Source organism: Anaerohalosphaeraceae bacterium, from assembly GCA_035378985.1.
In the GTDB taxonomy this organism is placed as follows: Bacteria; Planctomycetota; Phycisphaerae; order Sedimentisphaerales; family Anaerohalosphaeraceae; genus JAHDQI01.
In genome coordinates, this window is sequence record DAOSUR010000009.1 from 57,672 (window position 1) to 115,342 (window position 57,671).

Genomic DNA, 57,671 nt, shown 5'->3' on the forward strand with positions numbered 1-57,671 from the left:
CTATTATGTCCAGATTGCTCCTTATGATTACGGCAATCCGGATGACCCAACCAGTGCTCTCTTGCGGGAAGCCCAGTTCCACATTCTATCTCTCCTGAACAACAGCGGCATGGCCGTGACAATGGATATCGGCAATCCGAAGGACATCCACCCCACCAACAAACTGGATGTCGCCAAACGGCTGGCTTTGTGGGCATTAGCCAAGACATACGGCCGGGAAAATCTGGTTTATTCCGGGCCGCTTTATCGGGAAATGAAGATTGAGGGCAATAAAATCCGGCTCTTTTTCGACCATGTCGGTTCAGGACTTACGGCCAAGGGCGGGCCGCTGACACACTTTGCCATCGCCGGAGAAGACCGCAAATTTGTTCCGGCTGCGGCAGTCATTGAAGGGGACACGGTGGTGGTTTCCAGCCCGGACGTACCCAAACCCGCTGCCGTCCGATACGGATTTACCAACTCGGCCCAGCCGAATCTGTTCAACAAAGAAGGGCTGCCCGCCTCTTCCTTCCGAACAGACAGCTGGTAATCCCCATCACGAACAAAAACAGGAACCCGTCAGGCAAAATCAAGCCGGACGGGTTCTTTTTTTATTTCACGAACGGTTCTCAATATCACCCAATCACCCGGTCCTGCCGCCTTTTCGGCCTGTTTAATCCAGCCGTTCAGCTCCTCCTCACTGCGGCAGTGTACCATCGCAAACAGATTATACGGCCAGCCCGGAAAAGTTCGCCGCTGATAGCAGTGGCTCACCTGACGGAACGAAGCCAGCGAGGCACCGGCGGCTTCAATTCGGTCCTCCGGGACCTGCGCACAAACCATCGCATTGACAGCAAAACCGAGCCGATAATGATTCAGCACAGCGGCAATTCTCTTCAAAATCCCTTTGTGCATCAATTCCTGAACCGCGTCCAGACAATCCATTTCCGCCATCTCGGGGCACTGGGCGAACGGATGCGGAACAACCGGAAAGTCGCTCTGCAGAAACATCAAAACCCGCTTTTGCCGCTCGTTCAGTTTCACCGGTTCTGATGGTTGAAAACCGGCGTCCGCTCTTTCATCAGCCGGCGGGGCCGCCAGAAACCGCACCTGAAGTTTAAACATCCGGATTGCCGGCAGAGCATAAAAAACAAGGCCGCAGCGGCTGGACAAGTCGGCCAGAGTTTGCTGAATCTGTTCCTCCGACTCCGCCTGCAGCGTAAACCAGAGATTAAACAAGTGGTCTCTTATGTATTGATGAGAAACCCCCGGCAGCTCCCGGACGAGCGTGTTAACCTGCTCCATTCGGTCGGGCGGTACTGAGGCCGTCACAAGACAGGCCGTTCTGCCCAACAAGCGATAATCGAGCTGCCCTCGAAACCGGCGGATGAGGCCCTGCTTTTTGAGCCTTTCAATTTCCTCCAGAACCTGCTGCACGGAACAGCCCAATCGCCGGGCAATGGAATGATACGGTTCTGCGATGACCTCAATGCCCCCTTCGAGAACGGCCAGCACCTCTTTTTGAAAAGCGGTCAGTGAGTCGCTGCTCATAGCTTCCGTTCCTCGATATTCTGGGCCAGCCGGCAGACCGGGTCCTGCTGGAGATAATCGCCGTAAACCGCCAGTGCCCGGGCTCGACAGCCGCGGCACACCGTCAAATACGCACAGTTCCCGCAGGCCCCCTTGTAGCCGTGCAGATTTCGCAGACGGCCGAACAATTCCGACTCCCTCCATATTGACGCAAAATCTCTTTGGAGCAGATTGCCTGCGGAAACCTCCAGAAACCCGCAGGGCTGCACATCCCCCCGCCAGTTAATAAAGACAAAATCTTCTCCCGCCAGACAGCCGGGCACTCTCTCGGCCTTCGGCAGGTTCTGCTGTCGGCACACACGGGCAAACTGCGGCCCGCAGGTGAGCCGAAGTTCAATCGACAGCCGACCTTTCATCCGGCTCAGATGCTCCAGAAGAGATTCATATTCCTGCGGTTCCAGAAGCAGGTCTCGAATGGACTCGCCCCGCCCGACAGGCACGAGAATAAAGGGATTCCAGCAGAAGGCCCCTAATTCCTCCGCAAGCCGGGCAATCCGGTCCATCTGCTCCAGATTCCGTTTGGTAATTGTGGTGTTAATCTGAAAATCCAGCCCCGCTCTGCGGGCGGTCTGAACGGCCTTCATTGTCGTCTGAAAAGCCCCCGGGCTGTCCCGAAAGGCATCATGCGTCTGCGCATCCGCACCGTCCAGCGAAAAAGAAATCGACAACAGCTCCGCCTTTTTGAGCCGTTCGGCGGCCGCCTCATCCAGATACCAGCCGCAGGTTGCCGCCGCCATCCGCAAGCCCGTCTGCCGGCCCGCCTGAAGAATCTCAAAGAAATCCGCACGGGCCATCGGCTCTCCTCCGGTCAGAATGACCACACAGTGCCCAAAGGAGGCCAGCGACCGCAGGATGGAGATGCATTCCTTCGTGGTCAAAGCATCCTCCTTATGCCCGTCGGCAGCCGCGCGGCAGTGCCGACAATGAAGCGGACACCGCCGCGTAATCTCAAAGGCCGCAATCCGAGGTTTTCTCAAGGGCTTATCCATTCAGCACTGCCGCAGCTTCTTTGGCAAAATATGTTATTACAAAATCCGCACCGGCACGTTTAATCGCCAACAGGGTTTCGAGCATGGCTTCCCGTCGGTCCATCAGTCCCGCCTTTGCGGCCTGGTTGACCATCATATACTCCCCGGAGACATTGTAAGCCGCCAGCGGCACATCAAATCGCTGCCGAGCGGCGGCAATCACATCCAGATACGCCAGCGCCGGCTTAACCATCACCATATCCGCCCCTTCTTCTATGTCGAGGGCTATCTCCCGCATCGCCTGTCGCACGGAAGCCGCCGGGTCCATCTGATACGTTTTGCGATTGCCGAAGGCCGGGGCACTGTCGGCGGCCTCCCGAAACGGCCCGTAGAAAGCCGATGCATACTTGGCGGCATAACTTAAAACAGCCGTCTCCGAAAATCCCGCCTCATCGAGCGTCTGGCGAATCATCCCGATTCGTCCGTCCATCATATCCGACGGAGCCACCACATCCGCTCCGGCACGGGCATGAGCCAGGGCCGTTCGAGCCAAACACTGAAGAGTCTGGTCGTTGTCAATTTTTCCATCGCGGATGAGGCCGCAGTGGCCGTGCTCCGTATAGGCACACAGACAAACATCCGTAATGACCAGCAAATCCGGTACGGCCTTCTTCACAGCACGAACGGCCCGGCAGACCGCCGAGTCCTCCGACCAAGCCTCCGACCCCTGCGCATCCTTTCGCAAAGGCAGACCGAACAAAAGAACGGCCGGAATCCCCAACTCGCAGATTTCCTGTGCTTCCCGCACAAGGGTATCCGGTGAAAAGTGAAAACAGCCGTCCATGGAAGGAATGGGCTTTTTGATATTTTCGCCCGGACAGACAAAAAGCGGAGAAACCAAATCATTCACGCTCAGCCTGGTTCCGGCAGTCAGACGACGCATAGCCGAACCGGCCCGCAGACGACGCATTCGCATTTGAGGAAATCCCATAGTCTTACTCCTGCTCCAGTGCAATCTCTTCTTCCGTCAAATAGCATGGCGGCTCATTCCGCCATAACTCGATATTGGCGCTTCCGTCCAATGAACGAAAATTGCCGCCGCACAAATCAAACCACCGGCAGCGCCGGCACCGAGGGTCCCGATACTTCTTTTTGTTCCGCAAAATCGTCAGAACCGGTTCGGCCGGGTTCTCCCAGATTTGGGCAAACGGCTTTTCGAGGATATTCCCAAGCGAATAACTCCGCCAAAACTGGTCAGGATACACCCGTCCGGCCCAGTCCACGGCGGCAATGTTCTGTCCGATGCGGTTGCCGGCCGCCCGCCGGAGCAGCACCTCCGCATCAGCCGCCCGCTCCAAAGACAGCCGCCGCAGCCGCATCAGAATATACGGCCCATCCGCATGGTTGCCGACCGTGAGCACTTCATCCGCCTGTCCGGCGGCGGTCATTCGCTCCGTACAGGAAAGAATCGAATCCATCGCCTCCCGCACCAAAGCCGCGGAAGGTACCGCTTCCACCAGGTCTTCGGCGCGGCCGGTCCGAATCAAATGATAAAAGCAGATGCGCCGCACATCCAGGTCCGCCGCAATCTGAAACAGCAAAGGAATCTGCCTGATATTGTCCGCCGTCATTGTAAACCGAATGCCCGCAGGAATTCCCGCCCGGCGGCAGGAGCGAATTCCCTCCACGGCCGCGGCAAAAGCCCCCTTGACCTGCCGAAAATCATCGTGAAACTCCGCCGGCCCATCCAGCGAAATCCCGACATAACTGACCCCCAGAGCCGCCAGACGCTCAGCGGTTGAATCCTGAATCAGCGTGCCGTTCGTGGATAAAACGGTGCGAATCCCTCTGCAGCAGGCACATTCAATCAGAGCAAATAGGTCTTCGCGAAGCAGCGGTTCTCCGCCGCTGAACAGCAGAACCGGACAGCCGTAATCGGCAATCTGGCCTATCAGCCGCCGGGCCTGTTCCGTCGTCAGCTCGGGCTCCTTTCCGCCGCTCCGCACATGGCTGTAGCAGTGACGGCACAGCAGATTGCACCGCCGGGTACAGTTGAACACCACAATCGGCTTGTGATTCCGATGCGGCGGATAACGCAGCTCATCCGACCGGCCGGACTTGCCGCAATACAATTTGCTGATATTAATCATAATAGCGAATCAGGGCCTCTGTGAGCCCCTCCAGGGTATGCACGGGTGCTTCAAGGGCTGCCGGAAGCTCTTCCTCCAGCAGCCGACGGGTCGTGCTCGGGCCGATGGAGGCGATTTTTGCCCCGCTTTTGAGCACAGTTTCCTTCGGCACAACCTTCAAAAAAGCGGATACGGCCGAACTGCTCGCAAAAAGAATCCAGTCAATCTTCCGCCGGCTCAACCGCCCCAGGACTGGTTCAATCTGCCGAGCGGGCAGCTCCGCCGGTTCCGCTGTATAAATCGAAACTTCCTCCACAACCGCCCCCTGCCGCTGCAGGGACTTCGGAAGGTCATCCGGAGCAACGGCGGAACGCAGCAGCAGAAATTTCTTTCCGGCCGGCGGCTCCTTCGCAGACAATTCCTCCGCCAGCGCCTGACCGGTAAACGTCGTCGGAACAAAATCAGCCCGCAAACCGTACTCGCACAAAGCCCGTGCAGTCTCCGGGCCGATGCAGGCAATCCGGGCCCGACCAAAAGCCCGTGCATCTTTCCCCAGCTCACCCAATCGTTGCAGCGAAAACTCCACTCCGCGCCGGCTGGTAAAAACAACCCAGTCAAACTCTTCCAGCTGATTCAGGGCCGTATCCGCCGCACCGGTCTGGGCAAAGTTTCGCACGGCAAGCACAGGCAAACCCAGCACGTCGGCTCCCAATTCATTCAGCCGTCGGCTCAATGAACGATTCCCCTCCTCATCACGGGCAATCAGGATAGTCCTGCTCGCCAGCGGGCGACGGCGAAACCAGTCCGTTTCCTCCCGATAGACGGCTGTCGGTCCAATCAATACGATAGCCGGTGCGTCCATCCCCTCCTGCCGGCAGACCGAAGCAATCCGCTCCAAAGACGCCTGAACCAGACGCTGATGCGGCAGACTGGCGTTCTGAATCACCGCCGCCGGGGTATCCGCCGGTTTGCCGTTTGCCAAAAGGGACGCAACAATCTGCTCCAGATTGCTCATCGCCATATAAAAGGCGATTGTGCCGCGAAAGCCGGCCAGGAAATCCCAGTCAATTGAAGATTCATTTTTGTCGGGGGCCTCCTGACCGGTTACAAAAAGAACCTGTGAGCTGAACTGCCGGTCGGTCAGGAACATTCCGGAATAAGCCGCCGCCGCAGAAGCCGCCGTCACGCCGGGAACCACCTCAAAATCAATTCCCCCCTGAATACAAGTCTGGATTTCCTCCGCCGTCCGGCCGAAAAAACCGGGGTCTCCTCCTTTGAGCCGTACAACAACCGGATATTGAGCGGCTTTCTCCAGCAGCAGCCGATTGATTTGCTCCTGCGTAAAAGGGGTTTCCCCTGTTCGTTTGCGGACACAGAGACATTCGCAGTCCGGCCGGCAGTCCTCCAGCAGGACCTCATTGACCAGTCCGTCGAAAATCACACAGTCGGCCTGACGAAGGAGCTGTGCCCCGCGCAGGGTAATCAGCGCCGGATCACCCGGACCCGCCCCAACAAAATAGATTTTGGATTTATGCATTCGTTTTTAAAATCTCCAGAGCCCCCTGCTCAATCAGCCGCTCGGCCAGACAATCCGCCCATTCTACCGCATTCCGGACCGGCCCGCAAATCCGCTCTTTCAGGAAAGGATGTCCCTGCGGGCCCGACGCGAAAGCCGTCAGCGTAATCTGCTCGTTTTCTATTGCCGCATAGGCCCCGACCGGCGCATGGCATCCGGGATGAAGTCGAGCCAGAATCCGGCGTTCCGCCTGGGCCGCCGCCGCCGTCGGAACATGATGAATCGTTTGGAACAATTCGAACAAACGCTCATTTTCCCGGAGAATCTCGACCGCAATGACTCCCTGCGCCGGTGCCGGCAGGAAATCCAGCGGGTCCAATATCAGCCCGTTCCAGCCGTGTATCCCCAGCCGCTCCAGTCCGGCACGAGCCAGAATGACGGCATCATAGCGCCCCTCCTGCAGCTTTCGCAGACGTGTTTCGACATTGCCCCGAAGCGGCTCAACCCGTACATCGGGCCGCCGCCGAAGAAGCTGGGCCTGCCGGCGAATGCTCGAAGTGCCCACACAGGCCGACGGCGGCAGCTCTTGAAGGTTCCGGATGGGCCTGCGGGCCAGCAGAACATCCTCCGGAAAATCCCGCTCCAGCACCGCCGCAATACACAGGCCATCCGGCGTCTGGGTCGGCAAATCCTTGAAACTGTGAACGGCAAAATCCGCCGCCCCTTCCAGCAGCGCCTGCTGGAGACGGGCGGTAAAAAAACCGCTGCCTTCCAGTTTCCACAGCGGAGCATCCGCCTGCTGGTCGCCCTGTGTCCGGAGGATTTGCATCTCCACAGACAATCCCGGACAAACCTTTTGCAGGGCATCAATTACCCGCTGGGTCTGAATCAGGGCCAGTTTCGAACCGCGTGTGGCTGCACGGAGCAGGGTCATTCCTTTTGTCTCTTTTTCGGTGGGTCTTCCAGCAGCATCTTCCGCACCACATCCAGCACGCCCAAAAAATCCCCGGAGGGCTCTTGGCTGCCGCACTGCTTGAGATACGAAATCGGGCCGTGCAGAATCTTGCGGGCCAGCGACTCGGCAAACCGCTGAAGCTGGGCATGTTCCGACTTGCTGAAATACCGCTGATAACGCCGGGCCTCCTTTTGAGCCAGCTGCCTGTAGCGGGAGGATAAATCGCTGACAAGATCCGCTGTCTGAAGCGAATCCAGCCAGGCCGCAAACCGCTGTGCATGTTCGGCAACAATCTGCTCGGCCTGCTGAATCTGTTCAACCTGAATAGAACGGCTTGCCTCCGTTTGTCGGTTCAAATCATCCAGATTAAACAAACGAACCTGCGCAATCTCCCCCAGCGCCGGCTCCACATCTCTGGGCATCGCCAAATCGAGAATCAGAATCGGCCGGCTTCGCTGAGTGAGCAGATAGGAGTGCTCAGCGGCCGTAATCAGCGGAGTCGGCGAAGCCGTCGTGCAGACAGCCAAATCAGCCTGCCCCAGCAAATCCCCCAGCGAACCAAACTCCGCCGGCTGTCCGAACCGAAGCGCAGCGGCCAGCTGACGGGCGGATTCCAGACGCCGGCTGACAATCCACAACTGACCAATTCCGACCTTCACCAAAAGACGGCCCACCAGCTCCGCATTCTCGCCGGCCCCCAGCAGAAGCACTTTAGCGCCCGGCAGGGACATTTCTTTCCAGGCCAGTTCCACCGCCGCCGCCCCCAGCGAAATGGTTCCGGACTGAAGGATTGTCCGGCTGCGCACCTCTTTGGATGCGCGAAACGCTCGATGCATCAGCCGATGAAAAAGGTAGCGGGTGGTCTGTTCTTCATTGGCCAGCGCATACGCCGCCTTCAGCTGGCTGATAATCTGATGCTCGCCGAGCATTTGAGAATCCAGTCCGGCGGCCACGGCGAAAAGATGTTCCACCGCTTTTGTTCCGACATATTCTTTTGCATAACGGTGCCAGGAGTCGGCGGCGGAAGGGTCCATCCCCCGTATCACTTCTTCCAGCAATCCTGCACTGTCGGCGGTCTTCTCCACGGTCAGATAAAGCTCCGTTCGATTGCAAGTACACAGGATCACGGATTCCTGAACAGATGAATGCCCTTTCAGAGCCCGGAGCAGACTCCTTTGGCGTTCTTCAGAAAAAGCCAGTTTTTCCCTCGCTTCGTAGGGAGCATCACGAAAACTGACACCGCAGCAAACAAGCTTCATAGCGGCAGTTTAGCAGAGACTGCCGAAGAAATCAACGGCGCAGAAAAGAAGGTCTGCCGACATCGGTCAGCAGACCTTCCTGCTTTGCAGAAATCAATTCGGAAGGGCACCGGCCGGACGCCCCATAGCACGGACAATCTTTCGCCCTTCGAATGATTGGGTGCCGCGCATCGTCGTAATCTGGCCGGTCAGTTTTGAATCCGCCAGTTTGCCTTCCAGGCTGATTTCAAATGTCCGTTCTCCGAATTCCCGTTTGGCCTTGAAGGAAACCTTCGTTCCGTCAAACTCAATCTTTTCAATCGGGAGGGTCCCGTACAGACCGCTCAGGTCCGGATTCACACGCAGCCGCTGCTTGTAAGGTCCCTGCTCCGTAACAATCTCCAGGTCCCAGCTGCCGATCAGGGCTTCCCCAAAGCGGCTTCCTTCCACAGCAATATCCCCCATTTCCGATTTCAGCGTTCCTTTGAGCAGACCGCTCTGGCGGTCGATGGTTCCTTCAAAAGTCGTATCCATCTGACGGTCGCCCATCTTGATTTTTCGCTTCAGCGTAAGGGTCCCGCGTTCATACTTCACATCCGATACTTCGCTCTCGACCGGAGCCGATTGCCACTGGCCGGTCAGATTGCCCTCTTTATCCATCTGAATAATCAGTTTGGCTTCAACATCCTGCTCACCGACCCTGTATTTGAGATTCCACGTTCCGACTGCTCTCGGAATGCGAGGGAGCCGACGACCCGTGATTTCCGAATCTCCCCGCTCACCCGAAAGGGTTCCGGACAGTTTATCCTCTTCTACCGTGCCGGAAAACTTCGACCGGTATTCCTCCCCGCGAAACCGGGCAATCTGCTCAAAACGAAGCTTGCCGTCCTCAAACTGGATATCCTTCAACTCGGCCACTCCCCAGAAACTGACCCAATCGCCTTTCAGATTGCCGTTTTCATCCCGACTAAAGGAAACAAGGGCATCCATCTCGCGGTCCTCAAATTTGACTTTCAGTTCCCAATCGCCCCAAAGCCCTCTGCCGGGCCCACCGGTTCCGGCTGTCTGTGCCGATGCCGACAAAGAAATGACCGTGGAAATCCCCAACACCAACAACAGGAAATGCAGGCAAGAAAAGGATGATTTCATAACAGGCCCTCCGAAATCACGGTTCCTTTTGGCTGCTGAACCCAACAAAGTTCAGCATTTGAACCAAAGCATAAACCGCATCTTTCCGGAGAGCAAGTATTTTTTAAGAAGACCGTTCAAAAGGTTTCCGCCGCCTTTCGGGCCTGCTCGAGGGCACGCTGAACCGCTTTTTCCGACTCCGCCGGTTCCGCCAGCGTCGGCTCCGCAAGAAGCGAACCAATCTGTTCAAAACCAATAAAGCTGAGAATCAATTCGAAATATTTTTTCTGCAAATCAAAAGGACTGTCCGCCGGATAACTGCCGCCGCGGGAGTAAATCACCATGGCCGGCTTTCCCCGAACCAGTCCTTCATAGCCGTTCTGCCCAAACCGGAAGGTATACCCCGGCTGCACAAGAATATCGATATATTGCTTCAACCGCCAGGGAATCCCGAAATTCCACATCGGAACGGCAAAAACATACTTGTCTGCATTCTTAAAATGCTCGATAACCTTCTCCACCTTATCCCAAACCTCACGCTCCTGTGCCGTGTGCTTTTGGCCGTGCAGAATTGTATATTTGGCCTGGACCGCCAATCCGTCAAAGGACGGCAAATCCGCCTCGAAAAGATTCAGCTTTTCTACGGTATCTGCCGGATGGGATTTTAGGTACGATTTGACAAAGGCATCCGCAACCTGGATGGATTTTGACCGCTCCTTCCTTGGCGATGCCTGAATGTAAAGAATTCTGCTCATTTCCGGTCTCCTTTCTTTTTTTATTTTTACGCCTTGATTACCCCGCTGTTCACCCTCATAAGAAAATTCTTGTAGTTCATCCGCTTCTCTTTAGAATAAACCAAAACAAAAAGAATTCGAGGAGCAAACCATGCGAAACAATCTTATTCTGATCATCCTCTCGTTGTCCGCCGTCTCCGACGCAGAACAAAACAGCAGCGAAGCTGAATCTGTCGGCAAACTGTGGGCAGGCGGCGGGCTTCTGACCCTGCAAAAACCTTACAAAGGCGTCGAATCAGAATGCTATGCCCTCCCGCTTCTCATTTATCAGGGCCCCAAATTAACATTGTTCGGCCCGGTTGCCACATATTCTCTTTTTGGTGAGGAAAACCGTTGGGCTTTCCAAGGGCTGGCACGTATCCGGACGGAGGGGTATAACAACAACGACAGCCGATATTTAGACGGCATGTCAGACCGAGACTCTACCCTCGAACTCGGCGTGCGGTACCTTCACGACTTGAATTTTGCGGTACTGTCGCTGGACTTCAGCCACGACATTTTAGACAAACACAGCGGCTGGGAAAGTCGACTGACTTTGAGAAAAACCTTTCGAGACATACTGGACATTCAATCACTTAATCTCACTCCGTCTTTCGGCGTAAACTGGAGAAACAAACAATTAAACGACTACTACTACGGCGTGCGGACCTCTGAATCAGCACCCGGCCGCAATGCTTACAGTGTCGGCGGTTCCCTCGGCTGGCTGACAGGAGTCCAGCTGAACTATAAACTCTCCGAGAAATGGTCTCTTTTCGGTTTGATGAACCTTGAATGGCTGGACAACGAAATCACCGACAGCCCTATTGTGGAAAAAGATTATACCCTCTCCGCGCTCGCCGGTCTGCTTTTTGAATTTTAATCAGACATTAAACCGAAAACAGATGATGTCGCCGTCCTGAACAACGTAGGTTTTGCCTTCCAGCCGCATCCGTCCGGCGGCTTTGACGGCTTTTTCGTCTCCGAGCCGGCGCAAATCCTCATACGACATCGTTTCCGCGCGAATAAAGCCCCGCTGAATATCGCTGTGAACCTTGCCGGCCGCCTCGTGAGCAATGGTGCCGGCCCGAATCGGCCAGGCACGCACTTCATCTTTGCCGACAGTCAGAAAGCTAATCAGCCCCAGCGTTCGATAACAACTCTGCACAAACTGAGCTGAGGCGGGCTTGGTAATCCCCAAATCCTTCATAAACTCCGCCCGACTCTCCGCATCCAGCTGCGCCAGTTCGCTTTCAATCTCCGCCGACAGGCAAATCACCTCCGCCCCGTCCGCCGCCGCCCCCAAATCCATCGTTTGCCCAACCTGCTTTTCGCCGACGTTGACCACAATCATCATCGGACGCAGCGTCAAAAACCCCAGCGGCTTAATCAGCTCCAGCTCCTGCGCATTCAGGGCCGCCTGACGAAGCGGTTTTTCCGATTCGAGCACCTGCTGGAGTTTGTGATGAAGGGCCAGTTCCTCCTTGTCCCGGGCCTGCGTTTTTGTGGGTTTGTGCATTTGCTTTTCGAGCCGGTCAATCCGATTGGTCACCAGCTCCAAATCGGCCAGCAGCATCTCGGTCTTCAGCTCCTCCAAATCCTTGCGCGGGTCGATTCGGTTCCGATACGCCGGTACGGAATCGTTCTCAAACGCCCGAAGAACGGCAACAAACAAATCAACCGTCCGAAGCTGCCCAAACAGTTTGCGGGCGGCGGCCCGCCCGTGCTCATCCGTAAAATTCAGTCCCGGCAGGTCCAGGCAGTCAATCGTCGCATGGACTGTCTTGGCGGGTTTGTATAATTCCGTCAGCCAGTCCAGCCGCTCATCCGGAACCGGCACCATCACCTCATGAATCTCCGGTGCCCCCGGCGGAACCGGCGGTTTGCCGCTGACAGCGGACACCAGCGTGCTCTTGCCGGACTGAAGCATCCCGATTACTGCTGCTTTCATTCTTGACGTCCTCGCGGATAAACACTGTTTCCAAAACAATCATACGCCACAACCGCCGGAAAATCCTCCAGCACCAGTTCCCGAATCGCCTCCGGCCCTAACTCCTCATAGGCAACAATTCGGCTGGCGGCAATATGTTTCGACAAAAGCGCCCCAAAGCCGCCCATCGCCGAAAAATGGACCGCCCGATACTGCCGAAGGGCCTGCTGAACCTCTTTGGAACGGTATCCCTTCCCAATCGTGCCCTTCAGCCCGGCCTGAAAGAGGGCCGGCGCAAAGGCATCCATTCGGGCCGAGGTCGTCGGACCGGCCGAGCCGATTACACGCCCCGGCGCAGCCGGTGTCGGCCCCACATAATAAATTACCGCCCCTTTCAGGTCAAACGGAAGCGGCTGTCCGGCTTCCAAAAGGGCACACAGACGCCGATGCGCCTGGTCGCGGGCCGCATAAACAACCCCGTTCAGACGCACCCAGTCCCCGGCCCGAAGCCGGCTGATTTGCTCGTCTTTCAAAGGGGTCTGAATTCTTATTTCCGAAAAAGCACTCATCAACGCCCTATTATAGGAATAAAAGACGGATTTTCGACAAAATTTCCCCCTGGAAATCCGAACTTGTATCCTTTTTATTTTGGAAAAAAGATTGCCCTCCTGCCTCCGCAAAAGATATAATAAAGGCATGGCCAAATACCCGATTTTTCTGGAAATGGCCGGCCGGCGGGCTGTAGTTATTGGCGGCGGCCCCGTAGCCCTTCGAAAAGTGCAGGGGCTCGCAGAGGCGGGAGCTCGCGTTACCGTAGTCGCTGAACATATCCTGCCTGAAATTGAAGAGGTGCTGATTCAGCTCAATGCAGAAATCATCCTCAGCCGCTACCGGAAAGATTTTCTCGTCTCCGCCGCCCTCGTGATTGCCGCCACCAACAATCCAGACCTGAACCGCCGCATCTATGAAGACTGCCAGGAGCTCGAAATCCTCTGCAATGTGGTAGATCAGCCCGAACTGTGCGACTTCTTTGTGCCGGCCGTGGTCAAACGCGGCGACCTGCAGATTGCCATCGGCACCGAAGGGCACTGTCCGGCCTATGCCGGTCATCTCCGGCAGAAATTAGAAGAAATCTTCACGGACGCACACGGTCGTTTTGTGGATGAACTGGCCAAAGTCCGCTCCCGCATCATCGAAACCATTCCCGACAGTGACCAGCGGAAAGCCCTGCTGGGAAAACTGGCCAGCGACGAATCATTCCATTATTTCGCGGAACACGGACCGGAAGGATGGCGCCGTCACTGTGATGAAATGATCCGTCAGTGCTCCGTATAAATGAACAGCAAAGCAAGAGGACAGGCAATGAATCTGTATTTGATTCAGCATGCTCAGGCCTTCCCGAAAGAGCAGTATGCAGACCGACCCCTCACAGAGGAAGGATACTGGCAGGCCCAGCAGACCGCAGAGTTTGTGAAACGGCTGGGCATCTCCGTCGGAGCCGTCTGGCACAGCGGAAAAACGCGGGCCCTCCAGACGGCCAAACTCTTCCACGCCGCTGTAAAGGGGCCCTGCCCCCTGCACAAGCACGACGGGCTTTCTCCCGATGGCGACCCGGAGCCGATTGCCGAGGAAATTGAAAAAGCCCAAACCGACCTGATGATTGTCGGACACCTGCCGTTTTTGTCGCGGCTGGCCGGTCTGCTGCTCTGCGGCAGTGCAGACGCCGAACCCGTGCTTTTCGAAAAAGCCGGTGTGGTCTGTCTGCAGCGTAATGACGACGGCCTCTGGCAGCTAAACTGGCTCATCAAACCGGATATTTTATAACTCCGTTTGCCGTTCTGACATCGCAGGACCAACCGGTGACTCCGACTCCTCCAAAGGTTCCACCAGGCACCAATCCGGCGATTCCAGCCCCTTGAAATCCCACCCCGTCCGGCAGACATGACAGCTCATCTGGTCCGGCCGCCTCAGCGAACCGCAATTCAGACAAGTGACCATTTTTTCTTTGGGCCGCACCAGATTGAATGTAATCCATGCAGGTATCCCGAACAAAATCCCCGCTGCAAACCACCCGCGCGCAGCCCGGGACGAGCCGCCGAACGAAAGGAACTTCCTGCGGAGGCAAAGCCCGACCCAAAGACCCACGAAAAGCGAGGGCAGCAGCATCAAAAAGGTCGAAAAAAGCTGTGAAGGAAGACTCATCTGCCGACACCTTCGAAGAATCCCGATAAAACTGTGAGGACGGATAAACAACGCCCTCATACCGGCCCGCGGCTCGATTGCCTCCGCACACAGAAATGACAAACCGTGAAAAACCGCCGGCTGCAGCGAATCGGCAAAAAAGCGGGCGGTTATCGCCAGCGCTCCGTCCCCCCGTTCGAAAAGACGGCTCATCAGTTCCACTTCATAATTTTCTGAAACAGAATCCTCCGCAGCGGAATGAAACAGATTTCTGCCCGTCAGCTGCCCCTGAGCATCAAAACACTCGACAGCCAAACCGACCCCTTCGGGAGCCGCGGAGGCGGCACAGCAGCCATAATAGACCAGTCTGCCGTTTTCCTCACGGCACACAGGATACACCCGATATGCAGATAATTTGTTCGGTCGTCCCTCTGTCCGAGAGCCAAACAGATCAACCGGAGCAGGCAAACGTCCCGCGGGGCCTTCTATGCAGAGACTTTCTTTATTCAGACGCAGGATTTGTCCGTCTGCTTCCAGCATAAGCAGCCAGGGCCCAGCCGTATCCAGACGAAAATTAGAAGGAACTGTTTCCAACCTCCATTGTCCCGCATAACCGCCGGTCTGCCCTGTCTTCGGTGGCCTCCATCGACGAGCTTCCTTGGCGATAACAACAATTTCCCTTCCCTTTTGCAATGAGCCAAATTGAATCGGTTCTATGGAATCTCCCAGAACGGGACCGGCCGAAAACCGCGGCCCCATTCCCCACAGATTGAAACGGAAAAACTGCCGCAGCTGTCGGTCATAGATAAAAAACTTTCCCCACTGTCCGTCTTGATAAACGAACGGATCACGAAATCGCCCGAGCGATTCTTTCTTTTCAGAGCTTATGCCTCCGGGACCTAAATAATATGCCGCCCCCTTCTGCCGCCGGAGATTCCCTTTGCAGTATTGACATTCGAACAGACCGCTTTCTGCATCATACTGGAAAACAATCCATCCGGTTGCAATTTTCTCAATCACGGAACGCGGGGCATCCGCCAAAGGGGTCCATGCCGGCTCTCTCAATACATTCGCAGGAAGGTCACTTCCCAAAGAAACCAAAAGAGAACAGGGGAAAAAGTTCGGATCTTTTTTTCTATCCACATCCTCCAGCAACACAACAGAAACCTCATCACGGCGAGAGTTTGCAGAAGCAATCCCGTTTCGGCAAAGCCAATCCGCCCAGAAGAGAAGGATGGCCCATAAGAGAAGAACCAGAAAGCCCGCCGTAAAAATCTTCAAACCATTTCCAGTACGTGTCATAAACCCTCTCCTTACAGAGAAGAAGTTCGATAGCTTTCCCAGCCCACAAGCACGGCGGAAACCGTCGCTGTCAGAAAGAGAATCTGCACCTGAATATCAAAGCCCTTGATGACCAGCAAACTGAGCACAATGATAACCAGCCCCAGCGTTCCGAGTGTCGGAAAGACTCGGCTGGACGTCCAGCCCGCCGCCAGCCCGATTCCATAACAAGCCGTCCCCGCTAAAAAACCGGAAATCAAAGAGGAAATCAGGTCATTCCGAAAGGCCGCATTATAAAACGCAAAGTTCCTGAACAGAACCATCGAAACAGCGCCCAGACCTGCCGTAAAAAAGAGGTTCGGAATAAGACCGGCCGCAACCCGGGCTGCAAAAACCTGCCGACGAACCGTTCCCCGGCTCAGCAGAAAAGCCGACAGGCGGCGCATCCGATCAAAATACATCTGCGAAACGCCCAGAACCGCTAATACCACACACAGAAACGGATACGGGTACACAACCCCCTCTTTGAGACGAAGTGCCTCTTCCGTCCCCCGAAAAGCCGCAGAGGCAAGCAAAAGAACCGCAGCGACCCATAACAGCAGAAACACCAGATAAAACACCCACATATCTTCGATTTCTCTTCGAATCAGCGTCCACATAATCGCCCGCTCCTTTCTGTTAAACCGTCTGATAGACCGGCTCCGTTCTCGTGCATTCGAGAAAGATTTCTTCCAGATTCATCGGGATTTCCACAATCTCCTGCGGCTGCAGCGACTGAACCATTTTCATTTTCAGCGCATTCCAGTTGGCGGCCGTGAAGACCAGCTCTCGTCCCTCCTTGTGCTGGCGGATTAATTCGGTCAGGTAAAGCCGCTCGGGAGCCTGGTCGGAAAAAATCACACGAAATTTTCGTATTCCGTTTTTCAGTCCCTCAAGGGTGCAGTCCGCCGCCAGCCGTCCGTTCACCAAGATTCCGATTCGATCCGCAATACGTTCCACATCGCTGAGAATATGCGAACTGAACAGAATTGTCCGCCCCTGACGCTGAATGACGTCAATCGCCAATTCAAGAAACTGCCTTCGGACAACCGTATCCAGCCCGAGGGTCGGGTCGTCCAGAATCAGCAGCTCCGGTTCTGCCGCCATCGCCAAAGTCAGATTCAGCTGAGCCCTCATTCCGGCGGACAGGTCTTTGACCTTCCGATTCATCGGCAGATTGAATAAACCCGCCAACTCCTCGAAAAGATTCTGATTCCAGCATCCGGCCAGCCCCCTGCACAGAGCAGCCAGACGGCCCGCCGTGTATGTCCCGATTAAAGGATGTCCTTCTGCCGTATACCCGATTCGGGTTTTTGTCTTTCTGGAAAGCATCTGCGAATCCTCCCCGAAAAGAAAAGCCCTTCCGCGGGTCGGACTTTCCAGACCGAGCAAAATCCGTATCAGCGTGGTTTTGCCGGCACCGTTTCGCCCCAAAAGACCGTAAATACATCCTTGAGGAATTTTCAAAGTCACTCCTTTCAGAACAGACCGGCCGTCATAATACTTCACCAGCCCCTCCGTCTGCACAACATACGTGTCCATTTTCATCTCCTTTGTGTATCGATATTGTAGCTTTTTAAGGTTTCTTCAAACCACTCCTTCAATCGTTCTGGAGCCACCTTAAGAAGGACGGACTCGACGGCCGCTTGTTTCAGAAATTGGCAGACAATTTCCTTCTTGGCCGTTTCGCTGAGTCGAGAGGAGATTTCGGACACAAAAGAACCCCCGCCCGGTCTGGTATTTATGAGCCCTTCCTGCTCCAAATATTTGTAAGCTTTCGCAATCGTGTTCGGATTGATAACAAGCTGCACGGCCAGCTGGCGAATTGTCGGCAGCTGTTCACCCGGAAGGAACCGTCCGGAAGCAATCTCCTGTTTGATTTGGTCGATTATCTGCTGATAAACCGGCCGTTCAGAACTGGAAACAATTGTAATCTGCAAAACGTTTCCTTTCTTGTTGTACTATTACAACTAATACAAGTTTAACAAAATAAACTTTTAAAGCAACAAAAAATGTTTTTTCCTAAAAACAAAAAAGAGGAAAGAGGTATATTTAATACAAAATAAACATCCTTAAATGTGACATCAACCTTCCCCTCTCACTCCGCCGGGCGGCATTGGAGTTGGAAATCCGCCTGGAGCAAAGCCGCCAGGGGTAAACCCACCCGGTGTAAAACCGCCGGGAGTCGGCGACAGCCCCGGTTGAGGAGTCCGACCGACAAAAACCTCATTTTCAGCCTCACGCTCCGCTTCCTGGACATCTCGATAATTCTTCCGCAGCTCCGCCGACCAGTTCGGCTGACGGATTGGCAGTTTTTCAAGCACACCGTCTTCCTTTGCATAGAGAATACTCACAAACTCCCGCCGACGCAGAGCCGTCATCGTCCCAGACCAATCTACTTCTGAAATCTGGTCCAAATAAAGATAAGGAGTCGTAAAATCAACTTTTTCAGGCCTGACAGCTCCCATCATCCCCGCCCCTTCCGCAGGCATCGGCATTCCGCCGCCCATCATAGGAGGCGGAGGCGTCGTTCCTTCCATTCCAAGTCCCGCACCGGCCTCTGCAGGAGACGTCGTCGTTTTTTTCACCTCGACAACCGACCCAATCGTCTGTCCCGGAAGAACCTCGAAATCCTGACTTCTCCAGCGACCCATATAATATTTGGAAACCCGGACATTTACCGCTATCGGATTTGTTTTAGAAACATCCATCGGGAAAATATGAAGGGTCTTCGGAATGGAAGCAATTAGCGGTTCGTTCTTTTTTGCGATTGTTTCTGCAAACGGCGTCCACAGAACCACCTGATTCTTGAACTCCTGCTGCTCCGCCTTAAACCAGTCCTTACCGGCAATCGGATTAAACATCCCTACACGAATACGATATTGATAGGTCTTGCCCGGCTGAACCGTATCATCATGAGCCCAAATCAGCAGCGGCTCCGTCCTTTTCCACCAGTCATCTGTCAGCAGTTCCTTCTGAAAATCCCGCCAAACGTCTTCTATTGTGCGCTGACGAGTACCCGGACGAACAGCGCCTCCCGGCCCTGTCGGAGCGGCCGTCTCCGGCATCATTTCCCCTGCTCCGGGTCGAACCGGTTCACGTCCTCGCGCCGGCTGTTCCGGACGAGCCGGACGCGGCTGTCTTCCCGGCTGAGTCGGACGCGGCCCGCCGGCCCCCGGAAACGGAGTTTCTCCTCCGGCTACCCCTCCTCGCCCCGCTCCCGCTGCGCCGGCACCGGCAGCCTGCTGAGCTGCTCGGCGGGCTTCATCCCGCTGCTGCTGGAGAAGCTTTTGAGCCTCTTCCAGAAAAGGCGGCGGCATCCAGTACTGGTAGCGGGATGTAGCAAAATCATACGCACGCTGCTGCAGAAGAGACGACTGTCGAATTCGCTCCTTGAACTGCTCCATCTGAACGGAAACACCTCCTCCGCTCAGGTCCTCGGTACGGTCCGGCAGCTGGTCAAAAAGTTTTTTGTAGGCAATCGTCTGGGGAACCGGCACACGCACCCATGGTCCCCAGGTCCCATCCGGAAGCTGTTCTCTTCGCTGCAGTTCCACCCGAGCGGCCACCGGTACAGCCAAAACAGGGTCCCTGTGGGCCGGTCTGACACCCAATCCCATAAAGGCGGATTGAAACTGCTGAACAATCCGGCGGACATCCAGCCGTGCCGACACAGTTACGAAATCCACATCTCCAATCTGAGTCGGAACATTGTCATACGGCATTTCCGGCGTAATCTCTTCCGTCGGAACATACGCCGCTGCACGGATATAAGCCATCTGAACATCCTGGAGAGGAGGAATCTCCGGCACAGCATATTCCCGGTCCGTCTCGATCGGCTGGCGTCCAATGCCGGGAAGCATCGGATAAACCTGCAGATTCAGAGAAGGAATGGAGGAGCTGAGCAGCCGTTCAAAAGAAGGAATAAAATCCGGCTGCGGCATTGCAACGGCATCGGAAGGACTTTCGATTTTTTCACGAAGACGCTCGGCCTTTTGAACCAGCTTGGTCTGTGCCGAACCGGGAGATTCCCTGCGCCCGTCGATCACAGGACCAAACGGATTGCGAAAAATAAACAGCCACAGCAGCCCGATGCTGATCAGGCCGATTCCGGCAAGAATGATTTTATCGAAATGCTGCTCAAGAAAGTTCTCTCGTTTTTTGCTCATGAAAATATCCTGTGCACACTTTATTCCGTTTTCATCACTTTAAGCCGCCGTAAAGGGGGCCTTTCAATATCCTCCCGGCCCCATCGGCACAGAGGACGCACCCTGCTGGGACTGCCCCAGAAGGACCTTCACCGGTTCCGGCTTAATCTCATCGTATGCTTTTCGAAGAAACAGATATTCGCAAACCAGGTCCACCCGCATCACGGCATCTGTACCGTACCGATAGTAGAGATGAGGAAGACTCTGTTTATCGACCGCGGAAAAGGTGCTGGCAAGAATCGTAATCTGATTATGACGGGCCTGTCGGAGCTCGCCGTTTTCCTTGAATCCCTCTCGATAAACATGAGGCTTGGCGGAACACAGCTCCTTCAGAAACGCCTGTGTATAGCGGCTGTCCACAATAACCGAGACTGCAAAATGGACTACATCCATTTCGTCGTTGCAGGTCCGCCCCGTCCAGGGACGCGAGACCAGCGGACTGGTCGAACCCGCTAAAACATAAGCCGGAGGGTCGGCCATTGCTGAAGCGGCAAGGCCTCCGATTCCGCCGATGCCGATACCGCGTGGGATATTCCCCGTCGGATACGGAGACACCATTGAAACATCAGACACCGGTCGCTGAAAACTGACTCCCAGCAGACGTTTAACGGGAGAATCGGCTACCCGCTGCGAACCGGTATTCATCGCTTCAATGGCCGCCACCACGTCTTCATAAATCCAATAAGCCGTTTGAGAAAACCAGCAGTCGCGCAGGGCCTGTTCGGCACCGACAAACTGATAAGACTCCCAAAAATCGTACCAGGAAAAAACACGCGGATTGGCATACATCACAATCCGTTCCGCTCGGGCATTGCAGACAGCGTTTACCATCGGATTCTCTGCGGTTGAGCCTCCAAAACCGATTCCCCCTGCACCTCCTCCAACATACTCGCCGCCGCGGACCGCTCCCGCCCCCGGTCCTGCGCCCGCAGCACGGATTTCGGCATCCGAAGGAGCATCCAGGGCCTTCAACCGCTCGGTAACCATCTGTTCAATCGCAGCCCGATAACGCCGCCCGAAATCCTGATAAATTTGTGAAGATGTATCCGCCGATTTCGGGAAAATCCCATATTTAATCAAATCCCGCATCGAAGACTGAAGGGACATTTTCTGAACCGCTTCCGCATCAGTCTTGTACTGCTGAAGAATCCTTTGGATCTGTTCGGCCTGTTCCTTGGGCGGAGTTGTCCGAGTCAGACTGTCGAGGGTTTGAGCGATTTTCTCCCATTCCTGTTTCTTTTCACTGACCGTGCGCCCAATCAAAATGGTCGGAAGAAACAGAATCAGTCCTGCCAGCAGCAGCCCCGCCGGAAGCAAAAGCGCCGAATATTTCTTAAGATACCCTTTGACTATATCCATAACCATTTTTGTTGTTCCTTGTTGTATCGAAATTCTTTCCCGCGAATTCCAAACTTTTTAAAATTCGCCGCCTCCCCTGCCCCCGCCGCCTCCAGGCCCCGCCGGAACCGCACCCGGGTAAAAACCGCCACCCATTCCGCCGCCGGCGGTCAGCTCCGGCAGAGCCGGAGCATCTTTCCATACAAATTTTGCCTGAATTCGAAACCAATGATCCCGAATAATATATTGAGGTTCCCCAAACGGCGTTTGTTTCACACGCCCCAAATCCCGGTCTGTATACGACGGATTATTCTTAATATCTTCCTGAGTAATAATATCGAGGGTCCTGCTGATTTCCTCCTCGGTCATCGGGTCAACCAAAACTGTTTCCTTTGTGATACGAGTAGGAACTGCCCCTGTCATCCCTCCGGCGACCGGACCGCCCGGCATCGCCGTCATTCCCGCGGCTGCACCGCCCGCCTGGCTCGACGGAACCCTTTCCACTTCCCGGAGAATTCCGATTCCCGCCGGCATCTGCATATCCGCCGGGTCCACGGGACCGGATTCATCTTTGAAATGCCGGATATCCCCTTTGCCGAAAAGCTCAAACGGCGTGTCAGGAAACAGGGTCTTGAGGTTCTCAAAACGGGTAACAACTCCCCAGCGTGTTTGGTCGGTCCCGACACCGGGCGGGTCCAGAAGCTGGGCAATTTCCTTGTAGGGACTGTATCCCTCAATCAGAACCACAAAACCCGCCTGGGTCGCGGACTGAACTCCTGCGGTCCCCATTTCCCCGCCGGGCATTCCCGGCATCATCTCCGGAGGCATCCCGCCGGGCTGCATAACCGGCCCTCCCATAAAACCGCCGACTTCCCCGCCGAAGCCGGCACCGGGACCATAGCCGGTCATCGAGCGGCGACTTCCCTGCGGCAGGGCCGCCGCAGCCAAATCCGGAGCAAACTGAACTTCCAGCCGCGTCACAAACATCACTTTCCTGTCCCCGCGAGGAATGGAGCGGATGGTTTTAAGATCTCCATTCACAAAAGCATCGTACAGCTCAGCAATTGCCGGGGTATTTTCTTTGTTCGGAAAACATTTCAAAAGCGTTTCATTCAAAAGAGGAACAATCTGCCGATACTTGAACAAATCCATCTCTTTCTGAACCTGCTGTTCAAACATCGGTTTTTGGCTTTCAAAGTCTGAAACGGCTGAATTAATGCTCTGGGCCTGCTGCATTACGGCCTGAACCGTCCGAAGCCCGCTGTTTTCCCGGCTGTACTGCTGAAGCAGCCGGAAAGTCCACAGCAGACAAATCAGACTAACAGCCAAAAAGACCGATGCGGCGGCTGTAAATACTTTGGCCTTGCGGGTCCAGGCCATCGCCCGGGCAATCCGTTTGGGCAGAAGATTGGTTTCAATCTTTGATTCCCCCAACAGCTGAACTCCCAAACCGTAGACTACCCCGAACTCAGAAAGATTTTCATGAAACTTGGCTGCAGAAACGTCCGGCGAGAGCACAAGCCGCTCGAACGAATCCGGCTTAATCACCGGCAGCCCCAGACTTTGCTGCAGATATTTGGTCAGCCCCTGCAGCTTAAAACCGCCTCCCAGGGCCAGGATTCGTGAGAATCCTTTATCTCGACCGGCTCCGCTGGAGGCATAAAAGCCCAGACTTCGCTGGATTTCTCCTCCCAAATCCGTATAAACGGGCTTCATCGCCGTAAAAATCTGCCGCATATATTTGCTCATCGGAGCGGTCCGCTTAAGCTTCTCGGCTCTGGCAAACTTCAGCTTAAAGGCATCCGCAATCGCCTCTGTAAACGTGTTTCCGCCGATTCGAATGCTCCTCTGCCAGACGGAATCCCGTGTTGCGATAACCAGCGTTGTATTTTCGGCTCCCATATCCAAAAGAATTGTGGCTTTTCCTGAGGATGCACTGATTTCTTTGATGTCATAAAGGGCATAGTTGTACAAAGCAATGGGACTGATTTGCACACAGCTGACCCGGAGGTTCTCCCGGCTGAAAAAGTCCAGCATTTCCGCAATGACTTCATTTTTTATGGCAAATATACCCACTTCTGTATCAGGACTGTCCGGATTTTTCAGCAGCTGCCAATCCCATTCCACTTCATTGATATCAAATGGAATCTGCTGAACGGCCTCGAGAGGAACAATCTTGGGGATTCGTTTGGGATCCACCGGCGGCATTTTCACCAGACGGGCAAAACTGTTTTGCCCCGCGATAGCAATAGCCACCTCTTCTTTGCCAACCTCATTTTGCTTTAGAAAGTTCCGAAGAGTCTGGCGAATAGTTTCTCGCTTTTCCTCTGGAGTAATATCCGCCGTCGAAAGGATTTTATCATGTTCAAGATAATCAAACCCCACAACCTCCAGCCCCTCTGCACCCTGACGGAGCCGCAGGGCCTTCAGCGAACAGGTTCCAATATCAATCCCCCAGACCGCATGCGACGCTTTGGCCATGATGTTCCTTTCTTCTATCTATTTCGCATCCGAGAGAGGCCCGCAAAAAAACTTGCATCCGCCCCGCTCCTCATTCTATAGTAAGCCGTCTATGAAACGCTTTATCATCCATACGCTCGGCTGCAAAGTCAATCAATATGAAAGCTGCCAGATTGAACAATGGCTGCGCTCTCACGGCTTCTGCCCCGCCCCCTCCGGTTCTCCGGCCGACCTGGTTGTCGTCAACACCTGCTGCATCACCCAAACCGCCGCTTCGAAAAGCCGTCAGGCCGTCCGCAAACTCCACAAGCAGAACCCCTCCGCCTTTCTGATTCTTACCGGCTGCCTGTCCGCCGCTCCCGCAGAGGAAACCGCCGACCTGCCGAAAACCGCCGTCTGGGTCGCCGATAAACATCAGCTGCTGGATATCCTGCGTTCTTTGTCAGACTCATCTGAAGACAGAGTATCCAACGGAATCAGTAAAACACCATTTTCCTATAAAATCAAGCACAAAAACGACCTGTGTTTCCAAGAATTTGATTCCTGCGACCCGTTCGGCCCCTTGCAGAGCTTTTCCGGACAAACCCGTGCCTTCCTGAAAATTCAGGACGGCTGTGATGTCTGGTGCACCTACTGTATTGTTCCAAAAATACGCAGCCGAATCTGGAGCAAGCCCTTCGATGTGATTCTCGAAGAGGCCCAAGCTCTCACAGCCGCCGGTCATAAGGAAATTGTCCTCACAGGCATTTTTCTGGGGGCTTGGGGACGTTCCACAGCCCGCCGAAAAGACTGGGATATTTCACAACCGAATCCTTTGCCTTCTCTCCTCAAGCAGCTTTTGGCTATCCCAAACCTAATTCGACTTCGTCTCAGCTCATTGGAGCCGGCCGATGTAACGGACGAACTCATTGAAGTCTATCAACAATATCCTAATCTTGTCCCCCACTTTCACTTGCCCCTGCAATCCGGTTCAGATGCCATCCTGAAACGAATGGCCCGCCAATACACATCGGAGGAATATCTGCGTATCTGCCGAAAACTTCAGGAGCGGTTAGATCGACCGGCTATCACAACAGATATCATTGTGGGCTTTCCCGGTGAAACCGAAGAGGATTTTGAAAAAACCGTTGAGATTTGCCGTCAGGTCAGATTTGCCAAAATTCATATTTTCCCGTTCAGCCCCAGACGGGGTACAGCAGCCGCTCGAATGAAACCGCCTGTTCCAGCAGGAATCATCCGCCGGCGGGCGGAAAAACTTCAGGAATTGGACAAAGAACTTCAGGAAACGTTTCGACGTCAGTTCCTCGGCCAGACCGTTCGCGTGATTCTCGAACAGACAAATCCTCCCGCGGGCCGCTGCGACCGTTATTTTATGGTAGATTGCTCCGCCGCCAAGGCAAATTCTCCCCTTGCCGCCGGGCAAGTTGTTTACGTCACTTTAACAGATTGACTTTTTGCTCCTGCTGACTTCAAAAAAATGAACTCATTCATTGTTTCTTATCAACCGGTCTTATACTGATTATCTTCTTTTTTTATCTTGTATCTTTTTTCAGTTTCGTTTACCTTATCCGCTCAAACCAGAATGTTCACCCTTTTCTGCATGGAGACAAAGAAAATGCCGAAGCGCAAGGATATTAAAAAGGTAATGATTATCGGTTCAGGCCCTATCATCATCGGTCAGGCCTGTGAGTTTGACTATTCGGGAACTCAGGCCTGCAAGGCCCTGCGCAAACTCGGCTTCCAGATCGTTCTGGTCAATTCCAACCCCGCTACCATTATGACCGACCCCGGGATGGCAGATGTCACCTACATTGAACCCCTAAACCTGGAAACAATGACAAAAATTATCCAGAAGGAACGGCCGGACGCTCTTCTGCCCAACCTGGGCGGTCAAAGCGGATTGAATCTTTCTTCCGAACTGGCCCGAAGCGGTGTTCTCGACAAATACGGTGTCAAAGTCATCGGTGTCCAGGTTGATGCCATCAAACGCGGCGAAGACCGAATCGAATTCAAAAACACAATGCAGCGGCTCGGAATTGACATGCCCCGCAGCAAACCGGCTTATTCCGTGCAGGAAGCCGAAGACATCGCCAAAGAGCTGGGCTTTCCGCTGGTCATCCGCCCCGCTTATACCATGGGCGGCACCGGCGGCGGCCTGGTTTATAACATCGATGAACTCCGCACCATTGCTGCACGCGGCCTGGATGCCAGTCTGGTTCACCAAATCCTCGTGGAAGAATCCGTGCAGGGCTGGGAAGAACTCGAGCTGGAAATCGTCCGGGACAGCAAGGGGCAGAAAATCACTGTCTGTTTTATTGAAAACGTGGACCCCATGGGCGTGCATACGGGCGATTCCTTCTGTACCGCCCCGATGCTCACCATCGACAAAGCTCTTCAGCAGAAGCTTCAGAAATACTCCTACGACATCGTGGATGCCATCGGCGTCATTGGCGGAACCAACATTCAGTTTGCACACGACCCCAAAACCGGCCGGGTCGTCATTATCGAAATCAACCCGCGTACCTCCCGGTCTTCGGCTCTGGCTTCTAAAGCAACCGGCTTTCCCATTGCTCTGGTCTCCGCCATGCTCGCCGGCGGCCTGACCCTCGACGAAATTCCCTACTGGAGAGACGGAACGCTCGAAAAATACACCCCCTCCGGCGACTATGTCGTAGTCAAATTCGCCCGGTGGGCCTTTGAAAAATTCAAAGGCATCGAAGACAAACTCGGCACCCAGATGCGGGCTGTCGGCGAAGTGATGAGCATCGGAAAGACCTACAAAGAGGCCTTCCAGAAAGCCATCCGTTCGCTCGAAAGCGGTCGATACGGGCTGGGCTTTGCCAAAAATTTCAATTCTCTTTCGCTGGAAGAGCTGATGCTACGGCTCAATCATCCTTCCAGCGAGCGGCAGTTCCTGATGTACGAAGCCCTTCGCAAAGGCGCCTCCGTCAAAGCCCTCGTCGAAAAAACCGCCATCAAAGAATGGTTCATTCAGCAGATGGCCGAGCTGGTTCAGCTGGAGGAAAAAATCCTCAAGTACAAAGGCAAACCGCTGCCCGATGACCTCCTGCGGCAGGCCAAGAAAGACGGTTTTGCCGACCGCTATCTGGCCAAACTGCTGGGCGTCAAAGAAGAGCAGATTCGGGAACATCGGACCCGATTGGGTATTGTCGAAGGATGGGAACCCATTCCCGTCAGCGGTGTGGAAAATGCCGCCTATTACTACTCCACATACAACGCTCCGAACAAGGTCAGCTCCTCGTCCAATCCCAAAAAAGTGATGGTGCTCGGCGGCGGACCCAACCGCATCGGCCAGGGCATCGAATTCGACTACTGCTGCGTCCACGCCGCCTTTGCCCTGCGGGATGAAGGGTTCGAAACCATCATGGTCAACTGCAACCCGGAAACCGTCTCCACCGACTACGACACCTCCAACAAGCTCTATTTTGAACCGCTGACCGTGGAAGACGTCCTGAGCATCTACGAAAAGGAAAAGCCGATGGGTGTTATCGTCCAGTTCGGCGGACAAACCCCGCTGAACATCGCCCGCCAGCTCGAAGAAGCCGGCGTCCGCATCCTCGGCACCTCCACTGACAGCATCGACCTGGCCGAAGACCGCGACCGCTTCCGCGCCAGAATGGAAAAACTCGGAATTCCGATGCCGAAAGCCGGAATGGCATCAAGCATCGAAGAAGCCCTGCGGGTTGCAAAGGAAATCGGCTATCCCCTGATGCTCCGGCCGTCCTATGTCCTCGGCGGACGCGGAATGGAAGTCATTCACGATGAAACAATGCTCCGCGAATATATGGCCGCCGCCGTGGATGTTACACCGGAACGTCCGATTTTAATCGACAAATTCCTCGTGAATGCCGTCGAAGCCGAAGCGGACGCCATTGCCGACGGCACTGAGGTTTTCATCCCCGCAGTAATGGAACATATCGAACAGGCAGGCATTCACTCCGGCGACTCCGCCTGCGTGATTCCGCCGGTCTCTATTCCCCAAAAACACATTGACACCATCTGTGAATACACCCGCAAAATCGCCGCCGAACTTCGCGTCGTCGGCCTGATGAATATGCAGTACGCCATCGCCGATGATGTAGTTTATGTGCTGGAGGCCAACCCGCGGGCATCACGCACCGTACCCCTGGTCTCCAAAGTCTGCGGTTTGTCGATGGCCCGTATTGCCACGCAGATTATGCTGGGCAAAAAGCTCCGGGATATGAATCTCAAACACCGCAAAATTCCTCACTTCGGCGTCAAAGAATCCGTCTTCCCGTTCAATATGTTCCCCGAAGTGGACCCGATTCTCGGTCCGGAGATGCGCTCCACCGGCGAAGTGCTCGGCATGGCCGATTCCTTCGGAATGGCCTTCTTCAAAGCGCAGGAGGCCACCCAGCAGTCCCTGCCGCTGGAAGGAACGGTTTTGATTACCGTCAACGATTCTGACAAAGAAGCCATTGTGCCGGTTGCCAAAGAGTTTGCCGACATCGGGTTTCGGCTGGTCGCCACCGAAGGAACCTGTGACTACCTTCGCAAAAAAGGCGTCAAGGTCGAACGGATTTTCAAACTGTACGAAGGCCGTCCGAACATCCTTGATGCAATCAAGAATAAAGAAATTCAGCTGGTCATTAACACCCCCATCGGCAAACGAAGCGCCACCGATGACTCCTACATCCGCAAGGCCGCTATCCAGTACAAAATCCCGTACATCACCACGGTTGCAGCGGCGGCCGCCAGCGTCAAAGGCATCGCCGCCAGAAAGGCACGCGAATCGACGGTCCGTTCTCTCCAATCCTATCATGCAGGGATCCAATAAATGCACCCGCTCCACCAAAAACGGGCCTTTATCTGCGACATGGACGGGGTTTTGTATCACGGAAGCCGCCTGCTGGCCGGCGCCAAAGAGTTCGTCCACTGGCTCAAACAGCAGGGCAAACAATACCTCTTCCTGACCAACTCTTCCTCGCGAACGCCGGAGGAATTAAGCCGAAAACTGGCGGGAATGGGCATCGACGTTTCGCCGGAACACTTCATGACCAGCGGAATCGCCACAGCTTCGTTTCTGGCCTCCCAGAAACCCGGCGGCAGCGCGTATGTGATCGGCGACAACGGCCTCCGTCAGCCCCTGCTCGAACAGGGCTTTCGCCTGACGGAAGAGAATCCGGATTACGTCGTCGTTGGAGAAACCGTCACCTACAACTACGCCCAGATAGAAAAAGCCGTCAATCTCGTCCTCGGCGGCGCCAAACTGATCGGCACAAACCCGGACATCAGCGGCCCCGTCGAAGCCGGCATCGCTCCGGCCTGTCGGGCCCTGACGGCTCCCATCGAAATCGCCTCCGGCCGACAGGCCTACTTCATCGGAAAACCCAACCCCCTGATTATGCGGCACTCGCTCAAACGGCTTGCCTGCAAGCGGGAGGAAACCGTCATCATCGGCGACCGAATGGATACCGACATCATTGCCGGCATCGAATCCGAAATCGATACCGTCCTGGTTCTCAGCGGCATCACACGGGAAAAGGATATCGCAAAATTTCCCTATCGGCCCGATTATATCCTCAGCGGCGTGGGGGATATTCCCCTGTTGTAAACGTCCCGCACAAACCGGACACCAAACATCCACTTCCGCCGATTTGTTCATCCAAAAAAATTTTTTTGTTTTTTTTATTGAACCGGACGGCAAAATTCGATATACTTGTTTCTATGAATAGTATCGCCTTGACACAAAAAGAGTATTGGTGGCGGCCGCAGGCATAGGCCCGCGGTCGGCAGGAATCGTATTTCCGTTAACAAAAATCTCTCCTCGACCCGGCCTTATACCGGGTCGTTTTTTATTCCCGAAACCTGAACAAGATAAGGAACCCGTAAAAATGACAGATTATAAAACCAGAATCGAACAGGCTAAACCCGGACAAATCATTCCGATGGTCCGGGAAATTGAACTGTCCTGCCCGGTTGAGTTTTTCGCCCGCCTGAGCGACTACGGCCGGGCCCGGCACTGCTGTCTGCTTGAGTCCCGTGATTATCTCTCGGAGGCCAAAGGCAACGAACTGACGTTCGGGACCGCCGACCCGGCCCTCTATCTGACCGGCCGGGAAGACCGCTTCGAAATCCGGGCTCTCAGTCCGACCGGCAAACGGATGATTCAATACCTGGCCGAACGCCCGGAACGCTTTGCTTTTTGCAAAACCGTTCAATTTACACCGGAAGCTATAACCGGCACCATTCAGCGCCCGTCAGGCAAAACCGATGAGCATACCCGCCTCAAAAGCGTCAGCCAGATGGATGTCATTCGGGCCGTGGCGTTTGCGTTCCAGCTGGCCAGCCCCCCTTTCCGCGTTACCTGCGGGCTGCTCGGGGCAATCAGTTATGATTTTATCGACCAGTTTGAAACCCTGCCGCCCAATCAGAATGACCTGCTCGACAATCCGGATTATGAACTGTACTTTGCGGACAATATCTTCCTGATGGACCATCATCAAAGCAAGGGATATCTGATTGTCAATGCCGTCATCACCAACGGCAATCGTCAGGCTATCTACGAAGAGGCCATGGCCCGTTTTGACCGCTATCTGCGGCAGATGCAGACAGAACGGCCCGAACCTGCCTTTTACGAAGGCCCTCTGCCTCCTCCGGGAACCGACACCGCTCAGCCGGAATACGAGCAGATGGTCCATACCGCCAAAGAGCATATTCGCAACGGCGACATCTTTCAGGTTGTCTTAAGCCGAACCATCACCGAACCGTGCCCCGCCGAGCCGCTGGATGTCTATCGGCGGCTCCGCCTGCTCAATCCCTCTCCGTATATGTTCTATCTGAACACCGGCACCACCTGCCTGATTGGAGCCAGCCCCGAGCTGAACCTGCGCGTCAGCGGCAAAAAGGACCGCATCGTGGAAATCCGGCCCATCGCCGGCACCAAACCCCGCGGCTGGGTGGACGGCGTCATTGACCCCGAAACCGATATGCGATACGAAGCCGAACTTCAGCTGGACCACAAGGAGCTGGCCGAACACATGATGCTGGTGGACCTGGCCCGCAACGACATTGCCCGCGTCTCTCGGCCCGGCAGCCGCCTGGTCAATGAACTGCTCACGGTCGAACGCTACGAATCCGTGATGCATCTGGTCAGCAACGTCAAGGGAAAACTGCGTCCGGATTTGGATGCCCTCAGCGCGTACCTGGCCACGATGAATATGGGCACCCTCACGGGCGCTCCAAAAATCGAAGCAATGAAAATCATCCGCCGACTGGAAAAGAACAAACGCGGCTATTACGGCGGCGCCGTGATGTACCTGACCGTGGACGGCCAGTTCGACAGCTGCATCACGATTCGTAGTCTCCAGATTCGGGACCATACCGCCTACATCCGCGCCGGAGCCGGCATCGTCTATGACAGCATCCCGGCCGTCGAATTCGAAGAAACCGAAAACAAGGCCAAATCCTGCCTGAAAGCCGTCCGCCTGGCCTGTGTGCAAGCTGCCAAACAACTTCAGCCGTAAGGAGATGCAATGGAACCTGTACGTGTTCTCTTTATCGATAACTTCGACTCGTTCACCTACAACCTCGTCGATGAATTCGCCAAACGCAAATGCCCCACGCTGGTCTATCGGGCCGATACCCCCCTGTCTCAGCTCGTCCGGGCCGCTGAACAGTTCCAGCCGGACCTGCTGGTTATTTCGCCCGGACCGGGGAATCCGTCCACCGCAGGCGTCACCCTCGAAGCCATCGACTATTTCCACAACAAACTGCCCATCTTCGGGGTCTGTCTGGGCCATCAGGCCATCGTGCAGTACTTCGGCGGCACCGTCAGCCATGCCCCCTGCGTTATGCACGGCAAGGCATCCCGAATCACTCACAACGGCAAAGGCGCCTTCGAAAACCTCGAAAACCCGCTTCACGCCGGCCGCTACCACAGCCTGTGCGCCGTCACCCTGCCGGACTGTCTGGAAGAAACCGCCTCCTTTGAAGGGGTCGTCATGGGAATCCAGCACAAAACCCTGCCGATTTACGGGGTCCAGTTTCACCCGGAAAGCATCCTGACCCCCGCCGGCGGAAAAGTCATCGAAAACATTCTCAAAATCGCCCTCCATCACAAACAGAAACACAAATAAAAAGGAGAGACACTATGACCAAAATTACCGAGTATCTGGAAATCATCCTCGAAGGGCACGACCTGACCTTTGAACAGGCCAAGCAGCTGCTGGACACCATCTTCAAGGGCGATGTGGCCGAGGTCCAAATCGCCGCCTTCTTGGCGGCCATGCGGGTCAAAAAGGCCTCTGTCAGCGAACTGGCGGGACTGGCCTCCTCCCTCCGGGAACACGCCGTACCCGTCCGGGTCGGCATCGACAATCTCGTGGACACCTGCGGAACCGGCGGGGCCGCCCTGAAAACCTTCAACATCTCCACCGCCGCCGCCTTTGTGGCTGCCGGCGCCGGGGTCTATGTCGCCAAGCACGGCAACCGCGGCATCACCAGCATCTGCGGCTCCGCCGACGTATTAAGTGCGCTGGGAGTCAATATCGAAGCGGGGCCCGATACAGTCGCCGAGTGCATTCGTCAGGCCCACATCGGTTTTATGTTTGCTCCCAAATACTACCCGGCTATGAAGCACGTCCAGCCCGTCCGAAAGTCGCTGGATTTCCGCACTGCCTTTAACATCCTCGGCCCCCTGGCCAACCCCGCCCGCGCCCAAGCCCAAGTCATGGGCGTGGCCGATGTGTCTCTGATGCCCCGCATTGCCGAGACCCTGAAAGTCCTCGGTCTGAAGCGGGCGATGGTGGTCCACAGCAACGGCCTCGACGAAATCAGCACGATGAGCCCCACACGAATTCTTCACCTGATGCCCGACGGGTCCATCACCGAGGAAATCCTCGACGCCGAACAGTTCGGCATTCCCAAAGCCGAATTCGACGCCCTGGCCGGCGGAGATGCCGACACCAACGCCCATATCATCCGCGAAATCCTTTACGAAAAAGCCCCCGGTCCCCGAAAAGATATTGTGGTCTTGAACGCCGCCGCCGCTATAATGGTAGCCGGCCTGGCCAAAGATTTCGTCGAAGGCATTGAACGCGCCGACCAGGCCGTCCACAGCGGAAAGGCCGCCGAATGCCTCGAAAAACTCATTGAACTGAGCAATCGCTGACGAAAATGATCTTTACAAAAATCAAAATCTGCGGAATCACAAACCTGGACGATGCCGTAACCGCCGCCGAACTCGGGGCGGACCTGCTCGGGTTCATTTTCTACCCCAAAAGTCCCCGATACATTGACCCCCAAAAGGCCAGGGACATCATCGCCAAAATCCCAACCTTTGTCGATACCGTGGCCGTTTTCGTCAATCCGACCCTCCAGCAGGTCCAGGAAACCGCCCAGCAGGGCTGGTTTAACTGGATTCAGCTGCACGGAGACGAAACTCCCGATTTCTGCCGGTCTCTCCACTGGCTCAACATCAAGCTGATAAAGGCCGTCCGGGTCAAAGACCGCTCCGATATCGACAAGGCCCTGACGTATCCGACCGATGCGGTGCTCCTGGACACCTACACGGACGGACTGTACGGCGGAACCGGACAGACCTTCGACTGGTCTCTCATCGGCTATCCGCCTCGGCGCATCTTCCTGTCCGGCGGAATCGGCCCCCACAATATCCGTCAGGCCCTCGAAGTCGGAACCTACGGCATCGACATCAACAGCGGTGTCGAAAGCGCCCCCGGCAAAAAAGACCCTGCAAAACTCAAACAGCTTTTTGACTCCATCAGCCGTATTCACGGCGGAAAGGTTCATATATGAAATCCAAAGGACGATTCGGCCCCTTCGGAGGATATTACGTACCGGAGGTTCTCATTCCGGCCCTCGAAGAAATCGAGGCCGCCTTTGAAGAATTCCGGGAAGACCCGAACTTCCTGAAAGACTTAAACACCCTCTACACCGACTATGCAGGCCGGCCTACTCCCCTTTATCACGCCCGCCGATTTAGTGAGGCCGTCGGTTTTACAGTCTATTTGAAACGGGAAGACCTCCTGCACGGCGGCGCCCATAAAATCAACAATACTTTGGGGCAGGGGCTCCTGGCCCGCTATATGGGCAAAACCAAACTCATCGCCGAAACCGGCGCCGGTCAGCACGGTCTGGCCACCGCCATCGTCGGAGCCCTCTTCGGGATGGAAACCAAAATCTTTATGGGCGCAACCGACGTCGCCCGCCAGAATGTCAACGTCCACAAAATGAAACTCCTCGGCGCTGAAGTCATCCCTGTTGAAGGCGGCACCGGAACCCTCAAAGACGCCATCAACGAAGCTCTTCGATACTGGACGGCTCATATCGAAGATACTTTCTACCTGTTTGGTACAGCCGGCGGGCCTCATCCCTATCCGACCATTGTCCGCCATTTCCAGGAACCCATCGGACGGGAGGCCCGGCAGCAATGCCTCGAAAAAGCCGGCCGTCTCCCCGACATTGTCACGGCCTGTGTCGGCGGCGGCTCCAACGCCATCGGCATTTTTTCGGGCTTCCTCAATGACCCGCAGGTCCAGCTGGTCGGGGTCGAAGGCGGCGGAAAAGGCCTTCACACCACCCAGCACTGCGCAACCCTCTGCACCGGCACGGTCGGCGTTTTGCACGGCGCCCGCACCTACCTGCTGCAGGATGAAAACGGACAGATTCGTGACACCGAATGCATCTCCGCCGGTCTGGACTACCCGGGCGTCGGTCCCGAACATGCCTATCTGAAAGAAACAGGCCGAGCCCGATACGTGAGCGTCTGCGATGAAGAGGTTTTGGATACCTTTTTCCTGTTCTCCCGAATGGAAGGCATCCTGCCGGCCCTCGAAAGCACCCACGCCCTCGCCTGGCTCCGGCAGCAAAAAGGACTTCTGCCGCCGGAAACTATTGCCGTCGCCAACCTGTCCGGACGGGGCGACAAAGACATCGATATCGTCGAACACCACAGACCCCTGACTGCGAGGTCCCTATGAATCCCTACCAGAATTGCTTTTCCAGACTGAATCGAGCGGCCCTGATTTCCTTCTTCGTCATCGGCGACCCCTCGTACGACATTTCTCTGCAGCTGGTCAAGGCCGCTGTGGACGCCGGTGCCGACATTCTCGAACTGGGCATCCCCTTTTCTGACCCCGTAGCCGACGGCCCTACTATCCAAAAAGCCGACCTGCGGGCCCTGAAGGCGGGTATCACACCCGCCAAAGCCCTTCAGTTTATCCGGGAAATTACGGCCTTTAAACCCATCCCCATCGGCCTGCTGGTCTATTACAACCTCCTCGTCCAGTACGGAACCGAACGCTTCCTGCAGGATTTCAAAAAAGCCGGCGGCACCAGCGTCCTGGTGGCGGACTTGTCTATCGATGATGCCGATGAAATCGCCATTCCGGCAAAAAATGCAGGGCTGGAAACCGTCTTTATGGCCACCCCTAACACCCCCGACGAACGGCTGCGGCGAATCGCGGAAAAAACCACAGGATTCATCTACACCGTCTCTCTGCTGGGTACAACCGGGGAACGGGAGGCACTTTCCAATGCCGTCCGCCCGCTGGTAGCCCGGCTGAAACGGCTGACGGACAAGCCCGTCTGTGTCGGGTTTGGCATCAGCACCCCTCAGCACGCCTGCGAGGTTGCACGGGCCGGCGCAGACGGGGTAATCATTGGAAGCCGAATTGTAAAGTTTATCGAGGAAACCCCCGATAACCCTGCCAAAATGCGGGAGAATATTACTCGGTTTCTCTCGGACGTTCGAGCCGCCCTGCCCTCCAAAAGCCCGAAAGGAACAGCGAATTCTTAAACACCGGTGGGAGCAGCCTTATCGGCCTTTCGGAAGGACTCCAGCGGCTGCGGCTCAGCCACCTTCCGATAGCCGAGGGCCTTAATCACCTCCAGCACCTCCGTCCAGGTCGGAAACGGACGCCGGTTGGCCCGCTTATACTGGTCTATGGCCATCAGAAACTCGAACTGCTCCTCCGTCATCTGGCCTTCTTCGGCCAGCCGGCGCTCTTCCGGCCGACGATGTCCCGGACCTCGCCGCCGGTCCCATCCGCTGCGGCGGTCCACAACATTCTTGCGGCGCTCCACAAAAGTCCGACGTTCCTGAACAGGTTCTTCCTGCGGTTTGTTCTCGTTGAGCTTCTCTGTCATTTCATCACACCTATGCATAGATTCTAATCGATTTCGATCCGTTGGGGCCTTACTCATCATTGGATTTGTCTTCTTCAAGCCAGCGGTCGCTTCCATGGAAAAAGACATCAAAAAAGTCTTCAAACGGTGCCTGAGATGCGATCAAAGAATGGGCTTCGTCCAGCACTTCTTCCGGCACCAGCACGGCAATCCCAGGGGACGATGCCCCCTCCGTTTCCGGCTGCCTGACTACAGCAGGAATGCCGTTCTCCTCCAGCATTTTTTTGTACTGACGAGCCAAATCCATATCCTCGGCAAAGGCCACCGTTACAAACTCCCCAATCGATGCTTTATGGATTGGTTTGTTCGGCTTTTTGGGCTCCGACATAATCTGCTCCAAAGACGGAAGGTTCTTGCGTCTTTTTCGGTTTCTTCGCCTTTCTCATCGACAAAGACCGGCGGCGGATTAAGTGATTTCAGGAAAAAACACCTCCCCTCAGAATTCAGGCGGAAGGCCTGAACGGCATAAATCGGTCATAGGGTTTTTTGCGTTTATAGGCCCTCCGGATGCAAAATTTTGCATTTTTTCGAAAATTTTTTATTGCAAAGTCGCCCAAACACAGCCACAATACGCCAAAAAGTCGTCCGGCGGCACATGCGTGCCGCTTTTATGGGAACTTAATAACCTTTTACACGGAGGTGCCGTATGGCAAAGAAGAAAGCCGCTGCAAAGAAAGCTGCCCCGAAAGGCGGCAAGTCGGAAATGCTGGTCGTCGCCAGCAAGGTCAAGGCCTACATCAAGTCCAAGGGCATGATGACTGCCAGTGATTCTATTGGGGCCTTGAACGAGAAGATTTATCAGATCCTGGACGCTGCCGTTTGCAGAACCCAGGCCAATCGTCGAAGCACCGTTAAGCCGCAGGACCTGTAAGACCTGCCTGCTTAGGTTCTTCACACCGGCTTTGCCCGGTGCCCAAAGAATCAAAAGCCGCTTCCTTCAAAAGAAGTGGCTTTTTTTTGTCTAAAATCTGTCAAGATAGATAAATTTCGTCCCGCTGTCTGTTCCGATGCAGTCCTGAACTTTTTTCCTCGATTTTCAGTAAATTTCATTAGGTCTTTTGCAGATTTATTTTATAATTGATTTATTGTCAGAAGGTGGTAGGATGAAAGAGCATCTTGAATCTTTTTGAAAAATTGTGTGAGTAAACGGGGTCTGATATGAAAGTGTTCATGCTTGGTTGGGAGTTTCCGCCTTACATCAGCGGGGGCTTAGGTACCGCGTGCCATGGACTGACCAAAGCGTTAAGCGATTTGGGAGTGAAAATTACGTTTGTTCTTCCCAAGCCTATTGAAACGCAAACCCCTACCCATGTCCAGATGCTGACGCCTCAGCATTGCCGCGCTTCCAAGACGGTCACCCAAACCACCGAAACAAGTCAGGAACTCAAGAACGTCCAGTTTCATACCGTCAGTTCTCCCCTTCAGCCCTATACAACCCCGCAGCAGTACCAAAAACGGCTGGAGGAAATCATCCGCCAAAAGCAGCTCCTGTCATCCCAGTCGCAGCAGATGCTCGATCAGTGGCTCGAGCAGGAAATTGAAGGCCTTTCCGTCGGCCCCGGCCAGTACAGCGGGGATATGTACACCGAAGTGCACCGTTACGCCGCCGCCGCTGTCCGCCTGGCCCTCCAGCAGGAATTCGATGTGATTCACGCACACGACTGGATGACCTATCCGGCCGGCATTGCCGTCGCCGCCGTCACCGGAAAACCGCTGGTAGTACACGTCCATTCCACGGAATTCGACCGAAGCGGCGAACATGTCAACCAGATGATTTACGACATCGAACGCCGCGGAATTCACGCCGCCGCCAAGGTCATCGCCGTCAGTTATCTGACCCGGAATATCCTGATGACCCGGTACGGAGCACTCGGGGAGAAAATCGAGGTCATCTACAACGGTGTCGAGGCGGAAGACAGCAACCGGATTTCTGCACAGCAGGTTGGTATCCGCAGTGACGAAAAAATCGTCCTGTTCCTCGGACGAATCACCATGCAGAAAGGCCCTGAATACTTTCTTATGGCCGCCCGCAAGGTCCTCGAAGAGATGGAAAACGTCAAGTTCGTCATGGCCGGAAGCGGTGATATGATGCATCGCATCATCGAAATGGCGGCCCAGATGGGAATCGGACACAAAGTTCTCTTTACCGGCTTTCTGCGGGGCGAAGACGTCAACCGTGTCTATCAGATGGCGGACCTCTATGTCATGCCGTCCGTCTCCGAACCTTTCGGAATCGCTCCCCTGGAAGCCCTCAACCATGACGTGCCCGTCATCATCAGCAAGCAAAGCGGCGTTGCCGAGGTCCTTACCCACGTTCTCAAGGTGGACTTCTGGGACATTCAGGAAATGGCCAACAAAATTATCGCCGTCCTGAAGTATCCGCCGCTCCAGATGACCCTGCGGGAACATGGAAACTTCGAAGTGCGCAAACTCAAATGGTCCGGAGCGGCCAAGAAATGTTTGAAGGTCTATCAGGAAGTCACCCAGGTCGCTGTCTGAAACTTCATGGAAGGTGAGGGTTTCGTATGCCGTCGGTTTGCTTTTATTTCCAGGTGCATCAGCCGTTTCGGCTTCGGCACTACACCGTATTTGACAAGTCCGGAAACTATTTCGACGAATTCAAAAACGCCTCCATTTGCCGCAAGGTCGCCAACAAGTGCTATCTGCCTTCCAATCGGCTTCTTTTAAAAATGATTCGACGCTATGAAGGCCGCTTCAAGGTTTCTTTCAGCATCACCGGCGTCGTCATTGAACAATTCCAGAAATACTGTCCCGAGGTCATCAGCACTTTCGATGCTCTGGCCGAAACCGGATGCGTCGAGTTTATCGCCGAAACCTACTACCACAGTCTCAGCTTCCTTTATTCCCGAAATGAATTTTTCGAACAGATTCAAAAGCACATTGAACTGATGCAGAAGCTCTGGGGTCAACCCCCCCGCATCTTCCGCAATACGGAATTGATTTACAACAACCAGCTGGCGGAAACCATCGAAGCCATGAATCAGTTCGATGCCGTCATCACGGAGGGAGCTGACCGAATCCTCGGCCATCGCAACGCCAACTTTGTCTATCGGCCTCCCAACTGCAAGCACCTGAAGCTGCTTTTGAAAAACTACTCCCTGTCCGATGATATCGCGTTCCGCTTCAGCAACCGCGGCTGGGAGGAATGGCCGCTGGATGCCCCCAAATTCGCCCGCTGGATTGACCAGATTAACGGCTGCGGTCACACCGTCAATCTCTTTATGGACTACGAAACCTTCGGTGAACATCAGTGGGAGGACACAGGCATCTTCGACTTTATGTATCATCTGCCCGAATACATCCTTCGTCACCCCGACAACAATTTTATGACACCCAGCGAGGTGGTTCGCTCTTATCCGGTCATGGACGTTGTGGATGTCCCTCACGTGATCAGCTGGGCCGATATGGAGCGGGACTTGTCCGCCTGGCTGGGCAATGCCATGCAGTCCAACGCTCTCCACGAAGTGTATAAAATGGAGAAACTCGTCAAGCAGACCCAGGATCCTCAGATTATTGAGGATTGGAGAAAACTGCTGACCTCTGACCACTTCTATTATATGTGCACCAAATATTTCTCCGACGGCGATGTCCACAAATACTTCAACCCCTATGAGTCGCCGTACGATTCCTATATCAATTATATGAACGTGCTCAATCATCTGCGGGAACGCTGCAAACAGGTCCTGACCCAGCAAACCGTCACCGAACAGGCCTCCTGAAACGACTGTTCGGCCTGAAACAATGCAATGGAACTGCAAAAAGAAGCCATCCTGGCCGTCAACCTCAGCGACCTGCCGCTGGAGGAGATGCTCAGCCGGGAATGGCTCCTGACCAACAGCCGCGGCGGATTCGCCTTTTCCACGCTGGCCGGCTGCAATACCCGACGCTATCACGGCCTGCTTATCGGAACCCCGCATCCTCCGGCCGCCCGGTTTCTCGGCCTGGCTGCCTGCCTGGAAAAAATCTCCCTCGAAGAAGATTCGCTGGAATTCAGCTGTTTCGAATTCGACCGAACCTTCCACCCGAAAGGATACGAACACCTGACCGCCTTTTCCCGCGACATCGGCGTTCATTTCGAATATGAACTCGGTCTGGCCCGATGCACCAAATCCGTCTATCTGCACCCCACCGAAGACATCGTCGCCGTCGAGTATGCTTTCAGCCATCTGGTCCGCCCATTTACGTTTTCTCTGCTGCCGCTGGCGGCCATGCGGGATTTTCACGGCCTCCAGAACGCCGTCCGCCCCATAACCGCTGAAACTAAAGGGCCGCATGCCGTCCGAATCGCCGGCCCCTCCGAAGACGACCTTCAGCTGCATATCGTCGCCTCATCGATGGCCTTCCGGCCGGAACCCCATTGGTGGTACCGCTTTTACTATCGCATCGAGGCGCAGCGGGGACAGGACTGTTTCGAAGACCTCTGGACGCCCGGCTGGTACTCCTGCCGCATTGAACAGCCCGGTTCGGTCATCCTTTGGGCGGCCCTGAAGCCCTCCGGTGCCGCCTTCGAACCGCCGGATTTTCAGCAAATGCTCGAAGACCTTTCCAATCGCCAAAAAGATCTCTGCCGCAACGCTTTCTCGCGAGACCCCATCCAAAAAGCCCTGTTTATCTCTGCGGGGCAATTCATGGTCGAACGAACCATTCAGGGACGCACAAGTCCGACCATCCTGGCCGGCTACCCCTGGTTTCTCGACTGGGGACGCGATGCCTTTATTGCCCTGCCGGGCCTTTGTCTGAGCACCGGCCGGGCCGACACAGCCGCCGGCGTCCTGCAGACCTTCGCTGAGGCCGTCAGTGAAGGGATGATTCCCAACCGGTTTGATGACTACGGCGGACCGGCCCATTACAACAGCATCGACGCCTCGCTTTGGTTTGTCGAAGCCGCCTACCAATGGCTCCAACAAACACAGAACGATTCCTTTTTCGAAAAAAATCTTCTGCCCGCCGTTCTGCAAATCCTCAACGGATACCAGGCAGGGACGCGTTTCGGCATCCACGCCGATGTGGACGGCCTCATTACGGGCGGCGACCCGCAGACTCAATTAACCTGGATGGATGCCAAATGCGGCGATGTGGTCTTTACCCCTCGATACGGCAAGGCCGTGGAAATCAACGCCCTCTGGTACGACATCCTGTGCCGCACGGCCGAGTACTTCAAAGACCGAAACCGCTCCAAATCCGAATTTTTCACGGCTCGTGCTGAACTGGTCAAACAGAATTTCAGTCGGCTTTTCTGGAATGAACACACCGGCTGCCTGAATGACTGCATCCTGCCCGACGGCACACCCGACCCGTCCATCCGCCCCAACCAGATTTTCGCCGTCTCCCTTCTTCACAGCCCCCTGTCGGCTAACCGCCAGAAACGCGTGGTCCAAATCGTCCAGCAGGAATTGCTGACCCCCTACGGCCTTCGGACCCTCAGCCCGCGCGACCCCCGCTACATCGGACGATACGAAGGAGATATGTTCCGCCGCGATGCCGCCTATCATCAGGGAACCGTCTGGCCGTGGCTGATGGGGGCCTTTCTGGAGGCCTTTCTGAAAGTCCACAACCGCAGTCCGCAGGCCCGCAAGCAAACCGCTGCCATGCTTTCTCCGTTGATTCATCATTTTGCCAACCACGCCTGTCTGGGCAGCATTTCGGAAATCTTCGATGGGGACGCACCGCACTATCCCCGCGGATGTCCCGCCCAGGCCTGGAGTGTGGCGGAAGTCCTGCGCGTCTGGCTGCTCCTTCAGCAGGCCGTTTCCTCCTGAGTGCCCTCCGGCGAACCGGACTTCTTCGTCTTCTTTCCAGCTCGTCTGGTCGGCAGATAATCCATCAGCAAAAACACTTTGCGGAATACCGAAGACGGCAGCTTCTGCTTCAGCATTTGCCGGGCTTCTGATAAGCTCGTCCGCTGCGTCAGATGCGTCAGCAGCACAAACTCATTGTTCATCTTTTCCAGCAGCGGTCCTAATTCCTCAATATGCATGTGCCGACCCGCCTCCGCCCGGCCGGCGTGCTCCTCTTCATAAAAGGTGCACTCGGCAATTAACAGCCGACTGTTGGAAATATAATCCAGCTGCGAAAAGTCCACATACTGTGTATCCCCCAGATAACTGACCAACGGAATCTCCAGCGGCCGGTCAATCTCGATTCCCTGCCGTTTTAATTCTACTAATTGCGGACCCGTTAACCCCTGATATTCCTCTCGGAGTTTTTTGCGGCGTTCAAGAACAGAAAACCCAACCGCCCCAACCGTATGCTTTGTGGGGAAAACCCTCACAAATAGATTCGGTTTGACCGGATATTCCTCCCCCGGACCAACTGGAACAAGATTGCTTTTAATCCGGCTTCCGTCGAGCTTGCTCCAGGCATTCAATATCTGTCGAATCGGACCGAGCGTATTCGGCGGAGCCAAAACTGTCCCCGGCGAAAGACCGCAAAACTGACGATGCGAAAGATAATAGGCAATACCCACCGCATGGTCCATATGACCGTGCGTCAGGAGCACATGATTGATGGGAATCACCTGGTCAGGGGCCTTGCCGATGTCAAAACAGACATCCAGTTGCGGCATCGCAACGATCGTTTCCTCGCCGGCAACCGAATACCCCAAAACATCCAGATTGCCTATTTGTATGTGGGCCAGATTGTGACTGGGCATATCCTGTTCCTAAAAAAGCGAATCGTAGAAAAAACAACCTTCTCTGTCAACTTTTTCCTCCCTTGAACTGCCTTTCCGCTTCCGGTATCCTGAAAGAATGCCTGACAAACGCACCCATCGCGGTCCTCATCCGGAAGACAGGCGGCTGTTTGCCCCTGACCAAATCCCCCTCCTCCAAAAGGCCGTCAGCCATTATTCCTGGCTCTTGTCTCGCGGTTATGCCCCGACAAGCGCCTTAAAACTGGTGGGGGACCACTTTTCCCTCGACAGCCGGCAGCGGCTGGCCGTCATGCGTTCCGCCTGCACCGATACCCAGCGAATCCTGCGAAAGCAGAAAGAAATCCCCCCTTCAAACCTCGCCGACCGCACACTTCTGCTGGACGGATACAACATCCTCATCACCCTCGAGGCCGCCCTGGGCGGCGCTGTGCTCTTAATCGGACAGGATGGATGCATCCGAGACCTCTCCGGTCTTCACGGAACCTGGAGAAAAGTTTCCGAAACCCTTCCGGCGGTCGAACTGGCTGCCGAGACTCTCAAAAAGCTGAACCCAAAAGAAGTCCTCTGGCTCCTGGACCGTCCCGTGTCCAACTCCGGGCGTCTGAAAGCCCTCCTGGAAGACTTCTTCAAAACCCAAAACCTCCCCTGGCAGGTCGAAATTCATCAAAATCCGGACCAGCTCCTCCGACAAACCCCTGCACCGGTCGCCACAAGCGACAGTGCCGTTCTGGACGAATGCCCCGGCTGGTTCAACCTGACTCGGGAAGTACTGAACTATTTCCCCTCCTCTTCCTTATTTCTCATCGACCTAAGCGCGACGAATGAAGAGAAATAAATCCTTGCCGTTGCTTACCGATAGAATTTGGATATAATGTGCTTTTCCAATCAAATCATTCATTGCTGATAAATAATGTAGGTTTTAGCAAGTATTGAGAATTCTTATGGAAAACGGCCGATACGACTTTCTTGCAATCGAAAAAAAATGGCAGGATTATTGGCTTCGCAATAAAACCTTCAAGGCCCCGGACGGCCGACCTCTTCAAAAAGGCCAGCAGCCCCCTAAGCCCGACCCGAAAGCTCCGCTTTCCGAACGCCCCAAATACTACGTCCTCGATATGTTTCCCTATCCGTCCGCACAGGGCCTTCACGTCGGCCATCCGGAAGGATACACCGCCAGCGATATTGTCGCACGATACAAGCGAATGAAGGGCTACAATGTCCTCCATCCAATCGGCTGGGACGCCTTTGGTCTGCCCGCCGAACAATACGCCGTCCAGACCGGCACCCATCCGGCTATTACCACCCAGCGGAATATCGAAAATATGCGCCGTCAGATTCAGGCTCTTGGCTTCAGCTACGACTGGGACCGCCAGGTCGATACTACTGATATCCGCTATTACAAATGGACCCAATGGATTTTCCTGAAGTTTTACAACAGCTGGTTTGACGAAAACCTCCAGAAGGCCCGGCCGATTGAAGAGCTGCCGATTCCGGAAGAAATCGCCGCGCAGGGCGAAAAGGCCGTCCGGAAATACATCGATGACCACCGGCTTGCCTACGAGGCCGAAGCCCCGGTCAACTGGTGCCCGGCCCTCGGAACGGTGCTGGCCAATGAGGAAGTCGTCGGCGGCGTCAGCGAACGCGGCGGCTATCCGGTCATCCGAAAGCCGATGCGTCAATGGATGCTTCGCATCACCCGTTATGCCGAACGCCTCCTCGAAGGCCTCAATCAGCTCGACTGGCCCGAATCCATCAAAAAACTTCAGCAGGACTGGATTGGACGCAGCATTGGTGCAGAAGTCAGTTTCGCCGTCGTCGGACACAACACCACAATCCGCATCTTCACCACCTGCCCCGACACACTCTTTGGGGCCACGTATATGGTTCTGGCTCCGGAACATCCGCTTGTGGATTCCATCACAACTCCGCAATACAAACAAGCCGTTGCGGAATATAAAGAACAGGCCGCCCGAAAAAGCGACCTTGACCGCACGGAATTATCCAAGGAAAAAACCGGTCAATTTACGGGGGCTTTCGCCGTCAATCCCGTCAACGGCAAACAGATTCCCATCTGGATCAGCGATTATGTCCTCATCAGTTACGGCACCGGTGCCATTATGGCTGTTCCGGCCCATGATGAACGCGACTTCGAATTCGCCCAAAAATTCGGCCTGCCCATCATTCCCGTCGTCAAACCCGACGACCCGGCACTGGCCCAGCAGGTCCAGGCCGGACAAGTCTGTTTTACCGGCGACGGAACGGCCTTCAATTCCGGGCCGTTTGACGGCCTGCCTACACCGGTTTTCAAAGAAAAAATCACGGCCTGGCTCGAAGAAAAAGGGCTCGGCAAAAAGGCCGTCAATTACAAACTGCGAGACTGGCTGTTCAGCCGGCAGCGCTACTGGGGCGAGCCCTTCCCCATCCTTCACACCGAGGACGGACGCACCATCGCCTTGTCCGAATCCGACCTGCCGCTGGGCTTGCCCGAACTGGATGACTTCAAACCCACCGGCACCGGAGAGCCGCCCCTGGCCAAGGCCGTGGACTGGGTCAATGTCACCCTGCCGGATGGAACAAAAGCCAAACGCGAAACCAACACCATGCCCCAATGGGCCGGCAGCTGCTGGTATTACCTGCGCTACCTCGACCCCGCCAATGACAAAGCACCCTTCGACCCCGCCGTCGAAAAATACTGGATGCCGGTCGACTTGTATATTGGAGGGGCTGAGCATGCCGTTCTCCACCTGCTCTATTCCCGATTCTGGCATAAACTGCTTTATGACCTCGGATACGTCTCCACTCCGGAACCCTTCCAGAAACTGATTAATCAGGGGATGATTCTGGGGGAAGACAACCAGAAAATGAGCAAATCCCGCGGCAACGTCATCAATCCCGATTCCGTTATTGCTCAGTACGGAGCCGACTCGATGCGGCTCTACGAGATGTTCATGGGGCCGCTGGAGGCCGTTAAGCCCTGGAGCATGCAGGGAGTTGAGGGCGTCCACCGCTTCCTGAACAAAGTCTGGCGGCTCGTGGTGGACCCCGAAACCGGCCATCTGAATCCGGCTGTTCAGGACGCCCAGCCCGATGAACAAACCCTGCGGCTGCTCCACCAAACCATCAAAAAAGTGACCTCAGACATCGAGAACTTCGCCTTCAACACCGCCATCAGCCAAATGATGATTTTCGTCAATCATCTCGGACGCCAAACCGTCCGTCCCAGACAAATTCTGGAACCGTTTATCCTGATTTTATCGCCGTTTGCCCCTCATATCGCCGAAGAACTCTGGCAGCGGCTGGGCCATTCCCATACGCTGGCTTATGAACCCTGGCCGCAATTTGACCCCCAGCTGGCGCAGGAAAAACAGGTCGAGCTGGCCTTACAAGTATGCGGCAAAATCAAAGACCGCTTCTGCGTTTCCGCCGATGCAGATGAACAGGAAATTGAACGGCTGGCCCTGGCGCATCCGAAAATTCAGGCCGTCCTGAATGGACAAAAACCCAAAAAAGTGATCATTGTAAAATCCCGGCTGGTAAACATAATCCCGTAAATGGATGGGGAACCATAGACTGTGAAAATTGAAATCGAAGCCAAAATCGCTGTCCCTTCGCTGACTCCGCTCGAAGCGCAACTGAGAAAAATGAATGCTGTTTTTCTCAAAGAGGTCCGCGAAACGGATTTGTATCTGAAAGGAACGCACGGCCACCCGCTGAAACGGGGCTGCGGCCTGCGGCTGCGCAGACAGGACGGGCCGGAAGGGGAAAAATTTTTCCTGACCTTCAAAAGCCCCAAAGAAAAACGGCGTTTTAAAACGCGCCCCGAAGCCGAAGTCCAAATCAGCGATTTTGAGGCCGCCAAAAAAATCTTCTTCGGACTGGGATTTACCTCCGGGATCATTGTGAAAAAAACCAGAAAAATCTGGACCTGGAAACACTGTCATATCTGCCTGGATCGTGTCCCTCCGATGGGGTGTTTTGTCGAAGTGGAGGCCCCCACGGAAGTCGAAGTCGAAGAGGCCCTGGCTCACCTCGGCCTTCAGCGAGAACACCACCTCTCGGAAGGATACGCCAAACTCCTGGCCAGAGCTCTTCTGAAAAAACAAATCTGACCCGTTCTCCCGAAAGAAGCCATGCCGAAACTGAACGGATACATCTTTCTAATTATCAACCCCAAATCCGGTGCCAGCAGCCGAAAACACCTGGTCAAATGCCTCCAGAATTATTTCCAGCAGGCCGGCTGCCGGATGAAAACGTTCCTGACGCAGTCGCTCACTCATGCCTGTGAACTGGCCCGTCAGGCCGCTGTGGATTACGATTGTTCTCTGGTAGCCGCTGCAGGAGGAGACGGCACAATCCGAGAAGTTATCCACGGTCTGGAAGGAAGCGACAAACCCCTTCTGATTATCCCGTCCGGAACCGAAAATCTTTTGGCCAACGAACTGGGCTTCGACCTGCAGCCCCAAACACTTATCAAAACCTACGAGGCCTGGCAGCTTCGTCCTCTTGACCTGGGAACTATCAACGGAAAATGTTTTACCTCCATCTGCGGGTTCGGCTTCGATGGAGATGTCATTCACCGCATCCACGGCTGGCGAACCGGACACATCAGCCATCTCGATTACTTTTGGCCGATTTGGAGATGTTTCTGGTCCCATACCTTTCCGCCGATGCGGGTTACCATCGACGGCCAGGAGTGTTTTTCCGGCCGCGGTCTTGTTTTTGTCGGGAATATCTCCCGGTATGCCATCGGGCTGCAAATCTGCAAACATGCCCAATACGGCGACGGGAAACTGGATTTATGCATCTACAAATGCCGCAACCAGGCCCATCTGCTCAAACACGCCGTCGCCACCATTTTTAAGATGCATACACGCGGCAAAGATGTCATTTACAAACAGGGCACTGTGATTACCGTGGAGTCGCTGGCCAAAGAGCCGATTTATTGCCAAATTGACGGCGACCCAGGACCGGAGCCCCCTGCCGAAATTAAACTGATCCCTCAGGCCATCAATGTTCTTGTTCCGCCCGGCACAAAACCCGCCGGCATTCGGACTCGACTGCGAAGAATGATTGGATAATCTATGCAAAACAGAACCATCTATCAAATCGGACCGGCTTCAATCGAGCTAGGCAAAACGTTCTTCATCATCACCGGGCCTTGTGTGATTGAAAGTGAGTCATTGTGCCTGGATGTAGCCGATGCGCTTCTCCAGATTCAAAAACGAACCCAAATCCCCTTTGTCTTCAAAGCCAGTTTTGACAAAGCCAACCGAACCAGCATTGAAAGTTTTCGCGGCCCCGGTCTGGAAAAGGGCCTTGAAGTGCTCGAAAAAGTCCGTCGAAAAACAGGTCTGCCTGTTTTAACTGATATTCATGAACCCTCGCAGGTCCTCCCTGCGGCTCAAGTAGTGGACTGCCTCCAAATTCCCGCCTTTCTGTGTCGCCAAACCGACCTTCTGGTTGCCTGCGCCAAAAGCGGAAAACCCGTGAATGTCAAAAAAGGCCAGTTTGTCAGTCCAGAAGAAATGAAAAACGCCGTTCAAAAAATCCGGGCCGCCGGCGGGCAGCAGATTTTCCTGACGGAGCGAGGAACCTTTTTCGGATACAACCGGCTCGTTAATGATATGACCGCCATCCCGGCTATGCAGAACCTCGGATGTCCGGTCATTTTCGATGCCACCCACAGCACCCAAAGACCCGGCGGATTAGGAACCGCCAGTGCGGGTCGGCGGGATTTGGCCCCTGTTCTGGCACGGGCCGCAACAGCAGCCGGAGCCGACGGCCTCTTTATGGAAGTCCACCCGACTCCGGAAAAAGCCCTTTGCGATGCCGACTGTATGCTGCCGTTAGACCAGGTCGAAGCCCTTGTAAAGACTTGTTACGGCATTTTCCAAATTGTTCGTCAGCCCTGATGAATAATCCGGCCTCCAAATATCGTTATCTTTTCGGCCCGGTTCCATCCCGGCGCCTCGGGCGAAGTCTCGGCGTGGACCCAGTCCCTTTCAAAACCTGCACACAAAATTGCTTATATTGCCAATTAGGAACAGACGCCGCCCAGACTCTCGAACGAAAAAACTATGTTCCCCCTGAGGACATTCTCGAAGAAATCCGCCGGTGGCTGAGGGAAGAAATCGCAGCGGACTATATTACAATCAGCGGTTCCGGTGAACCAACCCTTCACAGCCGTCTCGATGAAATTATTGAAGGAATTCATCGCTTAACGAAAATCCCGGCAGCCCTGATTACCAACGGCACGCTGTTCTGGGACCCGGAGGTCCGAAAACAATGCTCGCTGGCCGATGTGGTCCTTCCCTCCCTCGATGCAGGCGACCCGGAAACATTCAGAAAAATCAACCAGCCCCATGAAAGTCTGTCTTTTGAACGCTTTGTGGAAGGATTGATTCTTTTTCGCCGTGAATACAAAGGCCCAATCTGGCTGGAAATCTTCCTTTGTGAAGGGCTCAACACCGACCCCGCTTCCATTACAAATCTGAATCGCCTTATCAAAAAAATTAATCCGGACAAAGTCCAGCTGAACACCGCCGTCCGCCCCACCGCTCATCCGCATATCCGGGCTGTCCCTTTGTCTGTCCTGGAACAAATAGCCCCTCAGCTTCATCCAAACGCCGAGGTCATTGCCGATTTTCCCAAAACCGGAACAGATGAAAAAAAGCCCTTTTCGGAACAAACAATCCTCGAAACCCTCAAGCGTCGCCCCTGTGCCCTCGAAGAGCTGGCCGCCAGTCTTCAGATTGCCCCCTCTCTGGCAGCCAAATATCTCCAGCGCCTTCTGGAAAACAAGCAGGTACGTATCGAAAACCGCAACGGAAAATCTTACTTCTGCGTAAATTAGGCAATTTATCAACATCCGTCCTTTCTTGATTTTCTTTGTCTTTATTTTTTTTTATTATCGGTCGTTCCTTTCTTATTGAAAAACCGCCTTTCATTTTCGCCGGAAAAAACAAAAAATTACTTTAGAAACCACTCTTTCGACCGATAAAAGATGTAGAGATTTTCACTTATCGGAACGTCAAGTTATGAATACAGAAAAAAAACAGCTGGTCCTCAATAAAGGCGGAGAAAAATATATTTTCCGTTATGAACCGGGACAGGAGGGACCTCTTTTGGATGCCCTGGTGGCTTGCGCAACAGACCCAAGGACTGATTTTGACTGGTTTGACGCCGCCGTCCTTAGTTTTTGTCTTACGCAATCATTAATCGGTCAGGCCGACCAGCTCCTGTACAAAGACCTCCCTCTTCCTATGCAGACCTCCGAATCGAACGAAGACAGCGAAGACCTCGAATAACCTTTCCCAAGGAAAGATAGAAAGAAGGAACAATTATGAAAGACGCGGCAAACATTCAGGAATTCATCACATATCTCAAGCTGGAAAAACATTTTTCCGATCACACCGCCAAATGTTATGGAGCCGACCTTGAACAATTCATTCAGTTCCTTCAGGATGAGCAAAAAGCCAATCCGGATGCTGCTCCTGCCGAACCGGATCAGCTTCTGCTGTCTGTAGACGTTCAGACCGTGCGGAAATTTATGGCCTTCCTGAATGAACGCCATTATACCAAATCCACCACAGCAAGAAAACTGGCAACCCTGCGCAGTTTCTATAAGTTCCTTGTTAAGCGCGGCCGCATCAGCAGCAACCCGGTGTCCTCCATCAAAACCCCCAAGCAGGAAAAGAAACTGCCCAAGTTCCTCGAATACGAACAGGTTCAAAAACTTCTGAACACCCCGCCGACGGATACCTGGCTGGGAGCGAGAGACCGGGCCATGCTTGAAGTCCTTTACAGCACCGGAATGCGGGTCAGCGAGCTGGTCGCTCTCAACCTCGAAGATGTGGACTTCTTGGGTGAGGTCATTCACGTGCGCGGCAAAGGCAAAAAAGAACGCATCTGCCCCATCGGCTCCAGCGCCCTGCAGTCCATCCAGCATTACATTGAATTCCGCAACAAACGGATTCAGTCCGATCCGAGTTTTGATACGAAAGTCCTCTTTGCCAACAAGCACGGCAAGCGACTGAGCACCCGCAGCGTCCGTCGCAAAATGGACAAATACCTCGTTCAGGCCGGCCTGGACCCATCCATCAGTCCGCACACACTGCGGCACAGCTTCGCCACCCACATGCTCAACAACGGAGCAGACCTTCGCAGCGTTCAGGAACTGCTCGGCCACCAGTCGCTGTCCACAACCCAGATTTACACCCACGTAACGACCAGCCGAATGAAAGAACAGTATCAGAACGCCCATCCGCGGGAAGAGGTGGTCCACTCGACAGCGGAATAAGCCCTGCCTTTCCCCTCGTTGTCGGGCAAAAAAGCAGCCCTACTTTGAATGAGCAGGTGCGGCGGGAGACCCCATATATTGCGGAATTAATATCTTGATGATTTCCACAATCTTTTGGCGGTCTTGTGCATAGGCCGCCTCAATCAGCTTCTGGATATGGGTGCGTAAAAACTGCCGGTCTTTGGGGATATTCTTCCAAACGGCAATCTTCGGATGCACGGTCGGAATCATATCCTCGCCGGCAATCGACAATTCCTCAAACAGCTTCTCCCCAGGCCGCAGCCCTGTAAAGACAATCTCAATATCCTCCCCCGGACGAAAACCGCTCAGCGTAATCAAATCCCGAGCCAAATCCACAATCTTAACCGGCTCGCCCATATCCAGAACAAAAATCTCTCCTCCTTTGCCGATGGCCGCCGCCTGAAGCACCAGCTGGCTGGCCTCCGGAATCGTCATAAAATACCGCCGCATTTCCGGATGCGTTACGGTCACCGGTCCGCCTTCGGCTATCTGTTTTTTGAAAATCGGCACCACAGAACCGTTCGAGCCCAGCACATTCCCGAACCGCACCGTCACGAAATGCGTTTTGCTTGTATTGTTCAGGTCCTGAATATACATTTCCGCGATACGCTTGGATGACCCCATAATGCTGGTCGGGTTGACGGCCTTATCGGTGCTGATCATCACAAAATGCTCCGAACCCACCCGATCAGACGCATCTGCTACATTCATCGTTCCGATGACATTGTTCTTGATGGCCTCCCCGGGATTGATTTCCATCAGAGGCACATGCTTGTGAGCCGCCGCGTGAATCACTACTTCCGGACGAAACCGGTCAAAAATCTGATCCACGCGCACGCGGTCCGTAATATCACAAATCAGGGTTTCCAGCGGCACGTTCGGATAGGTCTTCCGCAGTTCTCCTTCAATAAAGAAAAGGGGATTTTCGGCCTGTTCCACCAGCAGCAGACATTTCGGACCAAATCCGCAGACCTGTCGGCACATCTCCGAACCAATCGACCCCCCCGCACCGGTTACCAGAATGGTCTTGCCTGTCAAGAACCGCCGAATCCCGTCAATGTCCAGCTTCACCTCTTCCCGCCCCAAGAGGTCATTGATATCCACATCGCGGATTTGGGAAACCCGCAGCTTGCCGGAGGCAATATCCGTAATCGACGGAACTGTACTGAACCGCAGTTTGGTCCCCTGACAGATTTGCACCACGCGGCGCATCTGTTTGGGTGTTGCACTGGGAATCGCTATGGCAATCTCATCCACGCTGTACTTCTGACAGATTTGCGGCAGCTGCTCGATGGTTTCAAGCACCGGCACCCCGTGGATTTTCATTCGATATTTCAGCGGGTCATCATCCACAAACCCGATAACCTGATAGGGGGTATCCTTATGCCGCATCATTTCGCGCAGCAGGGCCTCTCCGGCATCGCCGGCTCCGACAATTAAGAACCGACGCAGAGCTTTTCGGCTTTCTGCAAAAAACTCTTCATGATAAAGCCGAATCAGCATTCGAAGACCGGACAAAAGCATAATGGTGGTAAACAAATCGAGCATAATCACGCCTTCGATGGTCTTCTGAAACTCCAGGCACCGTTCGATTTCCAATTCCAAACGCAGACGTTCCTGGCTGTTGACCGGCAGAGACTGACTTTCTCTCCGCAGCACAGAGATGCGGCTTACGGAAAGCAGATTTTCCAGCCCCTTCAGGTTATAATAATGCTGTCGCAGATGAAGCGTCTCTTCGCTGGTCAGGGCCTCGGACAGCTGCGTTTCCAGCAGACGAACCTTTTTCTGAACGGCCTCCACCGAGGAGGCAGGCACAAAAGAATCGCCGAACCATCCGTATGAATACCAAAGGACCATCAGAATCACTGTGCTGACCAGGGAGGCCTTGGCAATCTGAATCAGGTCCGACATCCCGACATACCGCCACCACCCGCGATACTGATCAAACCGTCCAAAAACCAATAGTTTGACCGGTAAAACCACTGCCAGCAGGACAGGAAACGGATAAACCGCCCATCGGCGAAGCAGCTGCATATTAAACGCAAACAAGAAGGCCAGCGTCAAAGCCCCGACGAAAACAACTACATGAGCCAGAATAATCAGAGGTTTTCGGTAGAACAGGAGAAATGCCTTCCATCCCCCGTTGGTTGATGTCTTGTCAAGTTTACCCGGCTTCATTGGCTGCGAATCGACCGTCTGTTCAGTCATACAGAATCCTTCAAATCTTTGCTGCAGGTTTCCAAAGCAACTTCCACCTGAGTAATTCCGATTTTATCCACTTTCTTGCGCATCAGGGCATACAAAACCGTAATGGCGGAAAAGAAATAACTGACAACCAGCGCCATTACCAAGGCCACAATAAAAAGCAAACTCAGATAAATCATCCCCCAGGCCGTTTTTTCCGACCAGTTGGCTGCTTTCATCGGCGAATTCAGCAGATGAAAAAACGTCGGCTCCGTCCAAATCCGGTGCAGTTTGTCAATCTGCCCTTCCGTAAATCCCAAACTCACCAGCGTATAGGTCAGCCGCAAAAATAAAAATACAAAAAGACGTATAAACAAATAAAACAGCGTTCCCAAAATCAGCTCCACCACGGTATAAAACAGCATCCAAAGCGGCTGATTGATAACATAACTGAACGCCCTTCCGATCGAATCCAGACCGGTGGTCTTCTCATACGCTACCGCCGGAAACAGCAGCCCCCCGCCTGTCAGCATCGCCAGCAGAAGAATCGACATCGCCAGTCCAAGCAGATACAGAACCCCAATCAGCAGCCCCAGCAGCAGCTCCCCGACCCACGGAATATTCCCAGCCAAACCCACCAGATAAAAAATCCCCCCGATTCCCGCCAGCATTCCCAGCGGAATCAGAGGAGCCGTCAGAAGAGATTTCCACTGTTCCCGAGCAAACTGGATGGCCTCTCCGATGCCGGGTTTTTCAAAACGGGCAAACTCCAGTGCGGCACACCGGCAGATCGCCCCTCCGAAAAAGCATGTCAGCAAACCGGCATACGTGAAATAAATAAGACTGTAAAAAGGATGATACTCCACCGCCCAGGCCAGCGCCCGTACACACAGCCAAAGGTTGTACCCCACGTTGGCCAAATTCGCAAAAAGATTCGAAGAACCCAGTTCAAGAAGACGTGTAGTGGCATGATTAAACCGAGCGGCAAAAAAATTCCACAAGACGGAAAAAACCCCGCGTCCCTCTGTGTGTTCTCTGTAAAACTGAATATATTCCCAGGTCCTTGACGGATTCTCTAAATAAACAGCCAGCTCGTCTCCTTTCCGGAAAATCGAATCCGTCGGTGCACCCGCCATTGCCTGGGGCGGCAGCACAGTCACCGATCGAGTAACCAGATCCAGCATCAGACCGCCGCCGCAAAGCAGCAGAACAAACAAAAAGGCCAAAAGAACTTTGGTTGGACCGATAGCCAGCCGCAAAGTCCGCGTCAATTCCGGAAGAGCCAAATCATCCCACATCTGCCGAATGGAATGTTCTCGAACCATTGTTACTCCGCGTGGATGCATTCCGGATTTAAGCTTCGTTCAACCTTTTCAACTTCATCTTATCCGATTTTTCTTTTCCGGCAATGCTTTATTCCGCTTCAGAACCCTCTTTTTCCGACTCGGACTCTTCTTTCGAAGGCGACTCCTCGGCAGGAATCCGATACGCACCATCCAGCCAATGCCCCAAATCCACCCAGCGGCATCGCTGACTGCAAAAGGGGAAAAACGGATTCCGTTCGGAGCCCTGCTGAAAAAAAGTTTCCTTGCCGCAGATGGGACAATTTCTCTTCTTCATTCACTCCTTCTCTCCTAATTCCCAAAATCCGCTCCTGCTCCGACTGCTCAAAAGAAAGAACCGTCCTCTTCCTCAAAATCTTCTCCATCCAACTCGATGTCAGAATCCGTTTCTTCCGGACCCAGTTCTGCCTCTTCGCTCTCTTCTTCCGGAGTTTCATTTCCCTCCTCTTCGTCAGCTTCTTCCTCAAGCCCATCAGCAAATCGAATCGGACCAGAGTACCGATGCTCAATTACCTTCCCCTGCTCCAGCAAAGAAGCATATTCTACACAATAACGTGCCCAGGGGTTGGCCTCAAGACGTCCTTTGGGAATCGGTTTGCCCGTACCCTCACAAATACCGTAAGTCCCTTGTTCAATGCGTCTTAAGGCATCCAGAATTTCCCGTACCAGTCGGCGTTCGCTGTCCATCAGGCCCAGCGAAAACTCCTGCTCATAAGTATCTGTTCCAATATCCGCCATATGAATCGGCATATTGGACAAATCTCCCGTTGAATCCTGTCGAGATCGATGTAATCCCTGATTTTCCAGCCAATGCACATCTCCGGTAATCTCCTTCAGTTTTGCAAGAAGAAGCTGCCGGAAATGTTCTAATTCCTCAGGACTGAGAGAAGTCCGGGTTTTGGGGGAAGACGTATTGGCGGAAGGTTTTGCCTTTGCCGATTTTTGAGATACTTTCCGGCTGCCTGCTGTTTTTCCCGGATTGGCTGTCTTTTTCGTCTTTGAAGCAGAGGTAGGTTTCTTGGATTCCTGCTTCTTTCCAGATTTTGGTTTTGATTTTTTCGCCACGGTTTCTATCTCTCTCTTTTCTATGATCGCCAAGTCCCGTCATCATACAAAATTGTGACTCGTAAGAAAAGCAAATACTTCAACTCTCATCGGCAGAAAAACCTTTCTGCTGAACCTAAACTATCTTCTTATTTTACAGTTACTTAACCTTGTTCTCATCCGGCAAACACTCGGCTTTGGCGACCCTCGGCCCAAAAAGACGAACTCCGTGAGATGTATATACATTACATTCTATATCATATATACCTTCTATATTCTCTTTTGTTAAAACTTCTCCGACCGGCCCGCTTATCAAGCGTCCCCCTCTCCCCAGTAAAATCATCCAATCACAATATAAAGAAGCCGTATTTAAATCATGTGTGGCCATCACAATGGTCTTATTTTGCTGATTCTGAAGACGTCGCAAAACTTCACAGATAAGAACCTGATGTTTCAGGTCTAAATGGCTGACCGGTTCATCCAGCAGCAGCACCGGCGTCTGTTGGGCAATGGCACGAGCCAAATAAACCCGTTGTCTTTCTCCGCCGCTCAAATGCGTAATCGGCCGAGAAGCCAGATGCTCCGTCGAAGTCAAATGCATTGCTTCCCGCACAGCCCTAAAATCCTCCTCTTCCTCAAAAAACAACCTTTTTTTTCGACAATATCGGGCTATCATCACTATTTCTGATACAGTATATCCAAATACAGGAATAGTCTCTTGAGGCAAATACGCAACAGTCTTGGAAATGTCTGTCAAAGATTCTATTTGAACACTCCCTCTTGAAGGCTCTAAATGCCCACCGATAAGTTTTAAAAGCGTACTTTTCCCAACTCCATTCGGACCCGCTAACCCGCAAAAGCTTCCCTTTTCAATCGTCAGCGATAAATCCCTAAAAACCTCAATTCCCCCGAAGGAGAATGCCAGATTTTGAATCTGAATAAAACTCAAAGAGTGCCTCCGTAAAGCTGTTTTGACTGCCGAATCAGCAGAAAAAGGAAAAAAGGTCCGCCTGCCAGGGCTGTAACAACCCCGGTAGGCAGTTGAACCTGATGAATCAAAATCCGCGCAATCGTATCGGAAATTACCAAAAAAACGGCCCCAAAAATCGCACACATCGGCAGAAGCCGTCGATGGTCAGCCCCAAAAAGCAGCCGAACGGAATGAGGGACAATCAGTCCCACAAAACCAATCAAACCGCTTAAACTGACGGCTGTTGAGGTCATCAAAGCCGCCGCTGCAAGGGCTGTCGGAAAAAGCCGCTCCGGCACCACGCCCAAGCTGCGGGCCTCTGAGGTGCCCAGCGAAAGAATATTCAGCTGCGGGCTCAAATAGAACAGCACTCCGAACCCCGCTCCGACCAGCACTACACTTACCAGCCAAACCGGCCAATCCGTATAAGAACTCAGGCAGCCCATCAGCCAAAAAAGAGTGGTCTGAAACTGACCGCCCGGAGCCATCGAGGCCAACAGCATCATCACAGCGGAAAAGAAAACATTCACGATGACGCCGGCCAAAATCAGCCCCGGCCCCACCGTGCGGCCGGTAAATCCACCGAGCCACCAGACCAGCAAGGTGGTACCGGCTGCTCCGACAAAGGCAAGCAAAGATGCCCCGGACAGTCCCCATCCGCTCCAATGAACCCCTACCAGTACCGCCGTCATAACCCCCAGCCCTGCTCCGCTGGAGATTCCCAGAATATACGGTTCCGCCAGGGGATTTCTGAGCAAAACCTGAAAAACAGCCCCGGCCGAGGCCAGCGAGGCCCCCACCAAAACCGCCAGCAGAAGACGGGGAATCCGAACCTGAAAGAAAATCTGGGCATCCGGCTGACGGCCTTTGACGATTCCCTCCACAGAAAGCGGTTCTGAACCGACGAACGCACACAAAAAAACCACCAGCGCCAGCCCGCAAAGGCCGATTGTCACTTCTTTCAGCAGCTGCCTGGCGGTAATCACAGGGCCCCCTCCGCCTGTCCGCACAGACAGCGGACTATCTCTTCCAGTGCCAGCGGAATCCGCGGTCCCAGCCGACACAGCAAATCTCCGTTGAGCACATAAACTCGACCCTGCTCCACGGCCGGAACCCCGCGAAAGCGGCGGTAAAAGATCTTTGCCGTCGCCTTCTGACGCTCCAGGTCCGCCGGGGTGTCTGCTGTCTCGAAAATCACCTCCGCATCGCAGGACAAAAAATGTTCCTCGGTGAGCAGC

54 protein-coding genes (2 of these 54 cut by a window edge) are annotated in these 57,671 nt (G+C 54.3%); 25 read left to right on the top strand and 29 right to left on the bottom strand.

The features are described 5' to 3' along the window. Positions 1-529 carry the final stretch of a sialate O-acetylesterase gene (locus PKY88_07990; GenBank protein ID HOQ05136.1) on the top strand. Its footprint begins 1,427 nt before the window's first position, so only the last 529 of its 1,956 coding nucleotides appear in the window; its start codon lies beyond the left edge, outside the window; the stop codon is at positions 527-529. A gap of 29 nt (positions 530-558) precedes the next feature. Here the strand turns inward: PKY88_07990 and PKY88_07995 are convergent, their stop codons facing one another. The 9 genes from PKY88_07995 to PKY88_08035 all read right to left on the bottom strand — a co-directional run bounded on the left by PKY88_07995 (position 559) and on the right by PKY88_08035 (position 10,258). Beyond that, positions 559-1,530: a hypothetical protein gene (locus PKY88_07995; protein HOQ05137.1), complete on the bottom strand. Its 972-nt coding sequence runs from the start codon at positions 1,528-1,530 to the stop codon at positions 559-561. Further along, entirely contained in the window at positions 1,527-2,558 is a 1,032-nt protein-coding gene (locus PKY88_08000; protein HOQ05138.1) for a radical SAM protein, read from the bottom strand. Before PKY88_08000 ends, PKY88_07995 begins: the two co-directional genes overlap by 4 nt. Then, positions 2,551-3,528 carry a porphobilinogen synthase gene (gene hemB / locus PKY88_08005; GenBank protein HOQ05139.1) on the bottom strand — a complete coding sequence of 326 codons (978 nt, stop codon included), beginning with the start codon at positions 3,526-3,528 and terminating at the stop codon, positions 2,551-2,553. The genes PKY88_08000 and hemB overlap by 8 nt, the downstream gene beginning before the upstream one ends. Positions 3,529-3,532: 4 nt before the next feature. Continuing rightward, positions 3,533-4,687 carry a radical SAM protein gene (locus tag PKY88_08010; protein ID HOQ05140.1) on the bottom strand — a complete coding sequence of 385 codons (1,155 nt, stop codon included), beginning with the start codon at positions 4,685-4,687 and terminating at the stop codon, positions 3,533-3,535. After that, positions 4,680-6,203 carry a uroporphyrinogen-III C-methyltransferase gene (cobA, locus tag PKY88_08015; protein ID HOQ05141.1) on the bottom strand — a complete coding sequence of 508 codons (1,524 nt, stop codon included), beginning with the start codon at positions 6,201-6,203 and terminating at the stop codon, positions 4,680-4,682. Before cobA ends, PKY88_08010 begins: the two co-directional genes overlap by 8 nt. After that, positions 6,196-7,116: a hydroxymethylbilane synthase gene (gene hemC / locus PKY88_08020; GenBank protein HOQ05142.1), complete on the bottom strand. Its 921-nt coding sequence runs from the start codon at positions 7,114-7,116 to the stop codon at positions 6,196-6,198. Before hemC ends, cobA begins: the two co-directional genes overlap by 8 nt. Next, entirely contained in the window at positions 7,113-8,396 is a 1,284-nt protein-coding gene (gene hemA, locus PKY88_08025; protein HOQ05143.1) for a glutamyl-tRNA reductase, read from the bottom strand. Before hemA ends, hemC begins: the two co-directional genes overlap by 4 nt. A gap of 93 nt (positions 8,397-8,489) precedes the next feature. Beyond that, the gene (locus tag PKY88_08030; protein HOQ05144.1) at positions 8,490-9,524 is read right to left on the bottom strand and encodes a hypothetical protein; all 1,035 of its coding nucleotides are present in this window, start codon (positions 9,522-9,524) and stop codon (positions 8,490-8,492) included. A gap of 116 nt (positions 9,525-9,640) precedes the next feature. Beyond that, complete coding sequence (locus tag PKY88_08035; GenBank protein HOQ05145.1) at positions 9,641-10,258, bottom strand: NAD(P)H-dependent oxidoreductase; 618 nt, start codon at positions 10,256-10,258, stop codon at positions 9,641-9,643. Between the two features lie 130 nt (positions 10,259-10,388). Between PKY88_08035 and PKY88_08040 the strand changes: the two genes are divergently transcribed. Further along, positions 10,389-11,156: a MipA/OmpV family protein gene (locus PKY88_08040; GenBank protein ID HOQ05146.1), complete on the top strand. Its 768-nt coding sequence runs from the start codon at positions 10,389-10,391 to the stop codon at positions 11,154-11,156. Here PKY88_08040 and ychF read toward each other — a convergent pair whose 3' ends face one another. Both ychF and PKY88_08050 read right to left on the bottom strand, forming a co-directional pair. Beyond that, positions 11,157-12,224, bottom strand: a complete 1,068-nt coding sequence (ychF, locus tag PKY88_08045; GenBank protein HOQ05147.1) for a redox-regulated ATPase YchF — start codon at positions 12,222-12,224, stop codon at positions 11,157-11,159. It lies immediately after the preceding gene. Continuing rightward, complete coding sequence (locus PKY88_08050; protein ID HOQ05148.1) at positions 12,221-12,772, bottom strand: Fe-S-containing hydro-lyase; 552 nt, start codon at positions 12,770-12,772, stop codon at positions 12,221-12,223. Before PKY88_08050 ends, ychF begins: the two co-directional genes overlap by 4 nt. Positions 12,773-12,899: 127 nt before the next feature. On the opposite strand from PKY88_08050, the gene PKY88_08055 reads away from it, so the two are divergent. Both PKY88_08055 and sixA read left to right on the top strand, forming a co-directional pair. Further along, the gene (locus PKY88_08055) at positions 12,900-13,538 is read left to right on the top strand and encodes a bifunctional precorrin-2 dehydrogenase/sirohydrochlorin ferrochelatase (protein HOQ05149.1); all 639 of its coding nucleotides are present in this window, start codon (positions 12,900-12,902) and stop codon (positions 13,536-13,538) included. Positions 13,539-13,565: 27 nt separating this feature from the next. Beyond that, on the top strand, positions 13,566-14,027 hold the full coding sequence (gene sixA, locus PKY88_08060) for a phosphohistidine phosphatase SixA (GenBank protein ID HOQ05150.1): 462 nt from the start codon (positions 13,566-13,568) through the stop codon (positions 14,025-14,027). Here the strand turns inward: sixA and PKY88_08065 are convergent. The 7 genes from PKY88_08065 to pilM all read right to left on the bottom strand — a co-directional run bounded on the left by PKY88_08065 (position 14,022) and on the right by pilM (position 23,731). Then, positions 14,022-15,686 (bottom strand): hypothetical protein, encoded by a 1,665-nt coding sequence (locus tag PKY88_08065; GenBank protein ID HOQ05151.1) that lies wholly within the window; start codon positions 15,684-15,686, stop codon positions 14,022-14,024. The two genes, sixA and PKY88_08065, sit on opposite strands and share 6 nt — an antisense overlap. A gap of 11 nt (positions 15,687-15,697) precedes the next feature. Next, positions 15,698-16,324, bottom strand: a complete 627-nt coding sequence (locus PKY88_08070; GenBank protein ID HOQ05152.1) for a hypothetical protein — start codon at positions 16,322-16,324, stop codon at positions 15,698-15,700. Between the two features lie 19 nt (positions 16,325-16,343). Further along, entirely contained in the window at positions 16,344-17,246 is a 903-nt protein-coding gene (locus PKY88_08075) for an ABC transporter ATP-binding protein (protein HOQ05153.1), read from the bottom strand. Between the two features lie 2 nt (positions 17,247-17,248). Beyond that, complete coding sequence (locus tag PKY88_08080) at positions 17,249-17,644, bottom strand: GntR family transcriptional regulator (GenBank protein HOQ05154.1); 396 nt, start codon at positions 17,642-17,644, stop codon at positions 17,249-17,251. Between the two features lie 144 nt (positions 17,645-17,788). Beyond that, positions 17,789-19,873, bottom strand: a complete 2,085-nt coding sequence (locus PKY88_08085; GenBank protein HOQ05155.1) for a hypothetical protein — start codon at positions 19,871-19,873, stop codon at positions 17,789-17,791. A gap of 63 nt (positions 19,874-19,936) precedes the next feature. Continuing rightward, on the bottom strand, positions 19,937-21,277 hold the full coding sequence (locus tag PKY88_08090) for a hypothetical protein (GenBank protein HOQ05156.1): 1,341 nt from the start codon (positions 21,275-21,277) through the stop codon (positions 19,937-19,939). 51 nt (positions 21,278-21,328) lie between these two features. Beyond that, positions 21,329-23,731: a type IV pilus assembly protein PilM gene (gene pilM, locus PKY88_08095; protein ID HOQ05157.1), complete on the bottom strand. Its 2,403-nt coding sequence runs from the start codon at positions 23,729-23,731 to the stop codon at positions 21,329-21,331. A 91-nt stretch (positions 23,732-23,822) separates the two neighbouring features. Between pilM and mtaB the strand changes: the two genes are divergently transcribed. From mtaB to trpA, 9 genes are all read left to right on the top strand, one after another. Then, positions 23,823-25,160 carry a tRNA (N(6)-L-threonylcarbamoyladenosine(37)-C(2))-methylthiotransferase MtaB gene (gene mtaB, locus PKY88_08100; protein HOQ05158.1) on the top strand — a complete coding sequence of 446 codons (1,338 nt, stop codon included), beginning with the start codon at positions 23,823-23,825 and terminating at the stop codon, positions 25,158-25,160. Positions 25,161-25,325: 165 nt separating this feature from the next. Further along, positions 25,326-28,529 (top strand): carbamoyl-phosphate synthase large subunit, encoded by a 3,204-nt coding sequence (gene carB / locus PKY88_08105; protein ID HOQ05159.1) that lies wholly within the window; start codon positions 25,326-25,328, stop codon positions 28,527-28,529. After that, entirely contained in the window at positions 28,530-29,306 is a 777-nt protein-coding gene (locus tag PKY88_08110; GenBank protein HOQ05160.1) for an HAD-IIA family hydrolase, read from the top strand. A 280-nt stretch (positions 29,307-29,586) separates the two neighbouring features. Beyond that, complete coding sequence (locus tag PKY88_08115; GenBank protein ID HOQ05161.1) at positions 29,587-31,218, top strand: anthranilate synthase component 1; 1,632 nt, start codon at positions 29,587-29,589, stop codon at positions 31,216-31,218. Between the two features lie 9 nt (positions 31,219-31,227). Continuing rightward, positions 31,228-31,830: an aminodeoxychorismate/anthranilate synthase component II gene (locus PKY88_08120; protein ID HOQ05162.1), complete on the top strand. Its 603-nt coding sequence runs from the start codon at positions 31,228-31,230 to the stop codon at positions 31,828-31,830. A 14-nt stretch (positions 31,831-31,844) separates the two neighbouring features. Next, the gene (trpD, locus tag PKY88_08125) at positions 31,845-32,864 is read left to right on the top strand and encodes an anthranilate phosphoribosyltransferase (protein ID HOQ05163.1); all 1,020 of its coding nucleotides are present in this window, start codon (positions 31,845-31,847) and stop codon (positions 32,862-32,864) included. 5 nt (positions 32,865-32,869) lie between these two features. Continuing rightward, complete coding sequence (locus PKY88_08130; GenBank protein HOQ05164.1) at positions 32,870-33,508, top strand: phosphoribosylanthranilate isomerase; 639 nt, start codon at positions 32,870-32,872, stop codon at positions 33,506-33,508. Further along, on the top strand, positions 33,505-34,692 hold the full coding sequence (gene trpB, locus PKY88_08135) for a tryptophan synthase subunit beta (protein HOQ05165.1): 1,188 nt from the start codon (positions 33,505-33,507) through the stop codon (positions 34,690-34,692). Before PKY88_08130 ends, trpB begins: the two co-directional genes overlap by 4 nt. After that, complete coding sequence (gene trpA, locus PKY88_08140; GenBank protein ID HOQ05166.1) at positions 34,689-35,510, top strand: tryptophan synthase subunit alpha; 822 nt, start codon at positions 34,689-34,691, stop codon at positions 35,508-35,510. Before trpB ends, trpA begins: the two co-directional genes overlap by 4 nt. On the opposite strand, the gene PKY88_08145 is transcribed toward trpA, so the two are convergent. Beyond that, entirely contained in the window at positions 35,507-35,860 is a 354-nt protein-coding gene (locus PKY88_08145) for a hypothetical protein (GenBank protein ID HOQ05167.1), read from the bottom strand. The genes trpA and PKY88_08145 overlap by 4 nt on opposite strands. A 49-nt stretch (positions 35,861-35,909) precedes the next feature. Beyond that, positions 35,910-36,227 (bottom strand): DUF2007 domain-containing protein, encoded by a 318-nt coding sequence (locus tag PKY88_08150; GenBank protein ID HOQ05168.1) that lies wholly within the window; start codon positions 36,225-36,227, stop codon positions 35,910-35,912. A 318-nt stretch (positions 36,228-36,545) separates the two neighbouring features. On the opposite strand from PKY88_08150, the gene PKY88_08155 reads away from it, so the two are divergent. The 4 genes from PKY88_08155 (at position 36,546) to PKY88_08170 (ending at position 41,679) form a co-directional block, all read left to right on the top strand. Next, positions 36,546-36,770, top strand: a complete 225-nt coding sequence (locus PKY88_08155) for a hypothetical protein (protein ID HOQ05169.1) — start codon at positions 36,546-36,548, stop codon at positions 36,768-36,770. Positions 36,771-37,057: 287 nt separating this feature from the next. Further along, a complete protein-coding gene (locus PKY88_08160; protein HOQ05170.1) occupies positions 37,058-38,398 on the top strand; it encodes a glycosyltransferase family 4 protein in 1,341 nt (446 codons plus the stop codon). Between the two features lie 26 nt (positions 38,399-38,424). Beyond that, positions 38,425-39,639, top strand: a complete 1,215-nt coding sequence (locus PKY88_08165) for a glycoside hydrolase family 57 protein (protein ID HOQ05171.1) — start codon at positions 38,425-38,427, stop codon at positions 39,637-39,639. Between the two features lie 27 nt (positions 39,640-39,666). Beyond that, positions 39,667-41,679, top strand: a complete 2,013-nt coding sequence (locus tag PKY88_08170) for an amylo-alpha-1,6-glucosidase (GenBank protein HOQ05172.1) — start codon at positions 39,667-39,669, stop codon at positions 41,677-41,679. Here PKY88_08170 and PKY88_08175 read toward each other — a convergent pair. After that, on the bottom strand, positions 41,658-42,572 hold the full coding sequence (locus PKY88_08175) for an MBL fold metallo-hydrolase (protein HOQ05173.1): 915 nt from the start codon (positions 42,570-42,572) through the stop codon (positions 41,658-41,660). The genes PKY88_08170 and PKY88_08175 overlap by 22 nt on opposite strands. 97 nt (positions 42,573-42,669) lie before the next feature. Here PKY88_08175 and PKY88_08180 point away from each other — a divergent pair, with 97 nt between their 5' ends. The 8 genes from PKY88_08180 (at position 42,670) to xerC (ending at position 50,871) form a co-directional block, all read left to right on the top strand. Continuing rightward, complete coding sequence (locus PKY88_08180) at positions 42,670-43,407, top strand: DUF434 domain-containing protein (GenBank protein ID HOQ05174.1); 738 nt, start codon at positions 42,670-42,672, stop codon at positions 43,405-43,407. Positions 43,408-43,513: 106 nt separating this feature from the next. Continuing rightward, positions 43,514-46,123, top strand: a complete 2,610-nt coding sequence (gene leuS, locus PKY88_08185; protein HOQ05175.1) for a leucine--tRNA ligase — start codon at positions 43,514-43,516, stop codon at positions 46,121-46,123. Positions 46,124-46,144: 21 nt separating this feature from the next. Further along, positions 46,145-46,681 carry a class IV adenylate cyclase gene (gene cyaB / locus PKY88_08190; protein HOQ05176.1) on the top strand — a complete coding sequence of 179 codons (537 nt, stop codon included), beginning with the start codon at positions 46,145-46,147 and terminating at the stop codon, positions 46,679-46,681. A 21-nt stretch (positions 46,682-46,702) separates the two neighbouring features. Further along, the gene (locus PKY88_08195; GenBank protein ID HOQ05177.1) at positions 46,703-47,650 is read left to right on the top strand and encodes a diacylglycerol kinase family lipid kinase; all 948 of its coding nucleotides are present in this window, start codon (positions 46,703-46,705) and stop codon (positions 47,648-47,650) included. A gap of 3 nt (positions 47,651-47,653) precedes the next feature. Next, positions 47,654-48,484: a 3-deoxy-8-phosphooctulonate synthase gene (gene kdsA / locus PKY88_08200; protein HOQ05178.1), complete on the top strand. Its 831-nt coding sequence runs from the start codon at positions 47,654-47,656 to the stop codon at positions 48,482-48,484. A gap of 74 nt (positions 48,485-48,558) precedes the next feature. Further along, positions 48,559-49,425: a radical SAM protein gene (locus PKY88_08205; protein ID HOQ05179.1), complete on the top strand. Its 867-nt coding sequence runs from the start codon at positions 48,559-48,561 to the stop codon at positions 49,423-49,425. Between the two features lie 184 nt (positions 49,426-49,609). After that, positions 49,610-49,879 (top strand): hypothetical protein, encoded by a 270-nt coding sequence (locus PKY88_08210; GenBank protein HOQ05180.1) that lies wholly within the window; start codon positions 49,610-49,612, stop codon positions 49,877-49,879. A gap of 35 nt (positions 49,880-49,914) precedes the next feature. Beyond that, a complete protein-coding gene (gene xerC, locus PKY88_08215; protein HOQ05181.1) occupies positions 49,915-50,871 on the top strand; it encodes a tyrosine recombinase XerC in 957 nt (318 codons plus the stop codon). Between the two features lie 39 nt (positions 50,872-50,910). On the opposite strand, the gene PKY88_08220 is transcribed toward xerC, so the two are convergent. The 8 genes from PKY88_08220 to PKY88_08255 form a co-directional block, all read right to left on the bottom strand. Further along, positions 50,911-53,100, bottom strand: a complete 2,190-nt coding sequence (locus tag PKY88_08220) for a nucleoside-diphosphate sugar epimerase/dehydratase (GenBank protein HOQ05182.1) — start codon at positions 53,098-53,100, stop codon at positions 50,911-50,913. Continuing rightward, complete coding sequence (locus PKY88_08225) at positions 53,097-54,401, bottom strand: hypothetical protein (protein HOQ05183.1); 1,305 nt, start codon at positions 54,399-54,401, stop codon at positions 53,097-53,099. The genes PKY88_08220 and PKY88_08225 overlap by 4 nt, the downstream gene beginning before the upstream one ends. 88 nt (positions 54,402-54,489) lie before the next feature. Beyond that, complete coding sequence (gene yacG / locus PKY88_08230) at positions 54,490-54,696, bottom strand: DNA gyrase inhibitor YacG (protein HOQ05184.1); 207 nt, start codon at positions 54,694-54,696, stop codon at positions 54,490-54,492. A 47-nt stretch (positions 54,697-54,743) separates the two neighbouring features. Continuing rightward, complete coding sequence (locus PKY88_08235; GenBank protein HOQ05185.1) at positions 54,744-55,235, bottom strand: TraR/DksA C4-type zinc finger protein; 492 nt, start codon at positions 55,233-55,235, stop codon at positions 54,744-54,746. A gap of 58 nt (positions 55,236-55,293) precedes the next feature. Beyond that, a complete protein-coding gene (locus PKY88_08240; GenBank protein ID HOQ05186.1) occupies positions 55,294-55,530 on the bottom strand; it encodes a hypothetical protein in 237 nt (78 codons plus the stop codon). A gap of 93 nt (positions 55,531-55,623) precedes the next feature. Further along, positions 55,624-56,412, bottom strand: a complete 789-nt coding sequence (locus PKY88_08245) for an ABC transporter ATP-binding protein (GenBank protein ID HOQ05187.1) — start codon at positions 56,410-56,412, stop codon at positions 55,624-55,626. Beyond that, positions 56,409-57,419 (bottom strand): iron ABC transporter permease, encoded by a 1,011-nt coding sequence (locus tag PKY88_08250; protein ID HOQ05188.1) that lies wholly within the window; start codon positions 57,417-57,419, stop codon positions 56,409-56,411. The genes PKY88_08245 and PKY88_08250 overlap by 4 nt, the downstream gene beginning before the upstream one ends. After that, positions 57,416-57,671, bottom strand: the final stretch of a protein-coding gene (locus PKY88_08255; protein HOQ05189.1) for a helical backbone metal receptor. It continues 635 nt past the right edge of the window; the window shows 256 of its 891 coding nt (coding positions 636-891); its start codon lies beyond the right edge, outside the window; its stop codon occupies positions 57,416-57,418. The genes PKY88_08250 and PKY88_08255 overlap by 4 nt, the downstream gene beginning before the upstream one ends.

What these genes read in the sequence shown, in the direction of transcription:
- PKY88_08115 (HOQ05161.1), top strand. Translation starts at nt 29,587, where the DNA reads ATGACAGATTATAAAACCAGAATCGAACAGGCTAAACCCGGACAAATC.
- PKY88_08220 (HOQ05182.1), bottom strand. Translation starts at nt 53,100, where the DNA reads ATGACTGAACAGACGGTCGATTCGCAGCCAATGAAGCCGGGTAAACTT.
- PKY88_08055 (HOQ05149.1), top strand. Translation starts at nt 12,900, where the DNA reads ATGGCCAAATACCCGATTTTTCTGGAAATGGCCGGCCGGCGGGCTGTA.
- PKY88_08040 (HOQ05146.1), top strand. Translation starts at nt 10,389, where the DNA reads ATGCGAAACAATCTTATTCTGATCATCCTCTCGTTGTCCGCCGTCTCC.
- PKY88_08090 (HOQ05156.1), bottom strand. Translation starts at nt 21,277, where the DNA reads ATGGTTATGGATATAGTCAAAGGGTATCTTAAGAAATATTCGGCGCTT.
- trpA (HOQ05166.1), top strand. Translation starts at nt 34,689, where the DNA reads ATGAATCCCTACCAGAATTGCTTTTCCAGACTGAATCGAGCGGCCCTG.
- PKY88_08130 (HOQ05164.1), top strand. Translation starts at nt 32,870, where the DNA reads ATGATCTTTACAAAAATCAAAATCTGCGGAATCACAAACCTGGACGAT.
- leuS (HOQ05175.1), top strand. Translation starts at nt 43,514, where the DNA reads ATGGAAAACGGCCGATACGACTTTCTTGCAATCGAAAAAAAATGGCAG.
- hemA (HOQ05143.1), bottom strand. Translation starts at nt 8,396, where the DNA reads ATGAAGCTTGTTTGCTGCGGTGTCAGTTTTCGTGATGCTCCCTACGAA.
- xerC (HOQ05181.1), top strand. Translation starts at nt 49,915, where the DNA reads ATGAAAGACGCGGCAAACATTCAGGAATTCATCACATATCTCAAGCTG.
- yacG (HOQ05184.1), bottom strand. Translation starts at nt 54,696, where the DNA reads ATGAAGAAGAGAAATTGTCCCATCTGCGGCAAGGAAACTTTTTTTCAG.
- hemC (HOQ05142.1), bottom strand. Translation starts at nt 7,116, where the DNA reads ATGACCCTGCTCCGTGCAGCCACACGCGGTTCGAAACTGGCCCTGATT.
- PKY88_08000 (HOQ05138.1), bottom strand. Translation starts at nt 2,558, where the DNA reads ATGGATAAGCCCTTGAGAAAACCTCGGATTGCGGCCTTTGAGATTACG.
- carB (HOQ05159.1), top strand. Translation starts at nt 25,326, where the DNA reads ATGCCGAAGCGCAAGGATATTAAAAAGGTAATGATTATCGGTTCAGGC.
- pilM (HOQ05157.1), bottom strand. Translation starts at nt 23,731, where the DNA reads ATGGCCAAAGCGTCGCATGCGGTCTGGGGGATTGATATTGGAACCTGT.
- PKY88_08170 (HOQ05172.1), top strand. Translation starts at nt 39,667, where the DNA reads ATGGAACTGCAAAAAGAAGCCATCCTGGCCGTCAACCTCAGCGACCTG.
- trpB (HOQ05165.1), top strand. Translation starts at nt 33,505, where the DNA reads ATGAAATCCAAAGGACGATTCGGCCCCTTCGGAGGATATTACGTACCG.
- PKY88_08065 (HOQ05151.1), bottom strand. Translation starts at nt 15,686, where the DNA reads ATGACACGTACTGGAAATGGTTTGAAGATTTTTACGGCGGGCTTTCTG.
- PKY88_08070 (HOQ05152.1), bottom strand. Translation starts at nt 16,324, where the DNA reads ATGTGGACGCTGATTCGAAGAGAAATCGAAGATATGTGGGTGTTTTAT.
- PKY88_08165 (HOQ05171.1), top strand. Translation starts at nt 38,425, where the DNA reads ATGCCGTCGGTTTGCTTTTATTTCCAGGTGCATCAGCCGTTTCGGCTT.
- PKY88_07995 (HOQ05137.1), bottom strand. Translation starts at nt 1,530, where the DNA reads ATGAGCAGCGACTCACTGACCGCTTTTCAAAAAGAGGTGCTGGCCGTT.
- PKY88_08030 (HOQ05144.1), bottom strand. Translation starts at nt 9,524, where the DNA reads ATGAAATCATCCTTTTCTTGCCTGCATTTCCTGTTGTTGGTGTTGGGG.
- PKY88_08210 (HOQ05180.1), top strand. Translation starts at nt 49,610, where the DNA reads ATGAATACAGAAAAAAAACAGCTGGTCCTCAATAAAGGCGGAGAAAAA.
- mtaB (HOQ05158.1), top strand. Translation starts at nt 23,823, where the DNA reads ATGAAACGCTTTATCATCCATACGCTCGGCTGCAAAGTCAATCAATAT.
- PKY88_08180 (HOQ05174.1), top strand. Translation starts at nt 42,670, where the DNA reads ATGCCTGACAAACGCACCCATCGCGGTCCTCATCCGGAAGACAGGCGG.
- kdsA (HOQ05178.1), top strand. Translation starts at nt 47,654, where the DNA reads ATGCAAAACAGAACCATCTATCAAATCGGACCGGCTTCAATCGAGCTA.
- PKY88_08225 (HOQ05183.1), bottom strand. Translation starts at nt 54,401, where the DNA reads ATGGTTCGAGAACATTCCATTCGGCAGATGTGGGATGATTTGGCTCTT.
- trpD (HOQ05163.1), top strand. Translation starts at nt 31,845, where the DNA reads ATGACCAAAATTACCGAGTATCTGGAAATCATCCTCGAAGGGCACGAC.
- cobA (HOQ05141.1), bottom strand. Translation starts at nt 6,203, where the DNA reads ATGCATAAATCCAAAATCTATTTTGTTGGGGCGGGTCCGGGTGATCCG.
- PKY88_08085 (HOQ05155.1), bottom strand. Translation starts at nt 19,873, where the DNA reads ATGAGCAAAAAACGAGAGAACTTTCTTGAGCAGCATTTCGATAAAATC.
- PKY88_08145 (HOQ05167.1), bottom strand. Translation starts at nt 35,860, where the DNA reads ATGACAGAGAAGCTCAACGAGAACAAACCGCAGGAAGAACCTGTTCAG.
- sixA (HOQ05150.1), top strand. Translation starts at nt 13,566, where the DNA reads ATGAATCTGTATTTGATTCAGCATGCTCAGGCCTTCCCGAAAGAGCAG.
- PKY88_08155 (HOQ05169.1), top strand. Translation starts at nt 36,546, where the DNA reads ATGGCAAAGAAGAAAGCCGCTGCAAAGAAAGCTGCCCCGAAAGGCGGC.
- PKY88_08050 (HOQ05148.1), bottom strand. Translation starts at nt 12,772, where the DNA reads ATGAGTGCTTTTTCGGAAATAAGAATTCAGACCCCTTTGAAAGACGAG.
- PKY88_08195 (HOQ05177.1), top strand. Translation starts at nt 46,703, where the DNA reads ATGCCGAAACTGAACGGATACATCTTTCTAATTATCAACCCCAAATCC.
- PKY88_08150 (HOQ05168.1), bottom strand. Translation starts at nt 36,227, where the DNA reads ATGTCGGAGCCCAAAAAGCCGAACAAACCAATCCATAAAGCATCGATT.
- PKY88_08010 (HOQ05140.1), bottom strand. Translation starts at nt 4,687, where the DNA reads ATGATTAATATCAGCAAATTGTATTGCGGCAAGTCCGGCCGGTCGGAT.
- PKY88_08240 (HOQ05186.1), bottom strand. Translation starts at nt 55,530, where the DNA reads ATGATGACGGGACTTGGCGATCATAGAAAAGAGAGAGATAGAAACCGT.
- PKY88_08120 (HOQ05162.1), top strand. Translation starts at nt 31,228, where the DNA reads ATGGAACCTGTACGTGTTCTCTTTATCGATAACTTCGACTCGTTCACC.
- PKY88_08175 (HOQ05173.1), bottom strand. Translation starts at nt 42,572, where the DNA reads ATGCCCAGTCACAATCTGGCCCACATACAAATAGGCAATCTGGATGTT.
- PKY88_08160 (HOQ05170.1), top strand. Translation starts at nt 37,058, where the DNA reads ATGAAAGTGTTCATGCTTGGTTGGGAGTTTCCGCCTTACATCAGCGGG.
- PKY88_08075 (HOQ05153.1), bottom strand. Translation starts at nt 17,246, where the DNA reads ATGGACACGTATGTTGTGCAGACGGAGGGGCTGGTGAAGTATTATGAC.
- hemB (HOQ05139.1), bottom strand. Translation starts at nt 3,528, where the DNA reads ATGGGATTTCCTCAAATGCGAATGCGTCGTCTGCGGGCCGGTTCGGCT.
- PKY88_08110 (HOQ05160.1), top strand. Translation starts at nt 28,530, where the DNA reads ATGCACCCGCTCCACCAAAAACGGGCCTTTATCTGCGACATGGACGGG.
- ychF (HOQ05147.1), bottom strand. Translation starts at nt 12,224, where the DNA reads ATGAAAGCAGCAGTAATCGGGATGCTTCAGTCCGGCAAGAGCACGCTG.
- PKY88_08035 (HOQ05145.1), bottom strand. Translation starts at nt 10,258, where the DNA reads ATGAGCAGAATTCTTTACATTCAGGCATCGCCAAGGAAGGAGCGGTCA.